This is a genomic window from Streptomyces sp. C36 (assembly GCF_040932295.1).
Classification (GTDB): domain Bacteria; phylum Actinomycetota; class Actinomycetes; order Streptomycetales; family Streptomycetaceae; genus Streptomyces; species Streptomyces triculaminicus.
In genome coordinates this window covers 459001-515814 of sequence record NZ_JBFQGI010000003.1, presented here as the reverse complement: position 1 = coordinate 515814, position 56814 = coordinate 459001, and the positions used below count along the sequence as shown (strand labels likewise).

45 protein-coding genes and 1 tRNA gene (2 of these 46 cut by a window edge) are annotated in these 56814 nt (G+C 74.8%); 19 read left to right on the top strand and 27 right to left on the bottom strand.

Translation table 11 applies throughout. From position 1 onward, the window contains the following. The 4 genes from AB4K12_RS12090 to AB4K12_RS12075 all read right to left on the bottom strand — a co-directional run. Positions 1–549: the 5' end (the start) of an FAD-dependent oxidoreductase gene (locus AB4K12_RS12090; RefSeq protein WP_368434198.1), read on the bottom strand. Its footprint begins 978 nt before the window's first position; only the first 549 of its 1527 coding nucleotides appear in the window; its start codon is at positions 547–549; its stop codon lies beyond the left edge, outside the window. Between the two features lie 157 nt (positions 550–706). After that, positions 707–2170, bottom strand: a complete 1464-nt coding sequence (locus tag AB4K12_RS12085) for an MFS transporter (RefSeq protein ID WP_368434197.1) — start codon at positions 2168–2170, stop codon at positions 707–709. A gap of 67 nt (positions 2171–2237) precedes the next feature. Next, positions 2238–2322 (bottom strand) — tRNA-Leu (locus AB4K12_RS12080). Between the two features lie 178 nt (positions 2323–2500). Continuing rightward, positions 2501–4045 carry an aldehyde dehydrogenase family protein gene (locus AB4K12_RS12075; protein WP_368434196.1) on the bottom strand — a complete coding sequence of 515 codons (1545 nt, stop codon included), beginning with the start codon at positions 4043–4045 and terminating at the stop codon, positions 2501–2503. 186 nt (positions 4046–4231) lie between these two features. Between AB4K12_RS12075 and fdhD the strand changes: the two genes are divergently transcribed. Further along, positions 4232–5065, top strand: a complete 834-nt coding sequence (gene fdhD, locus AB4K12_RS12070; RefSeq protein ID WP_368434451.1) for a formate dehydrogenase accessory sulfurtransferase FdhD — start codon at positions 4232–4234, stop codon at positions 5063–5065. A 42-nt stretch (positions 5066–5107) separates the two neighbouring features. Here fdhD and AB4K12_RS12065 read toward each other — a convergent pair whose 3' ends face one another. Then, entirely contained in the window at positions 5108–7462 is a 2355-nt protein-coding gene (locus AB4K12_RS12065) for a GTPase-associated protein 1-related protein (RefSeq protein ID WP_368434195.1), read from the bottom strand. A 289-nt stretch (positions 7463–7751) separates the two neighbouring features. Between AB4K12_RS12065 and AB4K12_RS12060 the strand changes: the two genes are divergently transcribed. From AB4K12_RS12060 to AB4K12_RS12050, 3 genes are all read left to right on the top strand, one after another. After that, positions 7752–9686, top strand: a complete 1935-nt coding sequence (locus AB4K12_RS12060) for an exo-alpha-sialidase (protein WP_368434194.1) — start codon at positions 7752–7754, stop codon at positions 9684–9686. A gap of 123 nt (positions 9687–9809) precedes the next feature. Next, positions 9810–11636, top strand: coding sequence for a long-chain fatty acid--CoA ligase (locus tag AB4K12_RS12055; RefSeq protein WP_368434193.1), 1827 nt, complete (start codon positions 9810–9812; stop codon positions 11634–11636). 84 nt (positions 11637–11720) lie between these two features. Further along, a complete protein-coding gene (locus tag AB4K12_RS12050; RefSeq protein WP_368434192.1) occupies positions 11721–12563 on the top strand; it encodes an aldo/keto reductase in 843 nt (280 codons plus the stop codon). A 72-nt stretch (positions 12564–12635) separates the two neighbouring features. On the opposite strand, the gene AB4K12_RS12045 is transcribed toward AB4K12_RS12050, so the two are convergent. Next, entirely contained in the window at positions 12636–12941 is a 306-nt protein-coding gene (locus AB4K12_RS12045) for a 4a-hydroxytetrahydrobiopterin dehydratase (RefSeq protein WP_086568101.1), read from the bottom strand. Between the two features lie 194 nt (positions 12942–13135). Between AB4K12_RS12045 and AB4K12_RS12040 the strand changes: the two genes are divergently transcribed. The 3 genes from AB4K12_RS12040 (at position 13136) to AB4K12_RS12030 (ending at position 16453) form a co-directional block, all read left to right on the top strand. Further along, on the top strand, positions 13136–14962 hold the full coding sequence (locus tag AB4K12_RS12040; protein ID WP_368434191.1) for an FAD-dependent oxidoreductase: 1827 nt from the start codon (positions 13136–13138) through the stop codon (positions 14960–14962). Between the two features lie 33 nt (positions 14963–14995). Next, the gene (locus AB4K12_RS12035; RefSeq protein ID WP_368434190.1) at positions 14996–15577 is read left to right on the top strand and encodes a TetR/AcrR family transcriptional regulator; all 582 of its coding nucleotides are present in this window, start codon (positions 14996–14998) and stop codon (positions 15575–15577) included. A gap of 114 nt (positions 15578–15691) precedes the next feature. Then, positions 15692–16453 (top strand): SDR family NAD(P)-dependent oxidoreductase, encoded by a 762-nt coding sequence (locus AB4K12_RS12030; protein ID WP_368434189.1) that lies wholly within the window; start codon positions 15692–15694, stop codon positions 16451–16453. 3 nt (positions 16454–16456) lie between these two features. On the opposite strand, the gene AB4K12_RS12025 is transcribed toward AB4K12_RS12030, so the two are convergent. Both AB4K12_RS12025 and AB4K12_RS12020 read right to left on the bottom strand, forming a co-directional pair. Then, positions 16457–17848 (bottom strand): amino acid permease, encoded by a 1392-nt coding sequence (locus tag AB4K12_RS12025; RefSeq protein ID WP_368434188.1) that lies wholly within the window; start codon positions 17846–17848, stop codon positions 16457–16459. 302 nt (positions 17849–18150) lie between these two features. Continuing rightward, positions 18151–18360 carry a hypothetical protein gene (locus AB4K12_RS12020; protein WP_368434187.1) on the bottom strand — a complete coding sequence of 70 codons (210 nt, stop codon included), beginning with the start codon at positions 18358–18360 and terminating at the stop codon, positions 18151–18153. A 267-nt stretch (positions 18361–18627) separates the two neighbouring features. Here AB4K12_RS12020 and AB4K12_RS12015 point away from each other — a divergent pair, with 267 nt between their 5' ends. From AB4K12_RS12015 to AB4K12_RS12005, 3 genes are all read left to right on the top strand, one after another. Then, entirely contained in the window at positions 18628–20019 is a 1392-nt protein-coding gene (locus AB4K12_RS12015; RefSeq protein ID WP_368434186.1) for a hypothetical protein, read from the top strand. 2 nt (positions 20020–20021) lie between these two features. Continuing rightward, the gene (locus tag AB4K12_RS12010) at positions 20022–20153 is read left to right on the top strand and encodes a hypothetical protein (protein ID WP_368434185.1); all 132 of its coding nucleotides are present in this window, start codon (positions 20022–20024) and stop codon (positions 20151–20153) included. Between the two features lie 133 nt (positions 20154–20286). Continuing rightward, positions 20287–22287 carry a DUF5107 domain-containing protein gene (locus AB4K12_RS12005; protein WP_368434184.1) on the top strand — a complete coding sequence of 667 codons (2001 nt, stop codon included), beginning with the start codon at positions 20287–20289 and terminating at the stop codon, positions 22285–22287. A 46-nt stretch (positions 22288–22333) separates the two neighbouring features. Here AB4K12_RS12005 and AB4K12_RS12000 read toward each other — a convergent pair whose 3' ends face one another. After that, entirely contained in the window at positions 22334–22684 is a 351-nt protein-coding gene (locus AB4K12_RS12000) for a VOC family protein (RefSeq protein ID WP_362252292.1), read from the bottom strand. A 10-nt stretch (positions 22685–22694) separates the two neighbouring features. After that, on the bottom strand, positions 22695–23522 hold the full coding sequence (locus AB4K12_RS11995; protein ID WP_368434183.1) for a class I SAM-dependent methyltransferase: 828 nt from the start codon (positions 23520–23522) through the stop codon (positions 22695–22697). A gap of 186 nt (positions 23523–23708) precedes the next feature. On the opposite strand from AB4K12_RS11995, the gene AB4K12_RS11990 reads away from it, so the two are divergent. Together AB4K12_RS11990 and AB4K12_RS11985 are read left to right on the top strand one after the other, a co-directional pair. After that, positions 23709–24917, top strand: coding sequence for an aminotransferase class I/II-fold pyridoxal phosphate-dependent enzyme (locus AB4K12_RS11990; RefSeq protein ID WP_368434182.1), 1209 nt, complete (start codon positions 23709–23711; stop codon positions 24915–24917). A 79-nt stretch (positions 24918–24996) separates the two neighbouring features. After that, positions 24997–26007, top strand: a complete 1011-nt coding sequence (locus AB4K12_RS11985) for an MBL fold metallo-hydrolase (protein ID WP_368434181.1) — start codon at positions 24997–24999, stop codon at positions 26005–26007. Here AB4K12_RS11985 and AB4K12_RS11980 read toward each other — a convergent pair. Next, positions 25991–27298 (bottom strand): RCC1 domain-containing protein, encoded by a 1308-nt coding sequence (locus AB4K12_RS11980; RefSeq protein ID WP_368434180.1) that lies wholly within the window; start codon positions 27296–27298, stop codon positions 25991–25993. The genes AB4K12_RS11985 and AB4K12_RS11980 overlap by 17 nt on opposite strands. 141 nt (positions 27299–27439) lie before the next feature. Then, the gene (locus AB4K12_RS11975; protein ID WP_368434450.1) at positions 27440–27967 is read right to left on the bottom strand and encodes a GNAT family N-acetyltransferase; all 528 of its coding nucleotides are present in this window, start codon (positions 27965–27967) and stop codon (positions 27440–27442) included. Between the two features lie 138 nt (positions 27968–28105). Between AB4K12_RS11975 and AB4K12_RS11970 the strand changes: the two genes are divergently transcribed. Genes AB4K12_RS11970 through AB4K12_RS11960 form a run of 3 tightly spaced genes read left to right on the top strand, consistent with a single transcriptional unit; the run spans position 28106 to position 31249 of the window. After that, complete coding sequence (locus tag AB4K12_RS11970; RefSeq protein WP_368434179.1) at positions 28106–29269, top strand: acyltransferase; 1164 nt, start codon at positions 28106–28108, stop codon at positions 29267–29269. 10 nt (positions 29270–29279) lie between these two features. Continuing rightward, positions 29280–30584, top strand: coding sequence for a sensor histidine kinase (locus tag AB4K12_RS11965; protein ID WP_368434178.1), 1305 nt, complete (start codon positions 29280–29282; stop codon positions 30582–30584). Then, positions 30581–31249 carry a response regulator gene (locus tag AB4K12_RS11960; RefSeq protein WP_368434177.1) on the top strand — a complete coding sequence of 223 codons (669 nt, stop codon included), beginning with the start codon at positions 30581–30583 and terminating at the stop codon, positions 31247–31249. Before AB4K12_RS11965 ends, AB4K12_RS11960 begins: the two co-directional genes overlap by 4 nt. Positions 31250–31268: 19 nt before the next feature. On the opposite strand, the gene AB4K12_RS11955 is transcribed toward AB4K12_RS11960, so the two are convergent. Next, positions 31269–32171: a MerR family transcriptional regulator gene (locus AB4K12_RS11955; protein WP_368434449.1), complete on the bottom strand. Its 903-nt coding sequence runs from the start codon at positions 32169–32171 to the stop codon at positions 31269–31271. Between the two features lie 112 nt (positions 32172–32283). Here AB4K12_RS11955 and AB4K12_RS11950 point away from each other — a divergent pair, with 112 nt between their 5' ends. After that, complete coding sequence (locus AB4K12_RS11950) at positions 32284–33792, top strand: alpha/beta fold hydrolase (RefSeq protein WP_368434176.1); 1509 nt, start codon at positions 32284–32286, stop codon at positions 33790–33792. A gap of 25 nt (positions 33793–33817) precedes the next feature. Here the strand turns inward: AB4K12_RS11950 and AB4K12_RS11945 are convergent, their stop codons facing one another. The 7 genes from AB4K12_RS11945 to AB4K12_RS11915 form a co-directional block, all read right to left on the bottom strand. Then, the gene (locus tag AB4K12_RS11945; RefSeq protein WP_368434175.1) at positions 33818–34513 is read right to left on the bottom strand and encodes a 4'-phosphopantetheinyl transferase superfamily protein; all 696 of its coding nucleotides are present in this window, start codon (positions 34511–34513) and stop codon (positions 33818–33820) included. Next, positions 34507–38508: an amino acid adenylation domain-containing protein gene (locus tag AB4K12_RS11940; RefSeq protein WP_368434174.1), complete on the bottom strand. Its 4002-nt coding sequence runs from the start codon at positions 38506–38508 to the stop codon at positions 34507–34509. Before AB4K12_RS11940 ends, AB4K12_RS11945 begins: the two co-directional genes overlap by 7 nt. Then, the gene (locus AB4K12_RS11935) at positions 38505–38735 is read right to left on the bottom strand and encodes a phosphopantetheine-binding protein (protein WP_086575018.1); all 231 of its coding nucleotides are present in this window, start codon (positions 38733–38735) and stop codon (positions 38505–38507) included. Before AB4K12_RS11935 ends, AB4K12_RS11940 begins: the two co-directional genes overlap by 4 nt. Before the next feature lie 5 nt (positions 38736–38740). Next, positions 38741–39373, bottom strand: coding sequence for an isochorismatase family protein (locus AB4K12_RS11930; protein WP_368434173.1), 633 nt, complete (start codon positions 39371–39373; stop codon positions 38741–38743). 20 nt (positions 39374–39393) lie between these two features. Continuing rightward, a complete protein-coding gene (locus AB4K12_RS11925; RefSeq protein ID WP_368434172.1) occupies positions 39394–41043 on the bottom strand; it encodes a (2,3-dihydroxybenzoyl)adenylate synthase in 1650 nt (549 codons plus the stop codon). Next, positions 41040–42170, bottom strand: a complete 1131-nt coding sequence (gene dhbC, locus AB4K12_RS11920) for an isochorismate synthase DhbC (protein ID WP_368434448.1) — start codon at positions 42168–42170, stop codon at positions 41040–41042. The genes AB4K12_RS11925 and dhbC overlap by 4 nt, the downstream gene beginning before the upstream one ends. Positions 42171–42535: 365 nt before the next feature. After that, a complete protein-coding gene (locus AB4K12_RS11915) occupies positions 42536–43327 on the bottom strand; it encodes a 2,3-dihydro-2,3-dihydroxybenzoate dehydrogenase (protein ID WP_368434171.1) in 792 nt (263 codons plus the stop codon). Between the two features lie 155 nt (positions 43328–43482). Between AB4K12_RS11915 and AB4K12_RS11910 the strand changes: the two genes are divergently transcribed. Next, positions 43483–44301 (top strand): ABC transporter ATP-binding protein, encoded by an 819-nt coding sequence (locus AB4K12_RS11910; RefSeq protein ID WP_368434170.1) that lies wholly within the window; start codon positions 43483–43485, stop codon positions 44299–44301. A 30-nt stretch (positions 44302–44331) separates the two neighbouring features. Here the strand turns inward: AB4K12_RS11910 and AB4K12_RS11905 are convergent, their stop codons facing one another. The 3 genes from AB4K12_RS11905 to AB4K12_RS11895 are packed head-to-tail and all read right to left on the bottom strand — an operon-like array spanning position 44332 to position 48507. Beyond that, on the bottom strand, positions 44332–46320 hold the full coding sequence (locus AB4K12_RS11905; RefSeq protein WP_368434447.1) for a prolyl oligopeptidase family serine peptidase: 1989 nt from the start codon (positions 46318–46320) through the stop codon (positions 44332–44334). 5 nt (positions 46321–46325) lie between these two features. Beyond that, the gene (locus tag AB4K12_RS11900; protein WP_368434169.1) at positions 46326–47681 is read right to left on the bottom strand and encodes a M20/M25/M40 family metallo-hydrolase; all 1356 of its coding nucleotides are present in this window, start codon (positions 47679–47681) and stop codon (positions 46326–46328) included. Further along, positions 47674–48507 carry a M55 family metallopeptidase gene (locus AB4K12_RS11895; RefSeq protein WP_086570306.1) on the bottom strand — a complete coding sequence of 278 codons (834 nt, stop codon included), beginning with the start codon at positions 48505–48507 and terminating at the stop codon, positions 47674–47676. The genes AB4K12_RS11900 and AB4K12_RS11895 overlap by 8 nt, the downstream gene beginning before the upstream one ends. Before the next feature lie 222 nt (positions 48508–48729). Here AB4K12_RS11895 and AB4K12_RS11890 point away from each other — a divergent pair, with 222 nt between their 5' ends. Beyond that, complete coding sequence (locus tag AB4K12_RS11890; RefSeq protein WP_368434168.1) at positions 48730–51126, top strand: SpoIIE family protein phosphatase; 2397 nt, start codon at positions 48730–48732, stop codon at positions 51124–51126. A 32-nt stretch (positions 51127–51158) separates the two neighbouring features. Here AB4K12_RS11890 and AB4K12_RS11885 read toward each other — a convergent pair whose 3' ends face one another. The 4 genes from AB4K12_RS11885 to AB4K12_RS11870 form a co-directional block, all read right to left on the bottom strand. Next, positions 51159–51728 (bottom strand): hypothetical protein, encoded by a 570-nt coding sequence (locus tag AB4K12_RS11885; protein ID WP_368434167.1) that lies wholly within the window; start codon positions 51726–51728, stop codon positions 51159–51161. A gap of 114 nt (positions 51729–51842) precedes the next feature. Then, positions 51843–54230, bottom strand: coding sequence for an MFS transporter (locus AB4K12_RS11880; protein WP_368434446.1), 2388 nt, complete (start codon positions 54228–54230; stop codon positions 51843–51845). A 225-nt stretch (positions 54231–54455) separates the two neighbouring features. Continuing rightward, the gene (locus tag AB4K12_RS11875) at positions 54456–54914 is read right to left on the bottom strand and encodes an SRPBCC family protein (RefSeq protein WP_086574301.1); all 459 of its coding nucleotides are present in this window, start codon (positions 54912–54914) and stop codon (positions 54456–54458) included. 280 nt (positions 54915–55194) lie between these two features. Next, positions 55195–55833 carry a HEAT repeat domain-containing protein gene (locus AB4K12_RS11870; protein ID WP_368434166.1) on the bottom strand — a complete coding sequence of 213 codons (639 nt, stop codon included), beginning with the start codon at positions 55831–55833 and terminating at the stop codon, positions 55195–55197. A gap of 343 nt (positions 55834–56176) precedes the next feature. Between AB4K12_RS11870 and AB4K12_RS11865 the strand changes: the two genes are divergently transcribed. Continuing rightward, positions 56177–56814 carry the start of a 3-hydroxyacyl-CoA dehydrogenase family protein gene (locus AB4K12_RS11865; RefSeq protein ID WP_368434165.1) on the top strand. The gene runs 1183 nt beyond the window's last position, so the window shows 638 of its 1821 coding nt (coding positions 1–638); it begins with the start codon at positions 56177–56179; the stop codon falls past the right edge of the window.

Genomic DNA, 56814 nt, shown 5'->3' with positions numbered 1-56814 from the left:
CAGGTCGGGCCGCCGCTCGCCCTCGAACGCGATGCCGAGCTGTTTGCGCACCACGCTGTGCGCCCCCTCGCACCCCACGACCCAGGCGCAGCGGACGGTGGAGACCCGCCCGTCCGGGTGCCGGAGATCGACCTCGGCCCCCTCGTCCCGGATCCTGACCGCCAGCGCCTCGGTGGACCAGCGCACCTCGCCGCCCACGGCCGCCAGCCGCTCCCCCAGCAACCGCTCGACGGCGTCCTGCTCGATGGACAACGGATACGGGAAGGCCGTGCCCCCGCACCCCACTCCCATGCCGCCGACCCGCCGCCCCTCGGCGAACACCTCCACCCGCCGCAGCGACACCCCTTCCCCCACCATCTCCTCGGCGCACCCCAGGTCCCCCAGCACCTCCAGGGCCCGCTGCCACACCACCCCCGCCCGCGCCTCCCGCTTCCCCCGTGTCTCCTTCTCCACGACGGTCACGTCCACCCCGTGCTGCCGTAACCCGATCGCGAGCGCGAGCCCCGTCGGGCCCGCGCCTATGACCACGACGTCCCGGAAGTCCCTCATGGCTGTCTCCCCCCGCCGAGCGGCCCATGCCTTTCCTTCCACCTTGCCCTGGAACGCGGCGGACGGATACGCGAACGACAGAACCCCGGCCGGGGCCGGGGTTCTGTCGTAGCCATGTGCCTCAGGGGCGACTCGCCTCAGGGCGACGCGGGGCCTTTCAGTCCTGCGCCTCCGCCGAGACCGGCTTCGGGATCAGGAAGGACGTCGCCAGGGCGGCGGCCATGATGGCCACGCCCGCGATCATGCCGGCGGTGTAGCCGGTGGACGAGGCGGGGTCGGCGGGCTGGGTGGCCGTCTTGACCGCGTAGAGGAGGGCGAAGCTCAGGCCCGCGCCGAGGTTGAAGGCGCCGGCGTTGAGGCCGGGCAGGAAGCCCGGGTTCTCCTTGGGGGACAGCACGATGCCCAGGCCGTTGAGGACGATGTTCGCCACGCCCGCGTAGGTGATGCCGACCAGCAGCGAGGCCACCAGGAGCAGGGCCCGCGAGTGGGCGGGGATGGTGACGATCATCAGGACGACGGACGCCGCGGAGCCCATGAGCCCCAGCCGCAGCACGCGGCCGTAGCCGAAGGTGGCGGCGAGGCGGCCGGCGACCGGGCCCATGGCCAGGCCGGCGAGGGCGTACGGGGTGAGGGTCCACCACGCCGAGGCCTCGGCGGACAGGCCCAGACCCGCCTGGACGTCCTGGGCCAGGGAGGGGATGAGGCCGTTCATGACGGCGAAGACGCCGGTCATGGTGAGCACGGTGGTCAGCAGGGTGGCCCAGGTCGCGCGCTGCTTGAGGTGGTGGGTGGCGACCAGCGGGTGGCCGCTGCGGTTCTCGGTGCGCCAGAACAGGGCGAAGGCGGCGGCGGAGAGGGCCGTCAGCGCGACGACCATCGACCAGCGGGCGGCGCCCAGCTTGCCGGCCTCGTTCAGGGCGATGAGCAGCGAGCCGACGGAGACCACGAGCAGGGCCACGCCGGGCCAGTCCATGCGGTCGGCGGCGGCGACCTTGGTCTCGGGCGTCAGGGTGGCGACCAGCAGGGTGGCGACGACGGCCACGACGGCCATCGCCCAGAAGACGGCCTGGAAGCCGTGGTTGTCCGCGAGGAAGCCGCCCGCGAGGGAGTCCACGCCGGCGACGCCGCCGTTGACGGCCGTGATCACGCCGAGCAGGGTGCCGTAGCGCTTGGGCTCGGTCACCTCGACCCGCAGCATGATCAGGCACAGCGGCACGGTGGGACCGGACGCGCCCTGCAGGATCCGGCCGACGAACAGCATGGGCACGCTCTCCGCGAGCGCGGCGACGACGCAGCCGACGGCCATCAGGGTCAGCATGCCGACCAGCACCTTGCGGCGGCCGATGACGTCGCCGAGCCGGGGCAGGAACAGCGAGAACAGCGCCGCCGAGGTGAAGAAGGCGGTCTGGGTGAGCCCGATCTCGGCCGAGCTGGCGCCCAGGCTGTCCTCGATGCTCTTCAGCGCGGGGCTGAGCATGCTGGCGTTGAGCTGGAAGGCCACGCAGGCCGTGAGCAGTGCGGCGACGAGCACGCCCACCCGGACGGGTCGGCTGCCCGTCACATCGGCGGCGGGCAGGTCACCGGTGGCGCGCTCGGCGCGCCCGGTGGTGGAAACGTTCATGCTTGGTGGATCTCCGCTTGGTTCTGCACACACAGAAAAACCCCAGCTCAGCTGGGGTTTTTCGTTGTGTCCGAGGGGGGACTTGAACCCCCACGCCCGATAAAGGGCACTAGCACCTCAAGCTAGCGCGTCTGCCATTCCGCCACCCGGACCAGGTGTGTGTCTCTGCGGGGTGTTCCCCGCGGCGACATGGATAACTCTACCAAGGTTTCGGAGTGCCCTTCACCAGGCTTTTCGTCCGGGACGTAGGACCCGTTCACGGACGGACCCGGGCATTCCACCCGGCCCCGGCGCGTGCCGGGCGCCGGAACCGGGCGGAGCGGCACCGGGTCAGGGCATCAGATGGTGGTCCGGGAAGTTGCCCGGCACCCGCTCGCCGGCCGACGGGCCCTGGGTCACCGCCCTGACCAGCAGCTCGCCACCGACGAAGGCGCCGCGCCAGGACGCCCCGAAGCCGCCGAAGAGCTCCTGCCGGTCGCCTCGCGAGCGCGGCACGCCGTGTCCGGTCTTGAAGGCGCGGATCTGCGGGGCCAGCCGCTCGTAGGTCGCCGGGTCGTCGCAGGAGAGGGTCGCCACGAGGGCGCCGTTGCTGGCGTTCATGGCGGCCAGCAGTTCGGCCTCGGTGTCCACGAGCACGATGGTGTCGACGGGTCCGAAGGGCTCGGCGTGGTGCAGGGGCGAGGAGGGGGGAGGGTTGAGGAGGGCCACGGGTGCCATGTACGCGCCGGTGTCCTGGCCCGGCAGGAAGCGGCCGGGGTCGAGTGCGCCCTGGTGCAGCGGGATCGCCCCGCGGTCGACGGCCTCGGCGACCTGGTCGGTCAGCTCCTTGGCCTTCGCCGCGTTGATCAGGGGCCCGAAGTCGAGCTCGGGCAGCGGTCCGGCCGGGTCCGCCACCGCCAGCGGATGGCCCAGGGTGACGGAGCGCACGGCGGGCAGGTAGTGCTCGAGGAAGTCGGCGAAGGCCGTGCGCTGGACGACGAAGCGCGGGTAGGCCGTGCAGCGCTGCTTGGCGTAGTCGAAGGTCTTGCGCAGCTGCGGGGCCAGCGCGTCCCAGTCGGTGAAGTTCCAGATGCCCCAGGTGTTGAGGCCCTCCTGCTCGAGGATGTGCCGCTTGCCGAGGTCGGCTACGGCCGTGGCGACCCGCGCGCCGGTGTCCCGGCCGCCCACGAAGGACACGCATCCGATCTCCGGGGCGCGCACGAGCGCCTCCGACAGCTCGCCACCGCTGCCGCTCAGCAGCGTCACCGGCAGGCCCTCGCGGGCGGCGAGGGCGCTCGCCAGGGTCAGGCAGGCCAGGCCGCCGTCCGTGGGGGTCTTGGCGATGACCGCGTTGCCGGCCAGCGCCTGCACCAGCATCGCGTGGACGAGGACGCTCATGGGGTAGTTCCAGCTGGCGATGTTGCTGACCGGGCCGGGCAGCGGAACGCGGTCCGCCAGCATGTCCTCGATCCCGGCCGCGTACCACCGCACGCCGTCGATCGCGCGGTCCACGTCGGCCCGGGCGAGCCGCCAGGGCTTGCCGATCTCCCAGACCAGCAGCAGGGCGAGCAGGTCGCGGTGTTCGGCGAGCGCGTCGAGGGCGGCGTTCACGCGGGCGGTGCGGTCGGCGAGGGGCACCTCGCGCCAGGCGCGGTGCTGGTCGAGGGAGGCGCGTACGGCCCGGTGGGCGGCGGCCGCGTCGAGGCGGGGCGGCCCGGCCATGGGGGTCGCGTCGACGGGGGTGGTGGCGGGGAGCGGGTCGCCGTCGGCGTGCCAGGCGCCGTTCCAGAGGTTGAGGACGCGTTCGTCGCGGAAGGCCTCGGGGGCGACGGCCAGGCAGCGCCGCCAGGCGGTCGCCCAGTCCGTGCCGGGCTTGAGGGTGAGGGTGGGTGCCATGGGTCTTATCTCCGCTCTCGGTGCACGGTCGGGGCGGGGAATTGACGGTTCCTACCGAACGGTAGCCATCGACGGCGGGCCGGGAAGGACACCCGCCGCCGATGAGGCCCACGTCACGTGAGAGCGTTCATGGCGAGACTGCCCACCACACTCGACTTGGTCGACTTCACTCCGGGACTGATCGCCATGGGACGGGTCACCCAGCGCCGCCGCGTCATCCGCATCCGCGACGGGGCCGTCGGCACCCGGCCGGACACCCTCGTCGCCGAGGAGCCGCTGGAGATCCGGCTCAACGGCAAGCCTCTCGCCATCACCATGCGCACCCCGGGCGACGACTTCGCGCTCGCCGCGGGCTTCCTGGTCAGCGAGGGCGTGCTGGGCGCCGCCGAGGACCTCGCGAACATCGTCTACTGCGCGGGCGCCACCGACGACGGCTCGAACACCTACAACGTCGTCGACGTCCGCCTCGCCCCCGGCGTGCCCGTCCCCGACGTGGGGCTGGAGCGCAACGTCTACACCACCTCCTCCTGCGGCCTGTGCGGCAAGGCGAGCCTGGAGGCGGTGCGCACCACCGCCCGCTGGCCCGTCGCCGACGGGCCGTCGCCCCTGCGGCTCGAGCCCGCCCTGCTCGCGGAGCTCCCCGGCCGGCTGCGCGAGGCGCAGCGCGTCTTCGACCGCACCGGCGGCCTGCACGGCGCCGCGCTCTTCACCGCCGACGGCGAACTCCTCGACGTCATGGAGGACGTGGGCCGGCACAACGCGGTCGACAAGCTCGTCGGACGGGCGCTGCGGGAGGGGATGCTGCCGCTGTCCGGCACGATCCTGCTGGTGTCGGGGCGCGCCTCCTTCGAACTCGCCCAGAAGGCGGCCATGGCCGGGATTCCCGTGCTCGCGGCGGTGTCGGCGCCCTCGTCGCTGGCCGTCGACCTGGCCGTCGAGACGGGGATGACGCTGATCGGATTCCTGCGGGGCGCGTCGATGAACGTCTACGCGGGCGAGGAGCGCGTCGTCCTGGGCTGACGCGTCGTCCCGGACCGAACGGCCGCCCGCCGTGGAGCGCGCTCAGCCCGGGCGGCCGAAGCCCCGCCAGCGGCCGCTGAGCCGGCCGAGGACCCCGAACCGGTCCCACTCGTGGAACATCTCCGCCCACTGCCCGCCGATCTGGCGGAGACAGTGCCGGATCTCCTCGAGGTCCTCGGCGGACATCCGGCGCACCTCGGGGCGCAGCACCGTGGACAGCAGGTCGGCGCGGATGCCGTCCCACAGCTCGCTCTCGCCGGTCGCGGTGTGCCAGGCGACGAAGCACACGGCGGCGTACGTGGGCGTGCGGAGCAGCTCGGCCACGGCCTCGCCGTGGGCCTCCTCGGCGTAGGCGCGCAGGAGGTGCTCGTCCCCGGTGTGGACGAGGTCGGGCAGCTCACCGGGGTCGGGCGGCGGGTCCATGGACAGCAGGTGGCGGGCGACGGCGTCGGTCAGCCGCTCGTCGACGCCGGCCTCGAGCGGGGCGGCCTGCCGGCGCAGGGCGACGATCCGCGCGACGCAGCCGGGCCGGGCCTCGCCGGTCGCGAGGTCGCCGGCCTGCTCCAGGAGCGTCAGCGCGGCCCGCTGCCTGGGGGGCGGCTCCAGTCCTCCGGCGATCAGGCACGTGAGCAGGTTCTTCGCCAGCCGGGGCGCCACCTGGTCCTCGCGGGCGCTGTCGAGGGCGGCGCGTACGAACGCCTCGGGGAGGCCGTCCGCGTGGTACCAGCCGTCGGGGAGCGCGTCGAGCAGCGCGTCGGCCTCGGCGGCGGTGAGCGGTGCGTCGCCCCAGATGAGCCGGAAGGCCGTGCGCAGCACGGACGGCGTCTGCTGCTGGTCGGGTCCGGCGGTCTTGACGAGGGTGTGCAGCAGGGGCGGGCGGTCGTAGCCGTCGGGGGCGGGGCGGCCGTCCATGGCGGCGGCCATCCGCAGGTGGGGGCGGCCGGTGAGGTCGGCGCCGGGGAGTTCGGCGGCCAGCAGGCGGGTGATGGGCCGGGGGTCGCCGGTGGCGGCGGTGTGGTCGAGCCCGTCGAGGACGGCGGTGCGCAGCTCGTGGTGGGCGTCGATGGCCGCCCGTACGACCTTGCGGTCCGGCGCCGTGTCGTCCAGGAGGACGGCCGTCAGGCGCGCGGTCAGCACGGGCAGGACGGGGGTGTGGTCGACGCGGAGCGCCTTGGCGAGACGGAGCAGGGTGAGAAAGCGCACGAGGGGCGTGTCGGGCGCTTCGGCCGCGCGGGCGAGCTCGGCGCGCAGGTCGCGCCGGAGCGGGGCGGCGGCCGTCCGGGAGGCCGAGCGGGAGAACTCCTCGGCGAGCGAGGCGAGCACCGTCCACTCCTCGGGCGTACGGTCCGTGCCGCCCGCGGCGAGGGTGGTCAGCAGCCGGGACCGCAGCTCCGGGCCGAGGTCGCCGCGCTGGGCCTGGTCGCGGGCCCACCGGGCGGCGGCCGTGCGGCCGTTCGAGTCGAGGGCGATGCCCTCGCGGGCGGCGAGCGCCGCGAGGCGGCCGGCCTCGTCGGCGGTCTCCGGGGCCACTCCGGTGCGCCGCGCGGCCTCCGCGAAGAGCGCGGGGCGGCCGGCCAGCCAGACGCGGGCGGCCACGGCGGCCCACAGGTCGCGCTCGCGGGCGGGGCTGCAGGGGCCGCCGGTGCAGTCGTGGACGCGGTAGCGGTGCTGGGCGGCGGCGGAGACGTAGTCGAAGTCGGCGTCGGGGAAGGCGCCGACGATCTGGTGCCGGGCGAGCATGGGGCGGCGGGTGTAGGTGGTGAAGGTGAGCCGGTCGGCGAGGTCACGGGGAAGGACGGCGCTGGCGATGGCGACCCAGTGGGCGATGTGGGCGCTGTCGCGCTCGATCACGAGGATCTGCTGGGCGTCGGGGGTGCGGAAGAGGGTCCGTACGTCCGTGAGGAACGACTCGAGGCGTTCCGCGCGGGCGTGGACGAACGCGAACAGCCCCGCCTTGTCGATCCGCCGGGCGGGCACGAGCCCGTCCAGGGGCTGCGGGATACCGCCGTTCGGGGTGCGGTCCGCCCAGGAGGGTGACTCCCAGGCCTCGATGGGCAGCAGGCCGCCGGGCAGCCCGCCGCCCTCGGGCAGCCGCACGGCGTGGGCGTGGAAGTTGCCGTGCCGGCCGACGCGGCCGGGGCCGGTGCGCACGGTGCGGCACAGGAGCCGGCTGCCGTCGGAGAGCCGGTTGTGACTGAACGCCACGGGGAAGACGGCGAGTTCCTCGGCGGAGGGGCAGCCGGGGGCGTCGCTCGGCGGCTCGTAGGCGATCAGCTGCTCGGCTTCCCCCAGCAGGGTGATGGGCAGTTCGGGGCTGGCCGCGGTGAAACGGAATCCCGAGCCGTTGGGGCCCGGGGCGACGGCGGTGGAGGTGTAGTGCAGCTGCTGCAGGATCACCCGGGCACTCCTCTCGCCTCTCGCCGTCTTCCTTACATCGAGTGACATCCCACCAGATCCGATGGGCCCCTGCCGGGGATTTGGCGGGAAGTTCAGTCGTCGCGCCTCGGCGACGGACGCGTCGCAGGGGCCACCGGCATGGGGATTCCCAGTAAACCGGCCGGCCCGGTGGTGGTGCGACCCGTGTGGGCCATCGGGCGCACGGTCCTTGTGGGGGAAGGGCCCGCCCCGTACGTTGGCCCACCGGACACGTGGGGCCCAGGCGGCCTTGACGCGAAAGGGACGGGCCATGACGGCGCATCCTGCTGACGGTGACCGACACCCCGCCCCCGCCGCGCCGCCCGGCCGGCGCGGGCGCCGCGCCGCACCGGTCGTACTGGCCGGCGCCCTGCTCGCCCTTCTCGCCGTCCCGGTACGGGCCGGAGCGGTCACCGGGCCGGACGGGGGATTCGAGGAGCGCGTCCTGTTCCGGGCCGATGAGGACCCGGACCTCGGCTACGCCTGCTACCGCATCCCGGCCCTCGTCACCACCACCCGCGGCACGCTCCTCGCCTTCGCCGAAGGCAGGCGGGACAACTGCGGGGACGCCACCGACATCGACCTCGTCGTCAGGCGCTCCACCGACGGCGGCCGCACCTGGTCCCGGCCGCGCGTCACCGACCCCGGCGACGGCGACACCCACGGCAACCCGGCCCCCGTCGTGGACCGCCGCACGGGCCGGATCGTGCTCCTCACCACCTACAACGACGGCCGCGGCGACGACGGCAACTGCGACGTGCCCTGCGACCGCACCCCGCACACGCAGTACAGCGACGACGACGGCCTCAGCTGGTCGCGCCCGCGCGATGTGACATCGGCGATCCGGCCGCCCGGCTGGAACTCCTGGTACGCCACCGGCCCCGGCCACGGCATCCAGCTCGCCCACGGGCCGCACCGGGGCCGCCTGGTCGTGGGCCTCAACGCCGAGAGCCACGACGGCGGCCGCATGACCGCCAATCACGCCGCGCTGGCCCTCAGCGACGACGGCGGCGCCCACTGGCGGCTCGGCGCGGTGGACACCCACCCCTACCTGCCCGACGCCACCTACCGCCAGAAGCCCTCGGAGCTGACGCTCGCCGAGCGCGACGACGGGTCGGTGTACGTCAACGGGCGCGAGCAGGACGGCACGGACCTGGGCCACCGCGACGAGGCCCTCGCGCTCGACGGCGGGGCGCGCTTCGCCGCGCCGTTCCGGGCCCTGCCCGGCCTGTACGCCCCCATGGTGCAGGCGGCCGTGGCGGCGCCGCGGCCGGGGCGCTGGCTGTTCTCGGCGCCCGCCGACCCCGACCGCCGCCGGACCATGACCATCCGGTCCTCCTACGACCAGGGGCGCACCTGGGAGAGCGCCGAGCGCGGCCGCCGGGTGACCTCGGACTGGTCCGGCTACTCCGACATGGCGGTCGTCTCACCGGGCATCACCGGGCTGCTCTACGAGGCGGGGAAGAGCGACGCCCGCCAGGAGATCCGGTTCGCGCGGTTCACCGAGGACTGGCTGGGCCCGCGCCGCGGGCCGGACCCCACGACGCCCGACCTGGCGCCCGGCGGCACGGGCGCGGCCGTGCTCGGCGGGGCGCGGCCGGTGCGGGGGCGGTTCGGCGCGGGGCTGGGCTTCGACGGCGTGGACGACGCGGTGCGCCCGCCCTTCCGGGACTCGCTGCCGCTGGGGGCGCGGGACCTCACGGCGGTGCTGTGGTTCCGTTACGGGCCCGTGGCCGGCCGCGGCGAGCAGCCGCTGCTGTGGATGGGCGGGGTGGGCGGCGCCCCTCAGGTGGCGCTGGTCGGGGAGCCGGGGGCGGGGCGGGTGACCGGCCGGCTGACCGCGCGGCCCGGGGGCCCGGAGCCGTCCCGGACGGCGACGGTCCGGTCGGTGGGCGCGTACGACGACGGCCGGTGGCATCAGCTGGCGCTGCGTCGTACGGCCGGGCGGCTGACGCTGACCGTCGACGGCGTGTCCACGAGCGTGCCCGACGTGCCGGGCACGGTGAGCCGGAATTCGACGTTCGGGGTGCATCTGGGGCAGAAGCCGGACGGCAGGGCGTTCCTGACGGGCGATCTGGACGAGGTGCGGGTGTACGCGCGGGCCCTGTCGGACCGCGAGCTGACAGTGCTGCGGGAGTCGAACGCGCCGCCGTCGGGGCGCGGGGCGGTGCTGGTACTGCCGCTGGACCGGCTGTCCGCCGGGTGAGGGACCGGGCGGATCCGGCCCGGCCCGGCGCGGCCGCCGGACGAGCGCGGCGGAAGCAGGTTCGGTGCGGGACGGGATCGGGTACGGTCACGGCGCTGTGCGGAGCGTCGCGAGGAGCGAGAGTTGCGCGAGTTCACCGTCCCTTCCCTGGTGCCGGCGCCCCCCGTCGGAGGACTGGCGGACGTCGTGTTCGACCATGCGGAAGAGGACCCCGACAGAGTGGCGCTCGGCCGCAGGACCGGCGGCGGGCAGTGGCAGGACGTGACCGCGGCGGCCTTCCGGGACGAGGTGCTGGCCCTGGCGAAGGGGCTGCTCGCGGAGGGCGTACGGTTCGGCGACCGGGTCGCCATCATGTCCCGTACGCGCTACGAGTGGACCCTTTTCGACTTCGCCCTGTGGTGCGTCGGCGCCCAGCCCGTGCCGCTGCACCCGGCCGCCTCCCCCGAGCAGGTCTTCCTGATGCTGCACGAGGCCGACGTCACCGCCTGCGTCGTCGAGCACGAGGACCACGCGATGACCATCGGCTCGGTCATCGACCGGCTGCCCCGCCTGGCCCGCCTGTGGCAGCTGGACGCCGGCGCGCTCGCCGACCTGATGGCGGCCGGGACGCCCGTGGACGACGACATCGTGCACCGCCATCGCCTCGCCCTCACCCCCGAGTCGCCGGCGACCGTCATCTACACCTCGGGCACCACGGGCCGCCCCCGGGGCTGCGTCCTCACCCACGCCAACTTCATGGCCGAGGCCGACAACGTCGTCCGCCGCTACGAGCAGGTCTTCCGCTCCCGCCCCGGCGAGCAGGCGGCCACGCTCCTCTTCCTCCCCCTCGCCCATGTCTTCGGCCGCATGGTGCAGGTCGCCGCGGTGCGCGGCCGGGTCAAGCTGGGCCATCAGTCCCAGCCGTCCGCCCCGGCCCTGCGGGCCGACCTCGGCGCCTTCCGGCCGACGTTCGTGCTCGCCGTCCCCCGCGTCTTCGAGGCCGTCTTCGAGGCGGCCCGGCGCGCGGCGGAGCTGGAGGGCAAGGGGAAGCCGTTCGAGAAGGCGGTGGACGTGGCGGTGCGCTACGCCGGGGCGATGGAGGAGCGGGCCTTCGGCACGGGCGCGGGCCCCGGCACCGCCCTGCGGGTCCAGCACCAGGTCTTCGACCGGCTCGTCTACGCCAGGCTCCGGGAGATGCTCGGCGGGCGGGTGCGGTACGCGATGTCGGGCGGCTCGGCGATGGGACGCCGGCTGGGGCTGTTCTTCGCGGGCGCGGGCGTCACCGTCTTCGAGGGCTACGGGCTGACGGAGACCAGCGGCGCCGCCGTCGCCAACCCTCCCGAGCGCACCCGCTTCGGCACGGTGGGCCTGCCCGTGCCGGGCACGACCGTGCGGGTCGCCGACGACGGCGAGGTCTGGCTGCGCGGCGGCCAGGTCTTCGCCGGCTATCTGGGCGACCGGCGGGGCACCGACGCCGTGCTGCGGGACGGCTGGCTGGCCACCGGCGACCTGGGGCGGCTGGACGAGGACGGCTACCTGACGATCACCGGCCGGAAGGGGGAGACGCTGGTGACCTCGGGCGGCGCGAGCGTCTCGCCGGCGGTCCTGGAGGAGCGGGTCCGGGCGCATCCCCTGGTCGAGAGGTGTCTGGTCGTCGGGGACGCCCGCCCGTACGTGGCCGCGCTCGTCACCCTCGACCCCGGGGCGCTGGCGCACTGGCTGGCGATGCGCGGCAGGCCCCGGACGGCCGCACCCGAACTGGTGAACGATCCGGATCTGGAGGCCGAGATCGGGCGGGCCGTGCTGGAGGCGAACGCCCTCGTGCCGCAGGACGGCTCGATACGCGCCTTCCGCATCCTGGCCGGGCACTTCACCGAGGAGCTGGGACTGCTGACGGCCACCCACAAGCTCCGGCGGAAGGCCATCGAGAAGGCCTACGCACGGGAGGTCGAGGCGCTCTACGGCAAATAGATGGATGTACTGGGAATGCACAGTGGGGGATCCGGGTTGTTCCCGGGAGCAAGGTCACCTCGAGGAAGTAAGGATCGATCACTCGTGAGCAACCTCCCGTCCGTCACGCTCAACAACGGCGTCGTGATGCCGCAGCTCGGTTTCGGCGTGTGGCAGGTACCCGACGACGAGGCGACGGCCACGGTCGCGACCGCTCTCGAAGCGGGCTACCGCAGCATCGACACGGCCGCCATCTACGAGAACGAGGTGGGTACGGGCAAGGCGCTCACCTCCTCGGGCATCGCCCGGGAAGAACTGTTCGTCACCACGAAGATGTGGAACAGCGCCACCGAGACCTGGACCCGCGAGGGCGTCCTGCGCGAGTTCGACGCCTCGCTGGACCGTCTGGGCCTGGACTATGTGGACCTCTACCTCATCCACTGGCCCCGGGCCATGCGCGACGACTACGTCACCGTCTACCGCACCCTCGTCGAGATCGCGGCCGAGGGCCGCGCCAAGGCCATCGGCGTCTCCAACTTCAAGCGCCCGCAGCTCGAGCGCGTGATCGCCGACACCTCCGTCGTCCCGGCGGTCAACCAGATCGAGCTCCACCCGAACTTCCCGCAGGCCGAGCTGCGCGCCTTCCACGCCGAGCAGGGCATCGCCACCGAGGCGTGGTCCCCGCTCGGCCAGGGCCGTGGCCTGCTCGAGGACGCCACGCTCGCCCGCGTCGCGGCCAAGCACGGCAAGTCCCCCGCCCAGGTCGTGCTGCGCTGGCACCTGCAGCTGGGCAACGTGGCCATCCCCAAGTCGGCGACCCCCTCCCGCATCCGGGAGAACATCGACCTGGCCGGCTTCGAGCTGGACGCCGACGACCTCGCGGCGATCGCGGGCCTGGACACCGGCACCCGCGTGGGCCCGGACCCGGACGACTTCGACTGGAACTGACCCGCCCGCCGGCGGCCACGCCGGCCCGGTGGTGACGAAGGCCCCGGGGCAGCCGCCCCGGGGCCTGCGCCCTCAGTGCGCGCCGTGCCCGGACGCGACCGCCTCGACGCGGCGGGCCAGTTCCACGTCCAGGCCGGTGATCTTTCCGCCCACGCTGTGGGTGTTCACGGCGAGGCTGACGGTGTTGTAGCCGAGGGTCAGGTCGGAGTGGTGGTTCAACTCCTCCTGGATCTGCGCGACATGGATCACCATGGCCGCCGCCTGGAAGTGCCCGTCGAAGGAGTAGCGGCGGGTGATCCGCTCGCCGTCGGTGCTCCAGCCGGGCAGTTCCCTCAGGCGGTCCTCCACGTCCTGCTGCGAGAGCGGTTCGACTGCCATCACGCATCCCTTCGTCTTGTCACGGCCGGCCGATGACGCCTGTGCACGCAAGCGTCCCATGGGGCGGGGGCGCTTTCGCGCCATTGTGCGGCCGGTGGCGCGGGCGAGCCCACGGCGGCCTTCCGGGGTACGGGGGACGCTCTTATGCTCCTGCGCCGAACATGACACGTTACCGGCGGTAGGGGGCTGTGGTCATGGCGGACGGCACGGGCAGCAGCACACGCAGAGGGTTCATCGGCGGCGCCACGGCCGCCGCGGCGACGGCCGCGCTCGGCACCACGACGGCCCGGGCGGCACCCCGGCCCGCCCGGCGCCCGGGCGCACGCTCCGGCGGGCGCGAGGTCGCCGTCCTCGGCGGCGGCGTCGCCGGACTGACCGCCGCGCACGAACTCGCCGAGCGCGGCTTCAAGGTGACGGTGTACGAGCGCAAGACCGCCCTCGGCGGCAAGGCGCGCAGCATGGACGTACCGGGCAGCGCCAGGGGCGGCCGCAAGCCGCTGCCCGGCGAGCACGGCTTCCGCTTCATCCCCGGCTTCTACCGGAACCTGCCGGACACGCTCCGCCGCATCCCCTTCCCCGGCAACGCCGACGGCTGCCACGACAACCTCGTGCCGTCCACCGAGGTGATGCTCGCCCGCACCGGCGGCCTCGAGGACATCCGCATCCCGTTCGCCAGCATCGGCAAGCCGCCGCCCGTCCTGACCCCGGACGTCTTCCTGCGCATGCTCACGGCCTTCTTCGAGACCTTCGCGAAGCTGCCCGCCCATGAGATCGCCTACTTCGCCGGCAGGCTGCTGATCTGGTTCACCAGCGGCGAGCGGCGCCGCACGCGGGAGTGGGAACGCGTGCCGTGGTTCGAGTTCACCAAGGCCGCGCGGATGTCGGCGAACTACCGGCAGCTGCTGGCCGTCGGCATCACCCGCAACATCGTCGCCACCAAGGCCGAGGTGGCCAGCACCAAGACCGTCGCCACCTGCGTCGAGGCGTTCCTCTTCAACGCGCTGGGCCGGGGCGCCGACGGCGAGCCCGACCGCGTGCTCAACGCCCCCACCAACGAGGCGTGGATCGATCCGTGGGTGGCCCATCTGCGGTCCCTGGGCGTGGAGTTCCACCTCGGCTGGGGCGTACGGGATCTGCGGCTCGAGGGCGGCCGGATCTCCGGGGCCGTGCTCGAGGACGCCGGCGGCGCCCGGCGGACGGCCGCCGCCGACCACTTCGTCTCGGCCATGCCGGTCGAGCACGCCCGGACGACCTGGAACGCCGGCGTCCGGGCGGCGGACCCCGCCCTGGCGCACTGCGACCGGCTGGAGACCGACTGGATGACGGGCATCCAGTTCTATCTCACCGAGCCGACGCCCATCCTCCACGGCCACGTCAACCACATCGACTCCCCCTGGTCGATCACCTCCGTGAGCCAGGCGCAGTACTGGTCCGGCCGCGACTTCCGGCGCGACTACGGCGACGGCACGGTGGCGGACTGTCTGTCGGTGGACGTCTCCGAATGGGACCGGCCCGGCATCCTCTACGGCAGGACGGCCAAGCGGTGCACCCGCGAGGAGGTCGCCCGCGAGGTGTGGGCGCAGATGAAGGCGGGCCTCAACGACACCGGCCGTACGGTCCTGAGGGACGCGGTGCTCCACTCGTGGTTCCTGGACCCGGCGGTGGAACTCGGCGGCTCCCACGCCACCAACGACGAGCAGCTTCTCATCCACCCCACCGGCACCTGGTTCAACCGCCCCCAGGCGCGCACCGCCATCCCCAATCTCTTCCTCGCCGGGGACTACGTGGCCGTGGACATCGACCTGGCCACCATGGAGGGCGCCAACGCCTCCGCCCGCGCGGCGGTCAACGCGTTGCTGGACGCCACCGGCTCCTCGGCCGGGCGCTGCGCGATCACTCCCCTCTACCGCGCCCCGGAGTTCGAACCACTGCGACGCCAGGACGACGTCCGCCACCGCCTGGGCCTGCGCAACGCCTTCGACCTGGAATGGCCCGCCCGAGCGCCAGGAGGTCTTTCTTGACCGATCGTTCCAGATAGGACTAGGGTCCTGTTCGTGGCCAGGACCAAGGAATTCGACCCGGACGCCGCGCTGCAGGCAGCCCTCGAGCTGTTCTGGCGGCGCGGCTACGAGGCGACGTCGATGGCGGATCTCGTGGCGCACCTCGGGATCGCGCGGGCGAGCCTGTACGCCACGTTCGGCAGCAAGCACGAGCTCTACCTCAAGGCGCTGGAGCGCTACGGCGAGCAGCAGGGGCCGGTCGTCACCGAGGAGCTCTCGGCGCCGGGGCCGGCGCTGCCCGCCGTGCGGGCGCTGGTGCGGCGCTTCACGGACGAGGCGTCCTGCGACGCGCTGCGGCGCGGGTGCTTCGTCACCAACACGGCCGTGGAGCTCGCCGCGCACGACGCGGACTCCGCACGCCGGGTCGAGGCGGCCTGGGGCACCCTGGAGGGCGCGCTGACCTCGGCGCTGACCAGGGCCAGGGCCCAGGGTGAGCTCGCCGCCGACCGCGACGTGGTCGCGCTCGCCCGCATGCTGCTGGTCTTCCTGCAGGGCCTGCGGGTGATCGGCAAGACCGGCCCGGACGCGGACCTGATGCGGGACGCGGCCGAGCAGGCACTGACCCTGCTGGACTGACCGTCCGGCGGCCCGGCGGCCCGGGCTTCGCCGTACCCCAATTCAAGACCGATCGTTCTCTTACTCTTGCCGCTCCCCGCTCGCGCGGTGCGGCACACCCGAGGAGTCATCGACATGAGCGCACGTTTCACCGGCAGGACCGTCCTCGTCACCGGCGGCGGCACCGGCATCGGGCAGGCCATCGCCCTCGCCTTCGCCCGTGAGGGCGCCGCCGTGGTGGTCGCCGGCCGCCGGGAGGCGCCGCTGAAGGAGACCGTGGGCCTCATCGAGGCCGAGGGCGGCCGGGCCGCCGCGGTCACCGCCGACGTGACGCGGGCCGGGGAGGTGGCGGCCATGGTCGAGGCGGCCGTGGCCCGCTTCGGCGGCCTGGACGTGGCCGTCAACAACGTCGGCATGCTCGCCCGGCCGGCGAAGGTCGCCGACATCCCCGAGGAGGACTGGCACGCCACCCTGGCCACCAACCTCACGGGCGTCTGGCTGTCGATGAAGCACGAGATCGCCCACATGCGGGAGAACGGCGGCGGGGCCATCGTGAACATCTCGTCCAACCTCGGCTCGCACAAGCGCCTGGCGAACCTGGGCGCGTACGCGACCAGCAAGGCCGCCGTCTCCGTGCTCACCCGCAGCGCCGCCCTGGACCACATCGGCGAGGGGGTGCGGATCAACGCCGTCAGCCCCGGCCCCGTGGAGACCCCGATGTCCAGCCGCCCCGGGGAGTCGGCGACGGAGAAGTCCGAGCGGATGACCCGCGACGTCCCGCTGGGCCGCGCGGGCACTCCCGCCGAGATCGCCGCCGCCGTCCTCCACCTCGCCTCGGACGAGGCGGGCTACGCCGTCGGCACCGAGCTGGTGCTCGACGGCGGTGTCACGGCCTGACGGTCAGCCCACGAGCTCCGGCTCGTCCGCGCTCTCGCGCTCGGTCGCCTGCCGCTCCTGCTCCTGCTGCTCCTGCCGCTTCGCGGGGCGGCGGGCCACCATCCACACGTAGACGATGATCCCTGCGAAGAGGAAGAGCACGCCCTGGTAGACCGCCGCGTAACCGGCGCCCGCCACCAGCCAGAAGGAGAAGGCGAACCCGCCGAGCGCGAGCACCAGGTCACGGGTCATCCGGCCCGCGTGGATCTTCTCGCGCTGCCCGCTCAGCAGGAAGTACACCTGCGCGGCGGTGGCCAGCAGGTAGGGCACGGTGGCGGAGAAGGTGGTGATCAGGACGAGGATCTCGAAGACCCCGCCGACGCCCGCCGTGTAGTTGATGATCGTCAGCGCCGAGGCCAGCACCGCGGCGGCGATGACGCCGGCCGTCGGCACGCCGCGCCGCTTCTTGCCGAAGACGGCGGGGAACAGCCCGTCCTGGGCCGCCGCGTAGGGCATCTGCGCGCTCATCAGGGTCCAGCCGTTGAGCGCTCCGGTAATGGAGATCACGGCGGCGAGGGCGATCAGGGTGCCGCCCCAGTGACCGCCGAACATCGCGTCGACGGCGTCGGAGAACGGCGCGGTGGAGTCCACCAGCTTGTCGTGCGCGACGGTGCCGAAGACGGCGAGCGTGCCCAGCAGGTAGACCACGGCCGCGCCGATCGTGCCGACGACGCTGGCGATCCCGACGTTGCGCTCGGGGTCGCGGACCTCGCCCGCGCTGATCGCGGCCGACTCCACGCCGACGTAGCTGTAGAGCAGGATCGCGGCGGAGGCGGTCAGGCCGCCCGTCCAGTTGCCGCCGCCGGTGGTGAAGGGGCCGAGGTTGGCCGGGTCGAAGAAGAAGAGGCCGACGACCGCCACGAACAGCATCGGCAGGAACTTCAGCACCGTGGAGACCAGCTGCACGACGCCCACCCAGCGGGTGCCGGCGAGGTTCGCCAGCGCGGGCAGCCACAGCAGGGCCAGGGCCAGGACCAGGTCCAGCTCCTTGGACCCGGAGCCGGTCAGCACATGGAGGTAGCCGACGCCGGCGACCGCGAGGGCGGCGTTGCTCACCCAGGTCATCGTCCAGTACGACCATGCCGACAGGAACCCGGCGAAGTCACCGAAGGCCTCCCGTGCATAGACATACGGACCACCGGTGCGCGGGAAGCGCCCGGCGAGCCGGCCGAAGACGAGAGCGAGGGCGATCGCGCCGACCGTCAGCACGACGAAGGCGAGCAGGCTCACCGTGCCGTACGGGGCGACCGAGGCGGGCAGCATGAAGATGCCGCCGCCGATGATGTTCCCCATGACCAGGGTGATGGCGGTGGGGAGGCCGAAACGGCGTGAGGGTGTGCCGTCGGTGTCGTGCATGGGGTGGTTGCACCTCTCGTGCTGGGCAGGTCGCCGATTCTCGGGCGACGGCGCACACCTCTGCAAGAGCACAGGTATGTGCGACAGCACATATTGACCGGCGCCCTCCGGGCCGCCAAATTAGATTTTTTTGTCCCGCGCAGCCCGCCCGCCGACCGCAAAAGGTTGCGCGATCATGGCTCGAGGCCGCGATTCGTCCACTGGGCCCCCATCAAGCGGAATCAGGGGGACCGGAGGCCGCGCGGCCGGATTTGCGGACGCCGACGCGCGGCGGACGGCCGGGGTACGGCGCGCGGGCGCCATCAGAGGGTGGGGTCGAGGTCGGAGTCATAGGTGCCCGAGCCCCGGCAGTGCTTGCACTGCGCGGCTCGGTGGACGGTCTCCGCCGGGCCCGCGAAGGGGTCCGTGCCGGGGCTGTAGGCCAGCGCCCGCGTCACATATCCGGCGCCGTGGCACCACTGGCAGGTCCTGCCGTGCGGTTCCGGCTCGGGCGGGTACGTGTCATCACTCACCGGGTCGCTCACCGGGTCCCAGCGTAGACCTCGGCGACGCCCGCGCGGCCTCCACGGCCGATGTCACCCGATCGGGGGATGACGGGCCTGCGCCCGGTTCCTTCCACGGGTTCCACGGGTTCGGAGCGCTCGGCGGAGAACGCGATCCCCGGGAATTCCTCGTGCGTTCCGCCCGCCGGCCGCGGCGGGCGGGGAGTTTATCGCGACGGGCGGCGCCGCGCACGCTCTGCCATCATGAGAGAAGGCCCGCACGAAAGGGGCCCGAATATGACGGCAGCCCTCGGCCCGGCCATGAGGAACCGGCCCTTTCATCGCATAGGTCTCGCCGCCGAGCACCTTTCCCCGGAGAATCCCGACGGCTCGGAGGTCAGGGTCGCACTGGCCCCCGCCGCCGTGTCGGCGCTGGTCCGGCACGGGTGCGCGGTCGCCGTCGAGCGGGGCGCGGGGGAGGCGATGGGGTTGTGCGACGCCCTGTACACGGCGGCCGGCGCCACCGTCGAAACGCGCGACGCCCTTTATCGCGACAAGGACCTGGTCATCAAGCTCAAAGGCCCGGCCCATCACGACCTCGCCTGTATGGACCCGGGTTCCACTCTGTTCTGCATGGCGCATCCGCTGTCCATACCGGAAAGGGTGGAGGTGGCGAACGCGTGCGGGGTGAATATCGTCGCGATGGAGCTGATCCGGGAATGCCCGGAGGTTCTCACGGATTCCTATGTCCGCAGCCGCCTGGCCATGCGCGACCTCCTCGCGGCCGTGGGCGGGCACGCCGCCGAGGACCTCTCCGTCGCCCTGATCGGGTTCTCCGGCGACGCCTTCGGAGGCCTTCAGTACGCCGCGCGCCGCCGCCCCCGGTCCCTGCGCGTGCTGCGGTCCCGGCCCGCCGCGCCCGCCACGGTCACGGTGGGCTTCGGCGAGCTGGAGGAGGCCGCCGCCCGGATCGCCGCCGCGCGCGTGGCCGCGTACCGCGCCCAGCGGCCGCCGCGCCCCTACGGCCAGCGGCGCATCCACTGCCTGCACGAGACCGGCCGCGCCGGCGCCCGCTTCGGAATCGACCTGGCCCTCCGGAACAGGCACGGGCCGCACGCGCCCGACGACCTCAGGGTCTGCCTCCTCGGCTACGGCAACGTCGCCTTCGGCGCCCTCGACGAGTGCGTCCGGCACGGCGTGCGGGAGATCGACGTCCTCACCAAGCGGGCCACGCGCCGCCCCCACCTGCTCCGGTACCTGCGCTCCAGCGACCTCGTGATCAACGGTGCCGAGCAGCCGCCCGCCGTCCGCGGCACCCACTACCTCGTCACCGACGACGACCTGCGGTCCGTCCTCCGGCCCGGCACGGTCGTCGTCGACCTCGTCGGGGGCTGCGCCACCAACCGGACGGCCGTCGAGCCCATCGTCGAGTCCACCCATCCCTCCCGGCCCTGCGTCGTCCGGCACGGCGTGTACCTGGCCTCCGTCTGGGGCTGGCCGCTGCTGGGGTTCGCCAGGGAGTCGGCGGAGCGCTACAGCCGCCAGATCACCGACGTGCTGCTGGCCGACGAGCGACTGATCGACGGCCTGGCGGGCGCCACCGCGGGCATCCTGCGGGCACTGGTGGCGGGGCCGGCGCTGGGCCTGCGGCCCTCTTCCCAGCCCATGACACTCAGTGCCACACTCTGAGGATGATCAAGCGATCGACCCGTGCCACGGAGCACGCCTGGGCGGCGCTCGCCGTGGCCTTCGACGGCGGGCCGCGCGACTGGGGCCGGCCGCCGGGGCCGCTGGGCGCGGACGCCCCGGCATGGAAGCGGTAAGGGTCATTCCCCGTCTCCCGCGCGACCGTTCACGGGGCGACAGCGCGGGGAAGCATTCGTCGACCGCGCGGACGCGCCGGTCATCGAGGGGGGCGCCGGGCGTACGGCGGCCCGTACGAGGAGCTGAGTCGCCATGGCCACCACCATCCGCCGCACCGTCCTGACCCTGCCCGCCGCTCCCCTGGGGCCCGAGAACCCGCTGCCGCCGCTGGCCGTGTTCCCCGACGTCCACCGCCCGGGCCCGGGCGGGCCCGAGGACTTCCCCGCCGAGATGGCCCGGCAGATGCGCTACGCGCCGCTGCGCTCCCTGCTGCCCGTGCGCCGCCGCGACGACTACTCCCGTGTGCGCGTCCCCACGGACCTCGACGCGATCGTCATCGAGAACGACCTCCTGCGCGCCACCGTCCTGCCCTCGCTCGGCGGCCGCGTGCACTCCCTCGAGGACAAGGCGTCCGGCCGCTCCCTCCTCTACAGCAACCCCGTTCTCCAGCCCGCCGGTTTCGCGCTCAACGGCGCCTGGTTCTCCGGCGGCATCGAGTGGAACACCGGCGCCACCGGTCACGGCCCGCTGTCCGTCGCCCCGCTGCACGCCGCGCGCGTACCGGCGCCCGACGGCGGCGAGATGCTGCGGCTGTGGGAGTGGGAGCGGCTGCGCGACCTGCCCTTCCAGGTCGACCTGTGGCTGCCCGACGGCTCCGCCTTCCTCTACGCGGGCGTGCGCGTCCGCAACCCGCACGACCGTCCCGCCCCGGTGTACTGGTGGTCCAACACCGCCGTCCGCGAGGAGCCGGGCCTGCGCGTCCTGGTCCCGGCGGAGTCCGCCTGGCACTTCGGCTACGAGCGCTCCCTGCGCCGGGTCGCGGTGCCCTCGGGGGACGGCGCCGACAGCTCCTACCCGCTCGCCGGCGACCGGCACGCCGACCACTTCTACGACCTCCCCGACGGCGAGCGCCGCTGGATCGCCGCGCTCGGCGAGGACGGCCGCGGGCTCGTCCAGACCTCCACCGACCTCCTGCGCGGACGCAAGCTGTTCGTGTGGGGCACGAGCCCGGCCGGCCGCCGGCAGCAGGAGTGGCTCACCGAGCCGGGCACCGGCGGCTACGCCGAGATCCAGGCGGGGCTGGCGCGCACCCAGCTGGAGCACGTCCCCCTGGAGGCCGGCGGGGAGTTCGCCTGGCTGGAGGCGTACGGGGCGCTGGCCGCCGACCCGGCCCGGACGCACGGCGCCGACTGGCGGGCGGCGCGCGCCGAGGTCGCGGACCGGCTGGGGGCGGCGCTGCCGCGGGCCGAGGTGGACGCGGCGTTCGCCGCCTGGCGGCCGTACGCCGACCACGAGCCCAAGGAGGTGCTGGCCGCCGGGTCGGGCTGGGGCGCGCTCGAGGCGGAGCGCGGCGGCCTCGAGCTGCCGGGGACGCCGTTCCCGGCGGCGACGCTGGGCGAGGAACAGCGGCCGTGGCAGGAGCTGTTGCGCACCGGCGCGCTCACCGAGCGGGGCCCGGTGCCGGGCCCCTCGCTCGTCTCGCCGCGCTGGCGCGAGCTGCTGGAGGCGGCCGAGCCCGGCCCGTACACCGCCTACCACCTGGGCGTCGCCCAGTGGCACGCCGGGGACCGCTCACAGGCCGCGCGCAGCTGGGAGCGGGCCCTGCGGGAGGGGCTGACATGGCCCGCGCTGCGCTGCCTGGCCGCGGCGGACCGCGCGGGCGGCCATCCCGAGCGCGCGGCGGACCGCTACGCGGCCGCGGTCGAGGAGGCGCGCGCGGCGCGGGCGTCCCGCGCGGCGCTGACCGCGCTGGCGCACGAGGCGGTCACGGCACTGCTGGCCGCCGGGCGGCCGGACGCGGCGGCCGGCGTGCTGGCGGGAGTGGGTGCGGCCGACCGTGCGCGCGGCCGCTTCCGGCTGCTGGGCGCGCGGGTGCTGCTGGCCCAGGGGGACGCGCCGGCCGCGCGGGCGGTGTTCGACGAGGGGTTCGAGGTCGACGACCTGCGGGAGGGCGAGGCGTCGCTCGCCGAGGTGTGGCGGGCGATCGCCGAGCGGCTCGTGGAGGGGGACGGCCCCGTGACCGAGGCGGTCCGGGCGCGGGCCCGCCGGCTGCATCCGCTGCCGGAGCGCTACGACTTCGGCGCCCGGTCCTGACCCGGCGCCGTACGGGCCGCACGCGCGGCCCGTACGGCGCGTCGGCTCACGCCGCCTTGCGGTCCACGTACTCGAACACCGATCCGTCCGGGTGCCGGGCCACCAGATTCCGGCCGATGGGCGTCGGCACCGGCCCGGCGATGATGTCGGCCCCCACCGCCTGGAGGTCGACGAGCGCCTCGTCGACGTCCGTGACCGCGATCGTCGCCGTGATCCTCCGCAGTACCGACACCTCCGATTCCGGTCCGCTCATGAGGAAGAAGCAGCCGACCGCCGCGACGGAGACCGCGCCCCGCCGGAAGCGCAGCGCCTCGGCCCCCGTCAGCCGTTCGTACACCGCGATGGACGCTTCCAGATCACTGACGCACACCCGTAGTGAAGTCCCCAGAATGTTCATGAAAACCAGGCTAGTTGACCCTGCAGAGCAGTTCGCCGTTCAGTACCGAGAACCACGCGTCCTCGTGACGGCCCCACTCCCGCCAGGCCCGCGCGATCGCCTCCAGGCCCGCCCGGTCCGTGTGTCCTCCCGCGACCGCGAGGCCGGCGAAGGGCGAGGAGAGCGTGCGGTCCGCCCACAGGCCGCTCCACCAGGCGCGTCGCTCCTGCCCCGCGTAGCACCAGGCGCCCGCCGTGGCGGTGACGTCGGTCAGGCCCGCCCGCCGGGCCCAGCCCAGCAGCCGGCTCCCGGCGTCCGGCTCGCCGCCGCCGGCCCGGGCGACGCCCACGTACACGCGCTGCCAGTCCTCCAGGCCCGGGACGCGCGGGTACCAGGTCATGGCCGTGTAGACCACGTCGCGTACGGCCACCACGCCGCCCGGTCGGCACACGCGGCGCATCTCGCGCAGGGCGGCGACCGGGTCGGCGAGGTACTGGAGCACCTGGTGGGCGTGGACGACGTCGAACGAGCCGTCGGGGAAGTCGAGGGCGCCCGCGTCGCCGACGGTGAAGTCGACGTTGTCGACGCCGCGTTCGCGGGCGGCCTCGCGGGCCCGGGCGAGGATGCCGGCGGCCGCGTCGAGGCCGGTCACACGCCCCTGGGGCACCAGGGCCGCCAGGTCGGCGGTGATACTGCCCGGGCCGCAGCCGATGTCCAGGACGCGGTGGTGGGGCCTGAGCTCGGGCAGCAGGTAGGCGGCCGAGTCGGCGGCCCGGCGCCGGCCGTGGGACCGCACCACGGACTCGTGGTGGCCGTGGATGTACACCTGCTCTTTCCGGTCGTTCCGCGCTTCGGGCATGGTGTTCCCTTCGCTCCGTCATGACGTGGCGCTCCTCACCGTACGCGCGCCGTCTCGTATCGCGAGAGTCCCTTCTCGCCATCCGGGACGCCTCCTCACCCGGCCGCCCGTGTCGGCCCGGCCGCGCGGGCCGTGATCTGCGAAGGTGGACGCAAGACCCCGGGTGAGGTACGGAGGGACGTGCGGATGCAGTGGAATCCCGCGGCGCTCTCCGCTCCCCCGGCCGCCGAGCGCGGACTGCCCGTCCTGCCGGAACTCGCCGGGCGGCTGGCGGAGGCGGCCGCGGACTTCGTCCCCGAGCCGGTCGGCGGCGGGCGGCCCCTGCGCGAGGCCGCGTGCGGCTACTGGTCCCGGCGCGGCCTGCCGTGCGATCCCGAGCTGGTCGTCGCCGCTCCCGGCGCCCAGCCCCTGCTGCTGGCCCTGTTCGCCTCGGCGGGCGGCGAGGTGCTGCTGACCCGCCCCTGCGCCGCCTCCTACAGTCCGCTCGCCCGCCTGGCCGGGCGGCTGGCCTACCACGTGGGCGTGCCGGCCGAGTGCGGCGGCGTGCCCGACCCGTTCGCGCTGCTGGAGACCGTGCGGCGGATCCGCGCGGAGGGCGGGCGGCCGCGTTTCCTGGTGCTGTCCGTCGCCGACGACACCACCGGCACCGTCGCACCGCCCGAGATCCTGCACGAGGTCTGTGAGGCGGCGGCCGCCGAGGACCTGACGGTCGTCAGCGACGAGACCTGGCGCGACACCCTCCACGAGCCGCACGAGACGGTCTTCGTCAGCCCCGCCGAGATGTACCCCGACCAGGTCGTCGTCCTCACCGACCTCGCCGGCCCCCTCACCCCCGCCGCCTGGCCGGCCGCCGTCGCACGCTTCCCCGCCGGCGGCGCCGGCCCGGCCCTGCTCGCCCGCGCCACCTCGCTCCTGACGGCCGTACGGGCGGAACTGACCCCGCCCGTCGCCGCCGCCGTGCGCTACGCGCTGGCCGAGCCCGGCCCCGTCCGCGCCCGCACCGCCGCCACCGCCCGGCTCTACGGCCTCCTGGGCACCGCCGCCCGCGAACGGCTGGACGCGGCCGGGGTGCTGTGCCGGCCGCCGCGCACCGGCCCCCACCTCTACGCCGACCTCGGCGAGCAGCGCGACGCCCTGGCCGCCCGCGGCATCACCGACTCCGTCGAGCTGGAGGCCCACCTGAGCGCGGCGCTCGGCCATCCCGTCCCCGGCGGCCACCGCTTCGGCGACGCCCCCGACTCGCTGCGGGTGCGGCTGTCCACGCCGCCGCTGCTCGGCGCCGCCGAGGAGGGGCGGCGGCGGGCCCTCGACGCGCCGGATCCCCTCGCGGATCCGGACGTCGCGCGGGCGTTGTCCACTTTTGGAACGGCGTTCAGTGAACTGGCCACTTCCTGATCTACCGTCGGTCGGGGAGCGCGCGGCCTCGCCCGCGCCGCCCCCTGAAGGTTCCGGTTCCCCACGAATGGAGCCCCAGATGACCGAACAGACCGAGCGCCCCCTCGCGGAACCGCGTCCCCTCGGCGAGGTCCGCACCTGGCCCCGGTCGTTCACCGACCGCCTCACCGCGCCGCTGCCGGGCGTCAGAGCCCTGGCCCGGCTCGCCCGCGAGGGGCGGCTGCGGCCCGGCGCCGAGTCGCTGCGGGAGCTGGCCGGCCTCCCGGTCGAGCCGGGCCCGCTGCCCGTCGTCGACGCCGACACGACGGCCGTGACCTGGGCGGGCCACGCGAGCTGGGTCCTCGCCACGGGCGGCCTCACGGTCCTGACCGACCCCGTCTGGTCGCGCCGGATCCTGGGCACCCCGCCCCGGGTGACCCCGGTCGGCGTGCCGTGGGAGAACCTGCCCCGCGTCGACGCGGTCGTCATCAGCCACAACCACTACGACCACCTCGACGCCCCGACCCTCAAGCGGCTGCCCCGCGACACCCATCTGCTGCTCCCGGCGGGCCTGGCCGCCTGGGCCCGCCGCCGTGGCTTCACCCGCGTCACCGAGCTGGACTGGTGGGAGGCCGTGGAGCTGCCGGGCCCGGCCGGGCCGGTCCGCTTCGACTTCGTGCCGGCCCACCACTGGAGCAAACGCACCCTGACCGACACCTGCCGCTCGCTGTGGGGCGGCTGGGTGATCACCGCGCCGGGCGGAGGCGGGCGGGTGTACTTCGCGGGCGACTCCGGCTACGGCCACTGGTTCGAGCGCATCGGCGAGCGCTACGCCGGCATCGACCTCGCCCTGCTGCCCATCGGCGCGTACGACCCGCGCTGGATGCTGGGCCCGGTGCACACGGACCCGGAGGAGGCCGTACGGGCGTGCGCGGACCTCGGCGCCCGGGCCATGGCCCCCATGCACTGGTCGACGTTCCTGCTGTCCGCCGAGCCGCCGCTGGAGCCGCTGCGCCGGGTGCGGGCGGCCTGGGAGGCGAGCGGGCGGCCCCGGGGGGACCTGTGGGACCTGCCGGTGGGGGCGTCGCGCGTGCTCACTTGTGCCACGTGAACGTGAAGCGGTTCGCCCCGTGCGAGGTGCACGTCAGATGCGCGGGGAAGCGGCTGGCCCGGGTGTCGACGCCGACCACGCCGGTGGCCTCGTCGTAGGTGAAGTACAGCTCCCCCTCCCCCACCACGTGCTCCCCTTCCCGGACCACCAGCCGCACCACCGCCCCCTCCCTGACCCGGAACACGCGGGCCGCCCCGCCGCCCTCGAGGGCCACGTCGGCGAGGCCGTCGACGCCCTCGTGACCGGGCAGCAGGCGCAGCGAGCACCCTTCCGCCGGGCCCGCCTCGCGGCGGAGGTCGGCGCCGACCGTGCGCCCTCTGGGCCCGTCCGGGGCGATCACGGCCAGGCTGTGGAAGCCGCCCGCCGCGACCAGTGCGAGGGGCCGGCCCGCCACCGCCGCGAGGATGCCCGACACCTGGGCGTCCCCGTCCTTCCCGGCGGCCAGCAGCTCCCCGTCCAGGGTCACGGCCAGGCTGTGCAGGCTGCCGGCCGCCACGGCGCCGATCCGGCGGCCCTGAGCCTCCCTCACCAGCCCCGAGACCTGGTGGTTGCCGTCCCGGCCCGCCGCCAGCAGCTGCCCGTCGTCGGTCACCGCCAGGCTCTGCAGGGCGGCGGCCGAGACGGCGACGACCTTCTTGTCCCGGGCGGCGGCCAGGATCCCCGACACCTGCCCGTCCTCGTCCCTCCCCGCCGCGATCAGCCGGCCGTCCTGGGTCACGGCGAGCGTGTGGAAGTCCCCGGCGGCGACGGCGGCGACCCGCCGCCCCCGGGCGGCCGCCAGGATGCCCGACACCTGGCCGTCGCCGTCGTGCCCCGCAGCGAGGAGCTCGCCCTCGCCGGTCGCCGCCACCGAGTGGACCGTGCCGCCGTCGGCCGCCGTGACCCGCCGGTCCCGGGCCGCCGCGAGGATCCCGGAGACCTGGTCGTTGTGGTCCTTGCCGGCGGCGAGGAGCCGGCCGTCCCGGGTGAGGGCCAGGCTGTGGAAGCTGCCGGCGGCGACCAGGGCGACGGGTTTGCCGCTCGCGGCCGCCACGATGCCCGTCACCTGCCCGTCCTCGTCCATCCCGGCGGCAAGGAGCCGTCCGCCCTCGGTCACCGCGAGGCTGTGGTAGTGGCCGGCGGCGATCGCCCGGACGTGCTCGTCCCCGGCCGCCTCGAGGATGCCGGAGACCTGCCCGTGCGCGCCGAGCCCGGCCGCGGCGAGCGGCCCGGCGGTGCGGGGCGACGCCGGATCGCCGGGCCGGTCGTCCGCCGGGTCGTCGGACTCCCGCTCGGCAAAGTGCACGGACATGGGCCCTCCTGAAATCGCGGCGCGCTGCCCTCCACGCTGGTCGCCGCTCCGGGCCCCGGCACGTGCGCTGCGGCCGAACGGGTGAGGACCCCGCCCGGGAGTGCCCCGCGGCGCACTTCGGTCACGCCCGACGCGTCCCGGTCATGCGCATCGCGTCTCGATCACGTGTACGCACAGGGGCAGCCCGTACGCCGGGTGCGTCGTCTCGCGTTCCGGCCGCATGCCCAGGGTGCGCAGGATCGCCTCGGAGGCGGCGTTGCCCACCGTGTGCACGCCGACCACCCGGGCCAGGCCGCGGTCGCGCAGCGCGAAGTCCAGCACGGCGCGCGCCGCCTCGGTGGCCAGCCCCCGCCCCCGGTACGGCCGCCCGAACCGCCAGCCGAGCTCCACGGCGGGCAGGATCTCCGGCAGGAAGACGGGCACGGTCAGGCCCGCCATGCCGGCCAGCCGGCCGGTTTCCCGGACCTCGACGGCGAACGGCCCCAGGCCGCGCTGCTCCCACTCCCGCTCCCACGCGGCGATGCCGTCCTCGGTCGCGGCCCGGTCGCGCACGGACCCGTCGCCGACCCAGCGCATCACCTCGGGATCGGCGTTGATGGCCGCCATGGGGGCGACGTCGTCCTCGCGCCAACGGCGCAGCGTCAGTCGGGGCGTTCGCAGGGTGGTCACCATGCCCGCATCCTGCCCCCTTCCCCACGACCGCATCCCCTGCCGCTCGTACCCCCTACCGGTCATACCCCGGTATCACGCGCGAGTGAGCTCTCCGGTGCGACGCGGTCCGGGGTGTGCGCGGAGCACGATCCGCCCATGCGTGAACTCATCCGGCGGATCGACTCCGCGACGCCGCCCGGCCGCGACCGGGCCGTGGACGCCCTGCGCGCGTTCGCCATCCTGGGCGTGGTGCTCGGCCACTGGCTGGTGACGGCCCTGGTCGCCGACGGCGGCACGCTGCGCGGCGACAGCCCGCTCCGGCACCTGCCCGAACTCACCCCCGCCTCCTGGCTCTTCCAGACCCTGGCCGTCTTCTTCCTGGTCGGCGGCCGGATGGGCGCGGCCGGCTACCGCTCGGCCCGCGCGCGGGGCACGACGTACGGGCGATGGCTCGGCGCCCGGCTGACGCGGCTGTTCCGGCCGGTGGCCGCGGTGCCGGCGGTGTGGGCCGTGGTGACGGGCGCGCTGGTGGCGGCGGGCGCCACCGCGGGGACCGTGCACACGCTGGTCAAGCTGGTGCTCTCGCCGCTGTGGTTCCTGCTGGTGTTCGCCGCGCTGACGGCGGCGACGCCCCTGGTCGCCCGGCTGCACCCGCTGTGGCCCCTGGCCGTCGTCCTGTCCGTCGACCTCGCGCGGTTCGCGCTGGGCGGGCCCGGGTGGCTGGGGTGGATCAACGTGGCCGCCGGCTGGCTGGTGCCGTACTGCCTGGGCGCGGCCTGGTCGCGCGGTCGCCTGTCGGGCCGTACGACGGGCTGGGCGCTGCTGGCCGGCGGGGCCGCCGCCACCGCCGGGCTCGTCCTGTGGGCCGGCTACCCGGCGTCCATGGTCGGGGTGCCCGGCGCCCGGATCTCCAACCTCAACCCTCCCACCCTCGCGGCCGTCGCCTTCGGCCTCGCCCAGTGCGGGGCGGCCCTGCTGCTGCTCGGCCCGCTGCGGCGGGTGCTGCGGCGCCCGGCGGTCTGGGCGGCGGTGGCCCTGGTGAACCTGTCGGCCATGACGATCTTCCTCTGGCACCAGACGGCCATGATGGCCGTCACCGGGCTCACTCTGGCGGCGGGCGCGGACCTGCCCGGGCTGCACACGGTTCCGGACGGTTTCGGCTGGGCGCTCGCGCGGCTGGCCTGGCTGCCGGTGTTCGCGGTGACGCTGCTGGGGTGCTGGGCGGTGTTCCGCAGGTTCGAGCAGGGGCGGTCGCGGGGCGGCAGCACCGTGGTGCACGAGGGGCGCCCCGCCCCGGTGCCGGTGGCACGGCGTGCCTAGGATGGGCCGGATGAGCGTGGGGGGCGCGAAGGCGGGCGCGGAAAAGGGGAGTCGGCGGCTGTCGAGGGCGCTGGCGGCGGTGCCGCGCGCCTTGCGCGAGGACCTGTTCACGCTGGCGCGCGACCCGCTGCCGCGCCAGCCGTGGCTGGGCCGGCTGCCGCACGCCCACGTGGTGCTGTTCGCGGTGGCTGTGGGTCTCGCCGATCTCAGCGAGTACGAGCGGGCGATCGACCGGTCCTCGCTCTTCGTGGAACTGCTCATCGCCGTCCACGCGTCGGCGGTCGTCCTCGTCATGTCCCGCCCCGTGGCCGCCTGGTGGCTGTCGACCGGCGCGCTCTTCCTGATCGCGTACACCGGGGACGACGGCGTCGGCCGCGACATGCTGTGGCCCTGGAGCATCTCGGGCGTCGCCCTGCAGACCATGCTCCTGTTCCTGCTCGCGCTGCGGGTCCGCCCCCGGGTCGCCGCCGAGGCACTGGCGATCACCGTGCTGGCCGGCGTGGCCAACATGGAGCTCGCCGACCACGACCACAACCAGATCCTCACCCGGGCCGTCGGCTACCTGGTGGGCGCGGTGGTGGTCGGCGCGTCGCTGCGCACCGGCCGGGTGGCCCGGACGCGGCTGGTCGAGCAGGAGGAGCTCACCTCGGAGGAACGCGCCCGGCGCACCCTGCTGGAGGAGCGCAACCGCATCGCCCGCGAGCTGCACGACGTGGTCGCCCACCACATGTCGGTGATCTCCATCCAGGCCCAGGTCGCGCCCCACCTGGTGGACAACCCCTCCGACGAGCTCAGGGAGAACCTCGCCGGCATCCGGCAGAACGCCCTCGAGGCGCTGACGGAGCTGCGCCAGGTGCTGGGCGTGCTGCGCTCCGAGGACGCCACGGCGGACGGGGCGCGGCACGCGCCGCAGCCCGGCCTGGACCGACTGGACGAGCTGGTGGACAACGTGCGGGGCGCCGGGGTGACGGTGGAGGTCCGGCGGTCGGGAGAGGTCCGTCCGCTCTCCCCCGGCGTGGAGCTGTCCGCCTTCCGCATCGTGCAGGAGGCCCTCAGCAACGCGATGCGGCACGCGCCCGGCGCGAGCGTGCGGGTGGACGTCGGGTACGGCCCGGCGGCGCTCACGCTCCGCGTCGCCAACACCGCCCCCGCCGGCCCGGCCCGGCCCTCGCCGGGCGCGGGCCACGGCCTGCTGGGGATGCGGGAGCGGGCCGCGATGCTGGGCGGCGACCTGGTCACCGGCCCGGCTCCGGGCGGCGGCTACGAGGTGGTGGCCGAACTCCCCACTCCTACGGCAGAGGACGCGCACGCATGACCATCCGGGTAATGATCGCCGACGACCAGATGCTGGTCCGCCAGGGCTTCACGGTCCTGCTGAACGCGGAACCGGACATCGAGGTGGTGGGCCAGGCGGTCAACGGCCTGGAGGCCGTCGACCGGGCCGCCGAACTGGCCCCGGACGTCGTGCTGATGGACATCCGCATGCCCGTGCTGGGCGGCATCGAGGCGACGCGCCGCCTGACGCGGGCGGCCGACGGCACGGTGAAGGTGCTCGTCCTGACCACCTTCGACCTGGACGAGTACGTCTACGAGGCGCTGCGCGCGGGCGCGTCGGGGTTCCTGCTGAAGGACGCCTCGGCGGAGGAACTCGCCCAGGCGGTCAGGGTGGTGGCGGCCGGTGACGCCCTGCTGGCCCCGAACATCACCAAGCGGCTGATCGCCGAGTTCTCCCGCATGACGGGCACCCCGCGCGCCCCGCTCAAGGACCGTGTGGGCTCCCTGACGGAGCGCGAGACCGAGGTGCTGTCCCTGATCGCCCAGGGGCTGTCGAACGGCGAGATAGCCGAGGGGCTGGTGCTGGCCGAGCAGACGGTGAAGACCCACGTGGGGCGGATCCTCATGAAGCTGGGGTTGCGCGACCGCACGCAGGCGGCGGTGTTCGCGTACGAGACGGGCCTGGTCAGGCCCGCGGGCTACTGAAGCCCCCGGGCGCCGGGGCTCAGGCGGCCGACCGGGCGCTCCGGTCGTCCAGGGCGGTGTGGAGCCAGTCGTGACAGGCCCCGGGGGTCGGCCGTGACGGGCCGGTCAGCTCGGCGGTGAGTTGCCAGTACCGGTCGATGCGGGGCTCGGTGGCGAGCATCTCGCCGAGCCCGCGGCGGAAGGCGGGGGTGTCCTTGGCGCCGCTGGCCCGGGCGTGGGCGTCGACGAAGCAGTCGAGGGCCTCGCCCTCGTGGGGCGGCCGGTGCGCCGTCAGATGCGGCGCGGCCAGGGCGAACGCCTCGACGAGACCGTCGTAGAGCACGGCGGGACGGTAGCCGGTGTCGGGCCGGTGCACGACGGGCTGGCAGCCGGTGCCGCCGAGGCAGTCGCCGGTGACGAAGGCGTGCAGGCGGGCGAAGGCCAGCACCTGGGCCGGGCTCGGATCGTCGGGAGGCTGCGGAACGGACCGTTCCAGGACGGCGGAGAGCACCCGGGCCGGGAGCCTCGGGGGCAGCCAGCACCGCCAGAAACGCGCCAGCGCGGCCGTGCTGGGCGGGCTGGTCACGGCGCCGACCAGGCGCAGCCGTTCGGCGCGTTCGTGCGGGGCGCAGTCCTGGATCAGCCGGAGGGCGGCCTCCCGCCAGCGCAGGGCGGTCAGGTGCGAGCCGACCTCGCGCAGCCGGTCCGCGACGACGTCCTCCAGCGCGTCCTCCCGGTCCAGGACCCGGTTCACGTCCGTCACCGGCACGTCCAGGGTGCGCAGGGAGCGGATCAGGCGCAGCCGGTCGAGGGCCTCGGGGCCGTAGCGGCGGTGGCCGCCGGCGCTGCGGCGGCCCTCGGGCAGCAGGCCGCCGTCGGAGTAGAAGCGGACGGTCTTGACCGTGACGCCCGCGCGCTCGGCGAGCTCCCCGATGCTCCACATGCCGTCAGGTGACACGACTTGAACCTCCCCCAGCAGGAGTTCCTACCGTACCCACGAGCGCGGACGGCCGGTCGGGCCGCCCCCGCGGACGTGGCGAGCGAGGAGACGGTTGATGACGGCATTCATCCTGGTGGCGGGCCTCCACACGGGCGGCTGGGTGTGGCAGGACGTGACCGCCCGGCTGCGGGAGTCGGGGCACGAGGCACATCCGGTGACGCTCACGGGCATGGGTGACGCCCACCGCCAGGCCGGGCCGGGCACGGACCTGGAGACGCACATCGAGGACGTGGTGCGGGTGATCGACGAGGTGGACGCGGACGAGGTGGTGATGGTCGGTCACTGCTACGGCGTCCACCCCGCGCTCGGCGCCGCCGCCCGGCGCCCGGAGCGGGTCTCGCGGATCGTCTACGTGGACACGATGACGCCCCAGGACGGCGCCCCGGCCGTCACGTCGATCCCCGACCCGGCGCTGGCCGGCCGGCTGCTGAGCGGGGACGGACAGCCCGGGGACGACCGGCTGATCCCCGCGCCCGCGGTGGAGGAGTGGCAGCGCTGGGGCAGTACCGCCGGTGTCCCCGCCGAGGCGCTCGCGCGGCTGACCGAGCGGGCCGCGCCGCAGCCGGCCGGCACGCTCACCCAGCCGCTCCGGCTGCCGGAGGCGGCCTTCGGGCTGCCGACGACCGGCGTCCTGTGCACGGGCAACGGCTCGAGCATCGAGACGGTCGAGTCCCTGGTGCGGCTCGGGGATCCCCGTCTGCAGGAGCTCGCCCATCCCAGGGTGGGCTTCTTCGAACTCCACACCGGGCACTGGCCGATGCTCTCCGTCCCCGACGAGCTGGCCGGCGTCCTGCTCCGGGCCGCGGCGGGAGAGGGGCACCGGCTGGCGGCGACGGCGTGCGAGCCGCCCGCCCACCAGCGGCCCTTCCTCATCGACGTGCCCGAGCGACCGCGTGAGCGGCGGGGACACGTCGATCTGTACCTGCCCGACGCCGACGGCCCCCGCCCGGCGGTGGTGTTCGTCCACGGCGGCCCGCTCCCGGCCGGCGTGGAGCCGACGCCGCGCGGCTGGCCGGCCTTCGTCGGCTACGGCCGGTACACGGCGAGCCTGGGAGCGGTCGGCGTGACCCTGGACCACCGGCTGCACGACATCACCGACTACGAGCGCGCCGCCGAGGACGTCGCCGCGGCGGTCGAGCTCGTCCGGGCCGATCCGCGCGTCGACGCGGACCGCGTCGCGCTGTGGTTCTTCTCCGGCGGCGGGCCGCTGTCGGCGCACTGGCTCTCCGCGCCCCCGCCGTGGCTGCGCTGCGTGGCGGCGACGTACCCCATCCTCGCGCCGCTGCCGAACTGGGGCATGGGCGACTCCCGCTTCCGTCCGGCGGCGGCCCTGCCGGCCGCGGGCCGCCTGCCGGTCGTACTGACCCGGGTGGAGCTGGAGCGCCCGGAGATCGCGGCGACGGTCGAGGAATTCCTGGCCGCCGCCACGGCCTGCGCCGCCGACGTCGAGGTGATCGACGTGCCGCTCGGCCACCACGGCTTCGAGACGCTCGACCACACCGACGCGGCACGCCACGCCCTGGACGCCGCGGTGCGCTCCGTGCTGGGGCACCTGGAGGGCTAGGGACACGCCCTGGGACACCTGGGGGCTAGCGGGCGGCGGCCACCGCTATGGCGGCCGCGTAGCCCGGGCCCGCGTCGATGTCGGTCAGGGTCCAGCCGGGCGGTGCGGCCGGGGCCGGGCCGGCGCCGACGTAGGTGGCCGAGGGGCTTGTCGCGAGTCCCGTGCCCGTGCCCTTGAGGTAGGCCTCCTTGCGGGTCCAGCATCGGGCGAAGGCGGCCGGGCGGGCGTGTTCGGGCAGGACGTCCAGTTCGGCGGTCTCCGTCGGGTGCAGCATCCGCGACACCTCGGCGACGACGGACGGCGGCTGGACCTGCTCCACGTCCGCGCCCACGGGGGTGTCCGCGAAGGCGAAGAGGGCCAGTTCGCCGGCGTGCGAGAGGTTGAAGTGCATCGGGGAGCCGGCGACCGCCGGGCGGCCGTGGGCCTCGCCGCAGCCCGGGCAGGGCTCTCGGGTCAGCTCCACCGCGCCCGGCGGCTTGGCCAGGTAGGCGCCGAGCAGCCGGCGCAGGCCGGCGTGGGAGGCGACGTAGCGGTCGCGGTGCAGGGGGCGTACGAAGCCGGCCGCCCGGGCCCGTTCCGTCGCGTCCAGGTCGTCCTGGGGCCAGGGCGCGCCGCCGTCGGGTATGCGCAGCAGCCAGACGTGCGGGGCGTCGCCGCCCGGGCGCCACGGCCCGGGGGGCGTGTCGCGGCCCAGCAGCCGTACGTCCGCGTGGGTCAGCATCTCTCCCCCAGGTACCGGGCCAGCGTCTCGGCGATCGCGTCGACGGGGCCGGGCCGGGTCATCGCGGCGTGCGGGCAGTCCAGGTCACGGTTGATCAGGTCGCCGCCGACGTACGGGCGCCACGCGTGCCGCGCCGGCCGGTCCGCGCCGCCGGGCGCGACGGCCGTGAAGAAGAGGACGTCTCCGTCGAAGACGCCCGGCCGGTGCCGCCGGGTCAGCCCCGCGTGGTGGACGGCGATACGGGCCATCGCGGCGACCGTCTCCTCCCGCAGCACGGCGGCCGGCATGCCGCTCTCCTCGCGCAGGGCCTCGACGACCTGCCGCCGGGTCACCGGGGCGGCCCCGGCCGGCTCCTCGCCCGCCATCCGCAGCAGGTCCGCGAACGCGTCGGCCTCGGCCGGCACGGGCCCGCCGCGCAGGGCGTCGCCGGGGTAGGAGTCCAGCAGCGCGAGCAGCTCCACCTTCTCGCCGGCCGCCCGCAGCAGTACGGCGACCGCGTGGGCGAGGTTGCCGCCGAAGGACCAGCCCAGCAGCCGGTAGGGACCGTGCGGGTGGACCTCGCGGATGCGGGCCAGGCAGTCGGCGGCCATCTCCTCGAGGCCGCCGGCGGGCGGCGTGCCGTCGGCGAGGCCGCGCGCCTGGAGCGCGTACACCGGCTGGTCGGCGCCGAGCCGGGCCGCCAGGCCCGCGTAGCACCAGCCCAGGCCCACGGCGGGCGGCAGGACGAACAGCGGGGTGCGCGAGCCGGTGCGGCGCAGCGGCAGCAGGGGGCCGAGCGCGTCGTCCGCCGGGCCGTCGGCGATGCGGGCGGCGAGGGCGGCCGGGGTGGGGGCCCGGAAGAGCGTGCCCAGGTCGAGGTCGGCGCCGAGCGCGGCCCGTACGCGGGCGACGAGGCGCGCGGCGAGGAGCGAGTCGCCGCCCAGGTCGAAGAATCCGTCGTCCGCGCCGGGCGGCCGCTCGAGGCCGAGCACGTCCGCGAACAGCCCGGCGAGGGCCTCCTCCCTGGCGTCGCCCGGGCGGCGGTCGCCGAGGACCGGGGCCGGGGCGGGCAGCGCATCACGATCGAGCTTGCCGTTGGGGCCCAGCGGGAAGGCGTCCAGCACCACGACGGCGCTGGGCACCATGGCCTCGGGCAGGTGGGAGGCGAGGGCGGCCCGCAGGGCGCGGGGGTCGAGCGGACCGGCCTCGGCGGCGGCATCCGCCGAGGCCGGAGTCACATGGGCGACCAGGCGGCGGTCGCCGGGGCGGTCCTCGCGGACCGTGACGCACGCGGCGGCGACGCGGGCGTCCCGCGTCAGGGCAGCCTCGATCTCGCCGGGTTCGACGCGCTGGCCGCGCAGCTTGATCTGGCGGTCGGCGCGGCCGACGTGGTCCAGCGCGCCGTCCTCGCGCCTGCGGGCCAGGTCGCCGGTGCGGTACATGCGCGCGCCGGGCGCCCCGAAGGGGTCGCGGACGAAGCGGGCGGCGGTCAGGTCCGGCCGGCCGAGGTAGCCGGTGGCCAGCTGGGCGCCGGCGATGTACAGCTCGCCGGTGACGCCGGGCGGGCAGGGCTGCAGGGCGGCGTCGAGGACGTACAGCCGGGTGTTCCAGACGGGCCGCCCGATGGGTACGGGGCCGCTCTCGCCGGGCTCGCACCGGTGGTGGGAGACGTCGACGGCCGCCTCGGTGGGTCCGTAGAGGTTGTACAGCCCGGTGCCGGGCAGGGTGGCGTGGAAGCGGTCGGCGAGCGCGCGCGGCAGGGTCTCGCCGCTGGCGAAGACGCGTCGCAGCGGCAGCGGCCGGCCGTCCGCCTCGTCCAGGAACGGCGCGAGCGCGGAGGGCACGAAGTGGGCGGTGGTGACGTCGTGTTCGCGGATGGTGCGGGCCAGGGCCGCCGGGTCGCGGTGTTCGCCGGGGCCGGCGAGCACGAGGGTGGCGCCCTCGCGCAGCGGCCAGAACAGCTCCCACACCGACACGTCGAAGCCGGTGGGCGTCTTGTGCAGGACCCGGTCGCCGGCGGTCAGGCCGTACTCCCCCTGCATCCAGCGCAGCCGGTTGTCGATCGCGGAGTGCGGGACGACGACGCCCTTGGGGCGGCCGGTGGAGCCGGAGGTGTGGATGACGTACGCGGGGTGGCGGGGGGTGAGGGCGCGGCCGGGGTCGGTGGGCAGGTGCCGGTCCAGCTCGGCCGCGAGCACGGGGTCGTCCAGGAGGACGGCGGGGGCGCCGGTGTCCGGCAGGGTCGCGGCGCGCGTGGCGGTGTCCGTCACGACGCACGCCGGGGCGGTGTCCTCGAGGACGAGCGCGAGGCGGGCCGGGGGGTGTTCGACGTCCAGCGGCACATAGGCGCCGCCCGCCTTGAGGACGGCCAGCAGCGCCACGACGAGGTCGGCGGAGCGCGGCAGGGCGACGGCCGCGAGGACTCCGGGGCGCACGCCGAGGCCGATGAGGTGGCGGGCGAGCCTGTTGGCCCGGGTGTTGAGCTCGGCGTAGGTCCAGCTCCGCCCGTCCGCGACGAGCGCGGTGGCGTGCGGGGTGCGGGCGGCGCGGGCCTCGACGGGGCCGATCAGCGTGGTCGGGGGCAGGCAGGTCGCCGTGTCGTTGAACTCCGTGAGCTCCCGCTCGCGCTCCTCGGCGGTGGCGAGGCCGAGCTCGGACAGCGGCCGGTGCGGGTCGCTGTCGGCGATGCGGGTGAGCAGGTCGAGGAAGCGGCGCTGGTGGGCGGCGACCTCGCCGTCCTCGTACGAGGCGGGGTTGGCGTCGTAGTCGATGCGCAGGCCGGAGCCGTCGGCCCGGTCGTAGATGCCGACGGTGAGGTCGTCGACGGGGCCGCCGGAGAGGTTGTGGGCCTCGCAGGGGGCGCCGGCGAAGGTCAGGCCGTAGTCGAAGGGCATGACGTTGACGAGCGGCCCGACGAGGGCCGTGCCCTCGCCGAGGAGACCGAGGTCGCGGCGCAGGTCGGCGTAGCGGTAGCGCTGGTGGCGGCGGGCGGTGCGGATGCCGAGGTCGGCCTGGCGGGTGAGCTCGGCGAAGGTGGCGTCGGGGGTGACGGTCAGGCGCAGCGGCAGGACGTTCATCACCATGCCGGGGACGCGCAGGGCGACGGAGCCCATGCGGCCCATCATGGGCAGGCCGAGGACGACGTCCTGCCTGCCGGTGGCGCGGGAGAGGTAGAGGGCCTGGGCGGCGAAGAGCACGTCGGGCCAGGTGGCGCGCACGGACGCGGCGAGTTCGCGCAGCCGGGCGGCGGCCTCGGGGCCGAGGTGCGCGGTGTGGCGCACGGTGGTGCGCGAGGGCAGGGCGGCGCGGCCGGAGAGGGTGGGGACGGCGGGGCGGTCGGCCATGTGGCGGCGCCAGTGGTCGCGGTCGCGCTCGTAGGTGGCGGAGTCGCGGTAGGCGGCGTCCTCCTCGACGAGCGCGGAGAGCCGGCCGAAGGGGCTGGGGCCCACGTCGTCGCCGGCGGCGAGGGCGGTGTAGACGTCGGCGACGCGGCGGGCGACGAGGGCGTGACCGTAGCCGTCGAGGACGGCGTGGTGGACGCGGTGGTACCACAGCCAGCGCCGGTCGCCGACGCGCAGGAGGGCGTGGGCGAAGAGGGGGCCGCTCGCGAGGTCGAAGGGGGCGGCGAGGTCGGCGCGCATCCAGGCCAGGGCGGCGGCGACGGCCGCCTCGGCGTCGCCCTGGTCCCGCAGGTCGGCGGTGTGCAGGGGGAAGCCGCGGCCGGGCGCCTCGACGGCGACGGGCAGTTGGCGGGGCCCGTCGGAGGTGTCCACCAGGCGGACGCGCAGGGCGTCCGCCTCGCCGACCGTACGGTGCAGGGCCTCGGCGAAGCGCACGGGGTCGATGTCGCCGTGGATGTCGAGGTACTCGGCGGTGTTGAGGGCGGGGCTGCCCGGGTCGAGGGACTGGGCGTACCACATGCCCGACTGGGCGCCCGTCAGCGGCAGCCCCCGCGGCCCCGGGGACCGGGTGGGGGTGGTGCCGCCGACGGGCCGGCCCAGTACGGAGACCGTCATGTCCGTGCCCCCAGCAGGGGCGCCCACTGCTCGATGGCCGGCTTCTCGGCGAGGTCGACGAAGGTGACCTCGGTGCCGTGGTCGCGGCGCCAGCGCTCGACGAGGGTCATGATGCGCACGGAGTCGAGGCCGTAGTCCACGAGGTTCTCGTCGTCGGGGATGTCGGCGGGGTCCTCGCCGAGCACGTCGGCGACGTCGGCGCGGATCTGTTCCAGGGTGAGGGCCATGGGGGTTACTTCCCTTCGAGGACGCGGTCGGTGGTGGTGACGACCGCGCACTTGGCGGCCGCCCAGCGCAGCGCCGTCGCATGGTCCTCGGGCGAGAAGTCGGCGACGGCGTCGGCGACGAGGAAGGGCTGGATGTCCCGCATCCACGCGTCGCAGGCGCTCATCATGACACCGATGTGGGCGTAGACCCCGACAATGATCAGCTGGTCGCGGCCGAGCGCCGCCATGCGCTCGGCGAGGTCGGTGCGGACGAAGGCGCTGTACTTCCACTTCGTCAGGACCGTGTCCCCCTCGGCCGGGGCGACGGCGTCCGCGATGGCCTTGGCACGCGGGTCGTCGGGCAGGCCGGGGCCCCAGAAGTCCTGCTGCAGGCCGCGTTCGGCGGCGCTCTGGCCGCCGGGCTGGGCCGAGTAGACGACGGGCACGCCCAGGCGGGCGCAGTCCTTCTTCAGCGTCGCGACGTTGGCCAGCAGCTCGGTGACGGGGGAGGCGTCCGCCTGGAAGGCGTCGAGGAAGTAGTTCTGCAGGTCGTGGACGAGCAGCACGGCCCGGTCCGGGTCGACGGTCCAGCTCACCTTGTTGGCGGGCAGGTCGGCCTCGGTGGGCATGGCGTAGGGGGTGATGGCGGGGAGCGCCATGGCGGTGTGGTGCCTTTCTGCTACGGCTTGGGGGTGGTGGCGCGGAGCTGGGCGGCGATGGCCGCGCGGAGGTCCTTCTTGGAGACCTTGCCGATGCCGGTCTGCGGGAACGCGGCGACGAACTCGACCCGGTCGGGCACCTTGAAGGCGGCCAGGCCGCGCTCGCGCACGAACTTCTTGACGGCGACGGACTTCACGGGGCCCGCCCCCTCGCGCAGCACGACGTAGGCGCAGGTGCGCTCGCCCAGGTAGTCGTCGGGCATGGAGACGACGGCGACGTCGTGGACGGCGGGGTGGGCGAGGATGTGGTTCTCGATCTCCTCGGCGGCGACCTTCTCGCCGCCCCGGTTGATCTGGTCCTTGGCCCGGCCCTCGACCACGATGTGGCCGGTCTCAGTACGTCGTACGACGTCGCCGGTGCGGTAGAAGCCGTCCGCCGTGAAGGACGCGGCGTTGTGCTCGGGTGCCCGCCAGTAGCCGCGGATGGTGTACGGGCCGCGGGTGAGCAGGTGGCCGGTCCCACCGGTGGGCAGGTCGTTGTCCTCGTCGTCCACGACGCGGATCTCGTCGTCGGGCGAGATCGGGCGGCCCTGGGTGGTGACGATGGTCTCCTCGGGGTCGTCGAGCCGGGTGTAGTTCACCAGGCCCTCCGCCATGCCGAAGACCTGCTGCAGGGTGCAGCCCAGCGCGGGCCGCACCCGGCGCGCCGCCTCCTCGCTGAACTTGGCGCCGCCCACCAGCAGGACGTCCAGGCTCGACAGGTCGTGATCGCCGGCGGCCGCGGCCTCGGTCCACACCAGGGCGAGCGGCGGTACCAGGCCGGTGATGGTGACGCGCTCGCGCTCGATGAGGGGGAAGGCGACGTCGGGGCTGGGGCGCGGGGCGAGCACCACGCGGGCGCCGGCGTAGAGAGCGCCGAGGGTGCCGGGGGAGCTGAGCGGGAAGTTGTGGGCGGCGGGCAGGGCGCAGAGGTAGACGCTGTTCTCGTCGACGCCGCAGATCTCGTTCGAGCCCCACAGCGAGTAGATGTAGTCGTCGTGGGTGCGCGGGATGAGCTTGGGCACGCCGGTGGAGCCGCCGGAGAGCTGGAGGAAGGCCAGCTCGTGCGGGAGGGGCGGGTCCGGGATCGTGACGGGTTCCGTGGCCACGTCGGCCAGGGCGGTGTGCTCGCCCGGCTCGCCGACGACGAGGACGTGCTTCAGCCCGGGCACCTCGGCGCGGACCTTGTCGGCCAGCACGCGGTAGTCGTAGCCCTCGACGACGTCGGCGACGACGTAGGCGGCGGCCTCGGTGAAGGAGCAGAAGTGGCGGATCTCGGTCTCGCGGTGCGCGGGCAGCGCGAAGACGGGGAGGGCGCCGATGCGGAACAGGGCGAAGATCACCTCGAAGAACTCGGCGATGTTCGGCAGCTGGACGACCACGCGGTCGCCCTTGCCGATGCCCCGGGCGAGGAAGCCGGCGGCCAGCCGGTCGGCCCGGGCGTCGAGCTCGCCGTACGTCCAGCGTCGCCCGCCGGCGGCGGGGTCGACGACGGCCACCCGGTCCGGGTGCCGCTCGGCGCGTTCGCGCAGCATCCCCCCGAAGGTCTCACCGCGCCACCAGCCCGCCGCGCGGTAGCGCTCGGCGAACTCCGCCGGATAACCCGGCGCGTCGACGGTCGGCTCTGTCACTGGTCTACCCCCACTGCCTGCAGGAACGTCTGGAACTTGGCGCCGGTCTCGGCGGTCTCGGCCTCCGGCGTGGACTGCTCGACCACGCCCGCGCCGGCGAACAGGCTCAGCGTGCGCTCCTCGGCCTCGGCGCAGCGGATGGTGACGACCCATTCGCCGTCGCCGCTCGCGTCGCCCCAGCCCACCATCCCGGTGTAGGCGCCGCGGTCGAAGGGCTCGAGCTCGCCGATGACGTCGCGGGCGGTCGTGGTCGGGGTGCCGCACACGGCCGGGGTGGGGTGCAGCGCGCAGGCCAGTTCGAGGGCGGAGACGGCCGGGTCGTCGAGCTCGCCGGTGACGGTCGTCGACAGGTGCCACATGGTGGCGGTGCGTACGAGCGTGGGGCGGGCGGGCACCTCGAGGGTGCGGCAGTAGGGGGCGAGGGCCTCGCGGACGGCGTCCACGACGACGGCGTGCTCGTGCAGGTCCTTGGCGGACTCCAGCAGGGCGGCCGCCCGGCGCACGTCCTCGGCGAGGTCGGCGCTGCGGGGCGTGGAGCCGGCGAGCGGATTGGCGACGAGGCGGCCGCCGGCGCGGGAGACGAGGAGTTCGGGGCTGGCGCCGAGCAGGGTGCGGCCGGGGCCGGAGGGCAGGGCGAAGGTGTAGCCGGAGGGGTCGCGGCGGGCCAGGCGCTGGAGCAGCCCGGACAGGTCGAGGTCGCGGTCGGAGGTCAGCCGCAGGCTGCGGGCGAGGACGACCTTGCTGAACTCGCCGCGGCGCATGCGGCGTACGGCCTCGGCGACGGCCGCGCCGTACACGCCGGGCTCGGGCACGGGCCGGATGTCCCAGCGGGCGGCGGCGGGGGCGGCGGCCGGGAGGGCTATGAGCGGGTCCTGGGCGAGCGGCGGCGCCCAGCGCAGGCTCTCGGGCACGGCGAGCGCGGCGGGGGCGGTGTGGTCGAAGGGCACGGCGCCGACGACGACCGGGGCCGGGTTGCCCGCGAGCAGCTCGGCGTCGAGGGTGCGGGTGACGCGCTCGGCCAGGGGTGCGTCGCCGTGCGGTACCTCGGCGCGTACGCCGTGGGCCAGCAGGGTGCGGGTGGGCGAGGCGAAGAAGCGGGCGCGGCCCGGCTCGTACGCGTCGAGCAGGGCCGTCGCCGCGCCGACGGCGTGCCGGGCGTCGGACGGTCCGACGTCCTGCGCCGGGCGCGCGCCGGGCTCGCTCGGCCGGTCGGCGACGTGGTGAGCGGTGGTCACCTGCTGCTCCGTTCCCCCGGCGGTTCGCACCGGGTGTGGGGTGAAAGTTCTTCTCGGCGGCCCCGCCCCGGTCGGGGGCGCGACCGCGCGTGCCGCCTCGCGGCGGCCAGAGGGCCGGGTGGGCTGTGGTCTGCGGGCACCCCGGAGGGGGCGGCGCCGTCCAGGGGCGTGGGGCCGCGGGGGCCGGGCCCGGCGAAGCCGCCCGGGGGCGGGACCTGACGGTCCGCCGGGCGGTGGGCGCCGAGGCCGGCGCGCCGTCAGGCGCGCAGGGTGGCGCCCCCGTCGACGTACAGGTCGTGCATCGTGATGTGCCGGGCCCGGTCGGAGACCAGGAAGAGGACGGCGTCGGCGACGTCGGAGGGGTCGGCGATGCGGCCGAGCGGGATGCCGACGCGGTACGTGGCGGGGTCGCCGTCGAGGACGCGGCCGGGGACCTCGTCGCCGGCCCACAGGGCGCGCTGCATCGCGGTGTCGGTGGAGCCGGGCGAGACGACGTTGCAGCGGACTCCGCTGCGCGCGAGCTCGAGCCCGAGGCACTTGGTGAACATGGTGGCGGCGGCCTTGGAGGCCGCGTACGCCGCCATGCTGGTGCGCGGCACCCCGGCGGCGTTGGAGCCGACGGTGACGATGGCCCCGGAGCGGCGCTCGCTCATGCGGCGGGCGGCGGCGCGGGAGGTGTTGAACACGCCGGTGGAGTTCACGTCGAAGGTGCGCTGCCAGTCCTCGTCGCTGATCTCCACGACGGGTGAAGTGCGCAGCACCCCGGCGACGTTGACGAGGATGTCGAGCGGTCCGAGGGTCTTCTCGACCTCCTCGACGACGGCCTCGACTGCGCGGCTGTCGGAGACGTCGGCGGTGTGGTGGGTCACCGCGCCGCCGAATTCCGCTTCGAGCTTCTTGATGCCGTCCGGCGTCGCGTCGAGGGCCGCGACGCGCGCTCCTCGTGCGACAAGGGCGCGGGTCACGGCCTCGCCTATGCCTTGTCCGGCCCCGGTGACCAGCGCGACACGTCCGGCGAGTTCGGACTGCTCCACGGCGGTTTCCCCCATTCCACTTGAATTAAGGTAAGCCTTACCTTACACAACAGACCGCCAGGAAGGGAATTGATGTGCGAGCAAACGTTTGACCGAAGCGTCAATTGCCAAAGAGAGGCGGGGAAAACCTCACGGGAAACGGATGCGCAGCATTAGGTTAGGCTAACCTCATGCGACTCGTCGTCGAACAGCTCACCGCCGGCTACCCCGGCCACCCGGTCGTGCACGGCGTGGACCTCACCGTCCCCGAGGGACAGGTCGTCGCCGTCGTCGGCCCCAACGGCTGCGGCAAGTCCACCCTGTTGCGCTCCATCGCCCGGCTGCACCGGCCCGACTCCGGCACGGTCCGCATCGGCGACGCCGACATCTGGGAGCTGGCCCCCCGCAGGGCGGCGCACCGCATCGCCCTCCTCCCCCAGTCCCCGCAGGCGCCCGAGGCCGTGACCGTCGCCGGGCTCGTCCGCTACGGACGCCACCCGCACCAGGGCCTGTTCCGCCAGTGGTCGCGCGACGACGAGCGCGCGGTACGGGCGGCCCTCGAGGCCACCGGCACCGCCGCCCTGGCCTCGCGCCGCCTCGACCAGCTCTCCGGCGGCCAGCGCCAGCGCTGCTGGCTGGCCATGGTCCTCGCCCAGGAGACGCCGATCGTGCTGCTGGACGAGCCGACGAGCGCCCTGGACCTCGGGCACGCCGTCGACGTCCTCGAACTCGTCCGCGAGGTCGCGGCCGCGGGCCGCACGGTGATGATGGTGCTGCACGATCTGGCCAGCGCCGCCCGCTACGCCGACGTCGTCGTCGCTCTGCGCGACGGCCGCATCGTCGCCCACGGCCCCTCCCGCGAGGTCGTCGACGCCGCCCTGGTCCGTGAGCTCTACGGCATCGAGGCCGACGTCCTCGCCGCCCCCGGCGACGGCTCCCCCGTCGTCGTCCCCGCCGCCCGTACGGTGGCGGCCGGCGCCCCCGCGGCCCGGGCGGGCGCGGCCGCCTGATTCCAGGTCAGGCGACCGGGCCCGCGCCGGTCACTTGGCCAGCTCGAGGGCGGGCACGCCCGGCGCGTCGATGCCGAAGGTCTGCGCGTACAGCGACAGCTCCGCCTCCAGCGACCGGACGACGGAGTCGGCGCGCCGGAAGCCGTGGCCCTCGCCCTCGAAGGTGAGATAGGCGTGCGGCACTCCGCGTCCGGCCACCGCCTCCACCAGTCCCTCGCTCTGCCGGGCCGGGCAGACCGGGTCCTCGAGCCCCTGCAGCAGCAGGAAGGGCACCGCGATCCGGTCCGCGCGGGTGAGCGGCGAGCGGTCGCGATAACGGTCGGGGACCTCGGCGAACGGGCCGACGAGATACTCCAGGTAGTGCGACTCCAGGTCGTGGGTGCCCCCGTCGAGCCAGGCCATCAGGTCCAGCACGGGATAGGCGATGGTGCCGCACGCGTACAGGTCCGTCGCCACGAGGGAGGCGGCCGTGGTCCAGCCGCCCGCGCTGCCGCCCCGGATCGCCAGCCGGGCCCGGTCGGCCGTCCCCTCGTCCGCCAGCGCCTCGGCCACCGCCGCGCAGTCCTCGACGTCGACGATCCCCCAGCGCCCCCGCAGCCGGTCGCGGTACGCGCGCCCGTAGCCCGTCGAACCGCCGTAGTTGACCTGGGCCACGCCTATGCCCCGGGAGGTGAAGTAGGCGATCTCCAGGTCCAGCACCTGCGGCGACCGGCCGGTGGGCCCGCCGTGCGCCCACACCACGAAGGGCGGCAGCTCGTCGGCGGGCGCCACGTGGTCCGGGCTGTGCGGCGGATAGACATGGGCGTGGATCTCCCGGCCGTCCGGGCCGGTGAACGTGCGGATCAGCGGCTCGGGGTAGTACGCGGGGTCCACCGGGTCCACATGCCGGGCGCCGACCACCCGCGCCCGGCCGGTGCCGGTGTCCAGCTCCACCACCTCGTACGCGGTGCGCGGGCTGGCCGCGACGCCCACCACCCGGCTGCCGCTCGCCGAGACGGTGGCGTTCCACTCCGTCCACGGCCCGGCCGCGTCGACCAGCTCCCCCGTCTCGGGGTCGAGTATGCCCAGCACCATGGCGCCCCGGCCGTGGACGACGGCGACCAGGCCGTTGTCCAGCGGGGCGAACCACCGGGTGCCCGGCCGCCACAGCGCGCTCCCGAACTCCTCCTCGCGTCGGCAGAGGTCGACGCAGGCTCCGGTGGCCACGTCGACGCGGTGCAGGTTCCACCATCCGGTGCGGTCGGTCACGGCCAGCAGCGAGCCGTCCGCCGCCCACTCCACCTGGGCGACCGCCTCGTCGGGGCCGCCCAGCACCGTGCGTATCCCGGCGAAGGGGCCGTCCTCGCCGACCTCGGCCACCTTCAGCTCGGCACCCTCCCAGGACATGCGCGGGTGGTCCCAGGCGATCCACGCCGCCCGCCGGCCGTCCGGCGAGAGCCGGGGGCCGGTCACGAAACGGTGCCGGTCGTCCGTCAGCTCCCGTACGGCGTCCCGGTCATCGGCGGCCGAGCCGTCCAGCGGCACGGCGGCGAGCACCCGCCGCAGGTCGGTCGGGCCCTCGCCGGTGAACTCCTCCAGCACGCACCACACCTCCCCGCGCCCGGGCGGCAGCACCGGGTCGGCCCAGCGCAGCCCGCCGCCCACCGCCGAGGCCGGGGTCAGCGGGCGCGGCGGCGCGCCCGCCGGGTCGTCCGGCTCCCAGGCGTACAGCCGCTGGTCCGCGAAGTGGGCGAAGACCACCAGTGGGCCCCCGCTCTCCCGGGGCACCGCAGCCCAGGGCATCCCGCCGTACTCGAACAGGCGCGAGCGCACGTTCCACGGCGCGGCCAGGGCGGCCTCCTCCACGCCGTCGGCGCGGCGGCGCACCAGGGTCATCCGGCCGTCCTCGAGGGGGCGGGGCGCCACCCACCACACCTCGTCGCCCACCGCGCCCACGAAGTCGGGCCTGCTGTCGTGCGATGCGGCGAGCTCCGCGCGGATCGGGGACCGCCAGGCTCCGTAGGGCGTCGTGGACACCATGGTGTTCATGCCTCCTCGAGACGGTGGTGACGCAGGTCGTCGTTCATGAAGAAGTGGTCGAGCACCCGGACGCCGAAGTGCAGCGCGTCGACGGGCACCTGCTCGTCGACCCCGTGGAAGAGGGCCTGGTAGTCGAAGCCCGGGGGGAGCCTGAGCGGCGAGAAGCCGTAGCCGGCGATGCCCAGGCGGGAGAACTGCTTGGCGTCCGTGCCGCCGGACATGCAGAACGGCACCACCCTCCCCTCCGGGTCGAATCGCTCGAGGGCGGCGCGCATCCGGTCGAACACCGGCCGGTCGACCGGCGCCTGCAGGGCGGGCTCCGCGTGGTAGAACTCCCATTCCACCCCGGGACCGGTCAGCCGGTCCATGGTGGCGCGGAACTCCTCCTCGCCGCCCGGCACCGTCCGGCCGTCGACGAAGGCCTCGGCGTGCCCCGGAACCACATTGATCTTGTAGCCGGCGTCCAGCATCGTCGGGTTGGCGCTGTTGCGCACGGTCGCCGCCACCAGCGCCGCCGCCGTGCCCAGCTTGGCCAGCAACTCGTCCAGGTCGAGGTCGGGGTCGTCGAGGTCCGCCTCGACCTCCTGCGCGGCGGCGATCCGGCCGAGGGCGGCCCGTACGGTCGGGGTGAGCCGGACCGGCCACTGGTGGTCGCCGATCCGGGCGACGGCGGCGGCGAGCCGGGTGACGGCGTTGCGCGGGTTGACCTTCGAGCCGTGCCCGGCGGTGCCCCGCGCGGTCAGCCTGACCCAGGCGGAGCCGCGCTCCCCCGCCCCCACCGGATAGAGCCGCAGCCCGCCGTCGGCGTGGAAGGTGTAGGCCCCGGACTCGCCGATGGCCACCGTGCAGCCCTCGAAGAGCGCGGCGTGCTCGTCGGCGAGGTAGCCCGCGCCGGCGAGGGCCTGGTCCTCCTCGTCGGCGGTGAAGGCGAGCACGACGTCGTGCGGCGGCCGCGCCCCGGCCCGGGCCCATGCCCGTACCGTCGCCAGGACCATCGCGTCCATGTTCTTCATGTCGATGGCGCCCCGGCCCCACACCACGCCGTCGCGGACCTCGCCGGAGAAGGGGTGCACGCTCCAGTCGCCCGCCTCGGCGGGCACCACGTCCAGGTGCCCGTGCACCAGCACGGCGTCCGCCGACGGGTCCGTACCGGCGATCCGGGCGACGACGTTGGTCCGCCCGCGCTCCTTCTCCAGCAGGACCGGCTCGAGGCCGGCCTCCGCGAGCCGCTCGGCGACGTACTCGGCGGCGGGCCGCTCCCGGCAGTCCCCGCCGCCGCGGTTGGTGGTGTCGATCCGGATGAGGTCGGAGGTGAACGACACCGCCTCCTCGAGCGCCCGCTCGTCGATCCTGTCACCCATACTGGTCCTCCACCGCCGCCGACACGACGGTCGTGACCGCCTTGAAACAGCGGATCGCTTCGTACATGGTCGACGTGGTGTAGGCGACCCGGCGCTCGCCGATCCGCTCGACTCCGGGCACCACCGTCGCGGCCCCGGCCAGATGCTCGGCGTCGAACTCCAGCTCCATGTCGAACGGCCCGTTCCGCACCGGCTCGTGCCGCACCGCCAGCGCCACGGCGTCCCTCGCCGCGGCCCGGATGTCCGCCGCCGTCCGCGCGGGCGTGCGGCACACGGCCGCGTAGCGCGACACGTAGTCCTTCACCGCCACCGAACGCGCGTGGGGCGCATACCCCTTGGCGTCCTCGCACGTCCGGTCGTCGCCGGTCACCAGCACCACCGGCACACCGTATTCGGCGACCACCAGGGAATTGAGCAACCCCTCGCTGGCGCGCGTGCCGCTCACCCGGACGCCCGTCAGGGAGTTGGCCAGATACGTGTGCGCCAGCACTCCCTCCGCGCCCGCCGCGGCGTGGTAGCCCACGAACGCGATGCCGTCCACGTCACCGTGCTGCACGCCCTCGACCATGCTCAGCGACTTGTGCTTGCCGGTGAGCATCTCGGCCCGCTCGTCCAGCTTCTCCAGAAGGAGGTTGCGCATGCTCCAGTGCGCCTCGTTGACGAGCACGGCGTCGGCGCCCCCGTCGAAGAACCCGGCGATGGCGGCGTTGACGTCCGAGGTGAACAGGTGGCGGCAGCGCTCCCACTGCGGCGCGCCGGGCAGCACGTCGCCGGGCCAGGTGACGCCGGTGGCGCCCTCCATGTCAGCGGAGATCAGGATCTTCACCATCCACCCGTTCTATCGCAGGCGGGAGGGCGTCCGCACCGGTCCCGACGTCAGTTGCCGGTATCGGTCACGGGAACGGTCGAAAGACGGTTCGTCCGGGCTACAACACGGCACGGTGCCAGTACCGTTTGGTCCGACGCCCTGTCAAGTGTCGACAACCGGCCGGGTGCGGGCCGGAAGCGAGCCGTCCTCGCAGGCCCGCGCTGTGACATGCTCGTGCTCGTGACGAGCGAGTCTGTCGAGTCCCAGAAGGCCGCCGCCGTGCCCGAGGTCGTCGCGCTGGCCAAGGTGGTCGCCAAGCTGCGGACGGAGAACGAACGCCTGGAACGCCTGGTGTCCACCACCGGGGTCCTGGAGCGCGCCAAGGGCGTCGTGATGGCCCGATCGGGTTGTTCCGCGGCCGCCGCCCACGACACCCTGACGCGGCGGGCGAACCTGGCGGGCCGCACGCTGATGGAGGAGTGCTGGACGGTACTCGGCCGGATCCGGTCGCGTCCGCCCTCCCCGCGCCCCGCCCCGCGCACCTCGCCCCCGGCGCCGCGGGCGGGTACGGACGAGCCGCCGGCCTCCCTGGAGCACGCGGCGGTCCTCAGCGCGCTGGGCGAGGCCCTCACCCGGGTCGCCAACCGTCAGGAACTGGCCCACTGCCTGCGGGAACACCTGGCCGACGCGGTCGGGGCCGACGCGGTGATGATCTACAGCGGACCGTCCGACGGCGGCCTGGACCTCGTCGGTCACGCCGGACTGCCGGCGTCCGTCGCCGCGCAGTGGCGACGGGTGCCGCCGCTGGCCGGCGTCGCGGCCATCGCGGTCATCCGCGACCGCGAGGCCGTCTGGCTCGAGGACCTCGAGCGGGACAGGGAACGGTATCTGCTGCTCGGCGAGCCGCCCGAGCACTGGCCCTCGCGGGCCTGGGTTCCCGTGGACACCGGCGGCGTGGTCAGGACGGCGATCGGCGTGCTGCGCACCGTGGACGCCCCCTTCACCGCCGCGACCCGGAGCCTGCTGCGCGCGGTGGCCCGGCTGTGCGCGGGCCGCCTGAGGGCGTTCGACACGCCCCGCCGGCGCGCGGCCGGCCGGGCGACGGAGCTCGTCCAGGCCACCTTCGACGTCCTCACGGGGCCGGCGATCCTGCTGACGCCGCTGTACGCGACGTCGGGCGAGGTCGAGGACTTCCGCGTCGACGCCGCCGCACCGGAGTCGGTGGACGTCGCCGGCCGGCGCGGCCGGCAGCTGGTGGGCCTGCGGATCCTCGAGTGCTACCCCACCGTCGCCGGGTCACCGCTGTGGCAGGGCTACCTCGACACGCTCGCCACGGGACGGCCCTTCGCCGGCGGGCCGTTCGACTACGAGGAGGTCGTCGCCGGCGTCCCGCGCACCACCTGCTACTCGGTGCGCGTCGCCCGGCTCGGCGACGGGCTGCTCGTCTCGTGGGTCCGGCACGACGCGGCGGAACGGCGACGACGGCGGCTCGAGGACGTGCAGCGGCTGGGCAACCTGGGCTGGGCCGAGTGGAACCTGGTCACCGACACCATCACCTGGTCGCCCCAGGTCTACACCATCTTCGACCGCGACCCCGGCCTCGGCCCGCTGACCCTCGAGGACCTCCCCGACCGCCTGCTGCCCGAGGACGTACCCGCCCTCGCCCGGGCGACGCGGCGGCTGCTCGACGAGGGGCGGCCCGTCGACCGGCCGTTCCGCATCACGACGGCGTCCGGTGTGCGGCACCTGCGCGTCGTGGCGGAGGCCGTCCTCGACGCCGACGGCTCCCCGGTGGAGGTCCACGGCTTCTTCCAGGACCTCACCGCGCGGCGGAGCGCGGAGCTGGCGCTGGTCGAGAGCGAACGGGCGGTCCTGTCGCAACGGGGCGTCCTGGAGACGGAGCGCACGGTCGCCGACCGCCTGCAGCACGCCCTGCTGCCGCTGCCCGAGCAGTCGCTCAAGCTCACCGACCTGCGCGTCGACGTCGCGTACCTGCCGTCCGACGACGGGGTGAACGTGGGCGGCGACTGGTACAGCGCGCTCGAAATGCCCGACGGCACGGTGCTGTTCGCCGTCGGCGACGTGGCCGGGCACGGCATCGACGCCGTGGCCTCCATGGCCCAGCTGCGCTTCACCGCGAAGGGCATGGTCCTCACCGGATCGTCCCTGACCGGCGCGCTGGACCGGCTCAACACGCTGCTCCTGCACACCGCCCAGGCGCACAGCACCACGGCCACGATGGTCCTCGCCCGCTACGACCCGAAGGACCGGAGCCTGACCTGGGCCCAGGCGGGGCACCCGCCGCCCCTGCTGCTGCGCGGGGGCCGGGCCGAGTACCTCCGCCACCCCAAGGGCATGCTGCTCGGCGCGGACCCGAAGCCCTCGTACAGCGAGGCGGTGTGCCGGCTGGAGCCGGGCGACCACCTTCTCCTCTACACCGACGGCCTGATCGAAAGGCCCCGTGAGCACATCGACGAGGGCTTCACCCGGCTGGCGGACGCGGCGCTGCGGGAGCTCGGGCGCGGCAGCGGCTCCCTCGCCGCGCTGCTGAACCCGCTGCGCCGCTCGGAGCGGCGGGACGACGTGTGCTTCCTCGACATCCACCTGCCCTCCGACACCGCCCGGACGGACCGGTGAGGCGGACGGGCCCGTGAGGCGCGGCCGGGCGGTCAGGCCCGGCTGAGGCGCAGGACGGGGCAGCCCCGCTCGAGGACCTGGGCGACGATGCGCCCGCTCGTGGCCTTGGCCATGCCGGGCAGCACGTCGGGCAGCCGCCCGGCGAGCTCACGGGCGCCGGGGAGGCCGCGGTGCGGGGCGAAGGCCGGCACGGCCCGCTCCCGGGCGCCGTCCGGCAGCCGGGCCGCGTCCGTGGCCAGCACGAGCATCCGCTCCGGTCCGGGGCCGGACAGCGGGTAGGCCCACCACAGCACCTCCACCCGGCCGCCGGTGCCGCCGCGGTCGGCCCGTGCGCGGCCGGACCGGGCGAAGCCGGGCACGGGCGGGGCGTCGTGCGCGGCGCGGCCCGTCAGGCCGCCCACCGCCCCGCCCACCGGCATGAGGTCGGCGGCGGCCCTGCCCACCGCCTCCTCCCCACGCCGGCCGAAGAGTTCGCCCGCGCCCCCGCTCCAGTGCGTCACCACTCCCCCGGCGTCCACCACGACCACCGCGAGGGAGACCCGGCCGGGAAGCGGCGCGCCCCGCTGCCCGGGTGCCGCGGGATCGGACGTGCCACGGTCCATGGATGTCGCTCCTTCGCCCGCCGACGCGAGTTCTACCGACCGGTACCACCGTAGGGCCCGGCCCGGCACGGGCACCCGGCAATCGCCGAACTGCCGAGGCGCGCCGGGCCCGAACTACTGGTCGGCGTGGCCGAGTTGGAGGTCCCGCTCGGTGCGCCCGCCGCCCGCCACCTGCAGCACGGTCGCCACCGGCGGGTAGCCGGCCGCCACGACCGTGTACTCGCCCGCCGACAGGTCGACGAAGCGGAAGGTCCCGTCCGCGCCGGTGATGGTGGAGTCCACCACGTTCCCGGCGGCGTCCAGCAGGGTGACCCGCGCGTCCTCGACGGGCCGCCCGCCGCCGGCCCGTACGGTCCCCCGCAGCACGGCGCCCCCCGCGAGCTCGATGTCCTGCCGGGTCTCGCGGGCCGACTGGACGGTCACCGGCAGCGCGGCGGGCCGGAAGGCGGGGGCGCTGGAGGCGAGGGTGTACTCGCCGGCGATGAGCTCGCCGATGACGTAGCCGCCGTCGTGGCCGGTGCGGGTGGAGGCGACGACCTCGCCGTGCACGTTGGTCAGGGTGACCAGCGCCTCGCGCACGGGCGTGCCGTCGGCGGTGCGCACGGTTCCGGCCAGCCGGCCGGCGCCGCCGAGGATGACGTCGAGCTCGACGGGCCGCTCGCCGACGGTGACGGTGACGGCCTGCGGCTGGTGGCCGCCGGCGGCCGCGATCAGGACGTACGAGCCGGTGCCGGGCGTGCTCAGCGCGTACCGGCCGTCCTCGCCGCTGGCGCCCCGGCCGATCTGGCGGCCCTGGATGTCGATGAGGGTCAGGGCGGCGCGCGGGACGGTGGTGCCGTCATGGTGCTGGACGGCGCCGGTCACGGGGATGCCGGCGACGAAGAGCGGGGCGGCCGCGGGCGCGGGTTCGGCCGGTGGCGGAGCGGTGCGCGCGGTCGGGATGGCGGGGGCCTCGGGGGCGTTGTGGGACACCAGTGGTTTCTCTTTCAGCAGGAAGGCGAGCACAAAGCCCACGATGAGCACCGGTACGAGGTAGAGGAAGATCCGCGGCATGGCCTCGGCGTAGGCCCGGACGTAGCCGTCGCGCAGCGCCGGGGGCAGGGCGTGCACCAGCCGCGGGGTGAGGGCGTCCGGGGCCGGCAGCCCGGCGCGGGGCGGGAGTTCGGCGGCGAGGGCGGCGGAGAGGCGGTGCGCGAAGAGGGTGCCGAAGACCGCCGCGCCGAGGGAACCGCCGATCTGCCGGAAGTAGTTGTGGGCGCTGGTCGCGGTGCCGAGGTCGGCCGGGCGTACGGAGTTCTGCACGGCGAGGACCAGGACGGGCAGCGCGAGGCCGATGCCCACGCCGAGGATGGCCATCCAGAGGCTGTAGACGAGGCGGCCGGTCTGCGCGTCGAGGTGAGAGAGGAGGTACATGCCCTCGGCGGAGAGGGCGCCGCCGAGGATGGGCAGGAGCTTGTAGTGGCCCGTCCGGCTGATGAGCTGGCCCGCGACGAGCGAGGCGACGACGATGCCGCCCATCATGGGCAGCATCAGCAGCCCGGACGCGGTGGCGTCCACGCCGTCGACCATCTGCAGGAAGGTGGGCAGGTAGCTGGCGGCGCCGAAGAGGGCGACCCCGGCGACGGCGCCGACGAGGGCGGTGACGGTGAAGACGGAGTCGCGGAAGAGATGGGGCGGGATGATCGGTTCCGCGGCGAAGTGCTCGACGACGACGAACAGCAGCGCCGTGCCGATCGCGCCGGCGCCGAGCCCGAGGACCGTCCGGGACGTCCACCCGTACTCCGTGCCGCCCCAGGTGGTCAGCAGCACCACGCAGGTGGAGGAGGCCGTCAGCAGCAGCGCGCCCAGGACGTCGAAGCGGGCGCGGCGCGGCGGCCGGGGCAGCTTGAGGCCGACGGCGACGACGGCGAGCGTGAGGAGGCCGAGGGGGACGTTGACGTAGAAGCACCAGCGCCAGGTGGCGTGGTCGGCGCAGTAGCCGCCGAGCAACGGCCCGGCCACGGAGGCGAGTCCGTAGGCGGCGCTGATGACGCCCATGTAGCGGCCGCGTTCACGGGCCGGGACGATGTCGGCGATGATGGCCTGGACGCCGATGAGCAGTCCGCCGGCGCCGATGCCCTGCACGGCGCGGAAGAGGACGAGCTGGTCCATGGTGCGGGACCAGCCGGCGAGGCCGGAGCCGGCGACGAAGACGACGACGGCGAAGAGGAAGACCGTCTTGCGGCCCCAGAGGTCGCCGAGCTTGCCGTGGATCGGCAGGACGACGGTGGAGGTCAGCAGGTAGGCGGTGACGGCCCACGACATCCGTTCCAGGCCGTGCAGTTCGCCCACGATCCTGGGCAGGGCGGTGGCCACGACGGTCTGGTCGAGCGCCGCGAGCAGCAGGGTGAGCATGAGGCCGGCGAAGACCAGCCGCACTCTGGCGGGGCCGGGCGCCGGGAGCCGGTCGGCCGGGGCGGGCGGTGAAGGGGGCAGGGCGAGCGTCCTGTCGCTCTTCTCCATGGTCTCGACGGTGGACCCGCCCACGTACAACTCCCCTCGTCGCGCCTGCGTTGCCGCCCATTTCTCGCATTACGCGACAACGGCCAGCAAGCGCGACGATTTGTGAGGGAGAGCCGAACGCGGCACTTTCTGCCGGTCGGAGGCGGTTTAGGCGCAGCGGTGCGGCGCCGGGAGAACCACTCGAAACGGTGAGCCCGGACCGGGGGTCCGGGCGGCCCCGACGGGTCAGGCGGTGCTCGGCTTCCCCTCGACCTCGGCGGCGAGGCGGGTCAGCACGGCGTCGTAGATGCGCCCGAGACCCTTGGGGGCGAAGGTCCGCTCGAAGAAGCCGCCGATGCCGGTCGCGCCGGTCCAGGTGGTGGTGACGACGACCTTGGAGCTGCCCTCGCCCGCGGGGGTGACGGTCCAGGTGGTGACCATGGTGGAGTTGCGGTCCTTCTCGACCAGCTGCCCGGTGGAGGGCTCGGAGACCTCGAGCAGGCAGTCGCGGACGCGCTTGCTCGTGGCCTGCAGCTTCCAGTGCACCACGGTGCCCTCGCCGTCCCCGCCCTCGCGCACCTCGTACTCGCTGAAGTGCTCGGGCAGCAGCTTGGCCCGGGTGCCGCTGTAGTCCGCGAGCGCGTCGAAGACGTCCTCCGCGCCCGCCGCGATGATCCGCTCCGTGGTGGCCTCGACCTGGCCCATGGCTTGTTCCTCCGGGACGATGAAGAATTTCGGTGCTTGCCGTACCTGCTTGTGCCGGCCAAGCCAACCACCATCGCCACACCCACCCAAATCCGGGGTCGCACCTTTTACGTACATACATACGTTCTTCCTCCGGTCGGACCGCGCGCACTGGCGTTCCCCCGTGACGCGCATCCGAAAGGTCCGGAACGGACCTCGCGGCGCTCGAGGGCGCGCGGCAGCGCGGATACGCGCGCATGGTGGTGTGGGTACTGAAGGGCGACGCGCGCGCCCGCCGTTTCTACGAGCGCCCGGGACGCGCTCCCGGCAGCGCCGAGTCGCCCGGGCCGCGGAGCCTGGCCAGGGCCGCGACGGCGGCGGGGCGCAGCCGTTCGTGTTCGCGGGCGGCGACCAGCGCGGCCTCGGCCCGGCGGTCGCCGAGGACGCCCAGGCCCTCGACGCAGGCGCGGGCGACCGGCCAGCAGTGGTCGCGGGCGGCGAGCAGCCGTTCCAGGGTCGAGAGCAGGGCGGGCACGGACTCGGGCGCCCGGAGCTCGGTGAGCAGGCGGACGGGGTACAGGGCGTAGGCCGTGCGCAGCGGGTTGGTGGCCAGCGCGGCGGCGGCGCGGCCCGTGCGCGGGTCGCGCAGGCGGGCCAGGGCGTGGGCGGCGGTGGCGCACCGCACGGGCTCGCGGTAGTTGAGGAGGAGGACGAGCGTCTCGAAGGCCCGCCGGTCGCCCTTGCCGCCGAGGACGAAGGCGGCGATCTCGCGGGCCCACAGCGGCTGTTCGGGGGCCGTCAGGACGCCGGCCAGCGCGTCGTGGGCGGCGCGGGTGTCGGTGCGCACGAGCGCGAGCAGCCTCTCGTACGCCGAGAACTCGGCCGGGGAGACCAGTTCGGCCCGTACCCTCTTCAGCAGCGCGCGGAATTCCTCTTCCATTTCCCGCTCTCCTCCCCGAGTGGCCTGCGCCACATGGTAAGTCGCCCGGCCGCCCCCTGGCGCTCTTGGTTACCGGTGGGTTAATCTCCCCGGCAGGAGCGGTACCCCCGCTCCGACGGCCGGTGACGCGGCCGTGAAGCGCCGGCCTCCTCGCCGGTTCGTCGGTTCGGCACCGAGTACGGCACGGCCCCGGGACAGGGCCCCGCCGGTCGCTCGACTCCCTCTCCGTGGACGCCCCTTACCCGTCCGCGGAAACTCCCAGTCGTCGCCCCCTCGCCGGGGCCGCCAACCGCCGACTCCCCCGCGCGCTCCTCGCCCGGGGGACATTCCCTGGAGTTACGCGATGGACCGCACCTCCGCCTCCGAGCCGTCCCCTCCCCGCTCCGCCTCGTCCATCGGGACCGTCGCCGTGATCGGCCTCGGCACCATGGGCACCGGCATCGCCGAAGTGCTCGCCCTCTCCGGCCGTACCGTCGTCGGCATCGACATCAGCGACGCCGCCGCGCTGCGGGCCGGGGCGGCGCTGGAGGCCGCCACCGCCCGCGCGGTCGAGCGCGGCCGGATCACCGAGGCCGACCGGCGGGCCGCGCTGGGCCGCTTCCGCACCGCCCGCGAACTGAGCGCGGCCGCCGACGCCGACCTGGTGATCGAGGTCGTGCCCGAGGACTACGACCTCAAGCACGAGGTGTTCACCGCCCTCGACGCCGTCGTCCGCCCCACCGCCATCCTCGCGACGGGCACCAACGCGCTGTCGGTGACCCGGCTCGCCGCCGACTCCGCCCGCCCCGAACGCGTCCTGGGCCTGCACTTCTTCAACCCGGCGCCCGCGATGAAGCTCGTCGAGATCGTCTCCTCCGTGCTCACGGCGCCGGACGCGGTCGGCGCCGTCACCGAACTCGCCCACGAGCTGGGCAAGGAGCCGGTGGCGGTGGGCGACCGGCCGGGGTTCGTGGCCGACGGGCTGCTGTTCGGCTATCTGAA

Excerpts from the sequence above, each read along its gene's own strand:
- AB4K12_RS11960 (WP_368434177.1), top strand. The coding sequence starts at position 30,581 with ATGACCATCCGGGTAATGATCGCCGACGACCAGATGCTGGTCCGCCAG.
- AB4K12_RS11995 (WP_368434183.1), bottom strand. The coding sequence starts at position 23,522 with ATGCCCGAAGCGCGGAACGACCGGAAAGAGCAGGTGTACATCCACGGC.
- AB4K12_RS11870 (WP_368434166.1), bottom strand. The coding sequence starts at position 55,833 with ATGGAAGAGGAATTCCGCGCGCTGCTGAAGAGGGTACGGGCCGAACTG.
- AB4K12_RS11900 (WP_368434169.1), bottom strand. The coding sequence starts at position 47,681 with ATGGGTGACAGGATCGACGAGCGGGCGCTCGAGGAGGCGGTGTCGTTC.
- AB4K12_RS12025 (WP_368434188.1), bottom strand. The coding sequence starts at position 17,848 with ATGCACGACACCGACGGCACACCCTCACGCCGTTTCGGCCTCCCCACC.
- AB4K12_RS11945 (WP_368434175.1), bottom strand. The coding sequence starts at position 34,513 with ATGCTGACCCACGCGGACGTACGGCTGCTGGGCCGCGACACGCCCCCC.
- fdhD (WP_368434451.1), top strand. The coding sequence starts at position 4,232 with ATGGGACGGGTCACCCAGCGCCGCCGCGTCATCCGCATCCGCGACGGG.
- AB4K12_RS12045 (WP_086568101.1), bottom strand. The coding sequence starts at position 12,941 with ATGGCAGTCGAACCGCTCTCGCAGCAGGACGTGGAGGACCGCCTGAGG.
- AB4K12_RS11965 (WP_368434178.1), top strand. The coding sequence starts at position 29,280 with ATGAGCGTGGGGGGCGCGAAGGCGGGCGCGGAAAAGGGGAGTCGGCGG.
- AB4K12_RS11930 (WP_368434173.1), bottom strand. The coding sequence starts at position 39,373 with ATGGCGCTCCCCGCCATCACCCCCTACGCCATGCCCACCGAGGCCGAC.
- AB4K12_RS11955 (WP_368434449.1), bottom strand. The coding sequence starts at position 32,171 with ATGTGGAGCATCGGGGAGCTCGCCGAGCGCGCGGGCGTCACGGTCAAG.
- AB4K12_RS11990 (WP_368434182.1), top strand. The coding sequence starts at position 23,709 with ATGCAGTGGAATCCCGCGGCGCTCTCCGCTCCCCCGGCCGCCGAGCGC.
- AB4K12_RS11950 (WP_368434176.1), top strand. The coding sequence starts at position 32,284 with ATGACGGCATTCATCCTGGTGGCGGGCCTCCACACGGGCGGCTGGGTG.
- AB4K12_RS12005 (WP_368434184.1), top strand. The coding sequence starts at position 20,287 with ATGGCCACCACCATCCGCCGCACCGTCCTGACCCTGCCCGCCGCTCCC.
- AB4K12_RS11885 (WP_368434167.1), bottom strand. The coding sequence starts at position 51,728 with ATGGACCGTGGCACGTCCGATCCCGCGGCACCCGGGCAGCGGGGCGCG.
- AB4K12_RS11985 (WP_368434181.1), top strand. The coding sequence starts at position 24,997 with ATGACCGAACAGACCGAGCGCCCCCTCGCGGAACCGCGTCCCCTCGGC.
- AB4K12_RS12085 (WP_368434197.1), bottom strand. The coding sequence starts at position 2,170 with ATGAACGTTTCCACCACCGGGCGCGCCGAGCGCGCCACCGGTGACCTG.
- AB4K12_RS11910 (WP_368434170.1), top strand. The coding sequence starts at position 43,483 with ATGCGACTCGTCGTCGAACAGCTCACCGCCGGCTACCCCGGCCACCCG.
- AB4K12_RS11940 (WP_368434174.1), bottom strand. The coding sequence starts at position 38,508 with ATGACGGTCTCCGTACTGGGCCGGCCCGTCGGCGGCACCACCCCCACC.
- AB4K12_RS12030 (WP_368434189.1), top strand. The coding sequence starts at position 15,692 with ATGAGCGCACGTTTCACCGGCAGGACCGTCCTCGTCACCGGCGGCGGC.
- AB4K12_RS11875 (WP_086574301.1), bottom strand. The coding sequence starts at position 54,914 with ATGGGCCAGGTCGAGGCCACCACGGAGCGGATCATCGCGGCGGGCGCG.
- AB4K12_RS12000 (WP_362252292.1), bottom strand. The coding sequence starts at position 22,684 with ATGAACATTCTGGGGACTTCACTACGGGTGTGCGTCAGTGATCTGGAA.
- AB4K12_RS12040 (WP_368434191.1), top strand. The coding sequence starts at position 13,136 with ATGGCGGACGGCACGGGCAGCAGCACACGCAGAGGGTTCATCGGCGGC.
- AB4K12_RS11980 (WP_368434180.1), bottom strand. The coding sequence starts at position 27,298 with ATGTCCGTGCACTTTGCCGAGCGGGAGTCCGACGACCCGGCGGACGAC.
- AB4K12_RS12015 (WP_368434186.1), top strand. The coding sequence starts at position 18,628 with ATGACGGCAGCCCTCGGCCCGGCCATGAGGAACCGGCCCTTTCATCGC.
- AB4K12_RS12075 (WP_368434196.1), bottom strand. The coding sequence starts at position 4,045 with ATGGCACCCACCCTCACCCTCAAGCCCGGCACGGACTGGGCGACCGCC.
- AB4K12_RS11935 (WP_086575018.1), bottom strand. The coding sequence starts at position 38,735 with ATGGCCCTCACCCTGGAACAGATCCGCGCCGACGTCGCCGACGTGCTC.
- AB4K12_RS11915 (WP_368434171.1), bottom strand. The coding sequence starts at position 43,327 with ATGGGGGAAACCGCCGTGGAGCAGTCCGAACTCGCCGGACGTGTCGCG.
- AB4K12_RS11970 (WP_368434179.1), top strand. The coding sequence starts at position 28,106 with ATGCGTGAACTCATCCGGCGGATCGACTCCGCGACGCCGCCCGGCCGC.
- AB4K12_RS11880 (WP_368434446.1), bottom strand. The coding sequence starts at position 54,230 with ATGGAGAAGAGCGACAGGACGCTCGCCCTGCCCCCTTCACCGCCCGCC.
- AB4K12_RS12060 (WP_368434194.1), top strand. The coding sequence starts at position 7,752 with ATGACGGCGCATCCTGCTGACGGTGACCGACACCCCGCCCCCGCCGCG.
- AB4K12_RS11905 (WP_368434447.1), bottom strand. The coding sequence starts at position 46,320 with ATGGTGTCCACGACGCCCTACGGAGCCTGGCGGTCCCCGATCCGCGCG.
- AB4K12_RS12010 (WP_368434185.1), top strand. The coding sequence starts at position 20,022 with ATGATCAAGCGATCGACCCGTGCCACGGAGCACGCCTGGGCGGCGCTC.